Origin of the sequence: Streptomyces sp. 7-21 (genome assembly GCF_016741785.1) — a bacterium.
Classification (GTDB): Bacteria; Actinomycetota; Actinomycetes; order Streptomycetales; family Streptomycetaceae; genus Streptomyces.
Window position 1 is genome coordinate 114,296 of the sequence record NZ_JAERRL010000001.1, and the last position, 55,217, is coordinate 169,512.

Genomic DNA, 55,217 nt, shown 5'->3' on the forward strand with positions numbered 1-55,217 from the left:
GTCCCGCCACGGCGGCCGGGCCGCCGGCGCCCGCAGCCCCCGGCTGGAGGAGGACATCGAGGCCGCCCGCGCCGCGCACGCGCGGCGGAAGGCCGACGAGGCGCTCGACCGGTTCCTCGCCGCCCGTGTGCCCGACAGCGCCGAGGGGCTGACCGAGGCCGCCGAGGGCGTGCCGGCGCTGGTGGACGCGGCCCGCGAGCACCGCATCGCCGCGCTGCTGGTGCGGCCCGGCGGCGGCGACCTGCGGCACGACGTGTGGGTGGGGCCTGAGCCCGACCAGCTCGCGGTGCGCCGCAGCGAGTCGCAGTACCTGGGCGAGCCGCGGCCCGCGCGGGCCCGCGCCGATGATGCGCTGATCCGTTCCGCCGCCGCGACCGGCGCCGAGGTCATCCCGCTGCCGCCGGCCGGCGGCAGCCACGCCGGCGCGCCGGCCGGCGGGCTGGGCGCGCTGCTGCGCTGGCCGCAGGTCAGCGGCGGGTACCGGGCGGCCGGCTGACGGGGGCTTGGCATCCCCCGTGGCCGCGCCGGCCGCGCCAGCGCCGCCCGGTGCGGCGGCGGTGACGCGGCCAGGCGAGGGATGTTCCCCTGCGGCGGGCCCGCCCGGGGGCCGCGGCCGGCGGCCGCCTCAGCTGCCGGACTGCAACGCGCCCCAGGTCTCCGGGCCGACGGCGCCGTCAACGTCCAGGCCCCGGCTGTCCTGGTACGCGCGCACCGCCGCGTCGGTCTCCGGCCCGAAGATGCCGTCAACGGACACCGGTTCGCCGAGCGCCGCGGTCAGCGCCCGCTGGAGCCGGGAGACGGCCTCGCCGGTGCTGCCCTCGCTCAGCAGCGGCGTGGCGCCGGCCGCGAGCAGCGCCGTCCACGTCCGCTGGTCCACCTGGCCGCTGGGGCTCAGCCCGACGACGGCCTGGAAGGCGCGGACGGCCTCCTCGGTGCGGGGGCCGAAGTCGCCGTCGACCTCGCCCGCGCCGTACCCGTGCTGGTTGAGGAGGTACTGGAGCGCCTCCACCTCGGGCCCGGTCGCGCCGGAGGCGAGGTCCGGGTAGGCGTCGAAGTCCAGCGGCGGGGCGGGATCGCCCGCGTCACCGCCCACCAGCTGCATGTAGTAGTCCCAGTCCCAGTTCGGGCCCGGGTCGGTGTGGTCGTTGCCCGGCACCTCGACGTGGCCCAGGATGTGCTCCCGGTCCCGGGGGATGCCGTACCGCTCGGTCAGGTGCCGCGTCAGCGCGGCGGAGGAGCGGTACAGGGAGTCGGTGAACCACGCCGGGTCGTCGACCCAGCCCTCGTGCTCGATGCCGATGCTGTAGGCGTTGCCGGAGCGGGCGTGCCAGGCGGTGTCCTGGTCGCGGACCATCTGCGTGACCTCGCCGTCGGAGGAGCGGATCACGTAGTGGGCGCTGACCTGTGACTCCGGGTTCTGGAACCAGCTGATGGTGCCGGCGTACGAGCCCTGGGTGACGTGGATGACGACCGCGCTGATCTCCTGGGAGCGGCCCGTCTGGTAGTTCGCGGAACTCGCCGGGACCCAGCGGGCGGCGGGGTAGTCCTCGCTGAACACGCCCAGGTCCACCGAGGCGTACCGGCCCCGGTCGGGGTCGACCGGGCGCGGCGCGACGGTGACCGTGCCGCCGCCGTCGGCGGACGCGTGGATGCCGCGCTCCAGCAGGTCGTACACGGCGTCGGCGTACAGCCGTGCGGCGGCGTCGTCGCGGGCGCCGCTGTAGCGGGCGACGGCCTCGTACCAGGCGCCCAGGTCGTCGCGCTCGGCGGCGGACAGGCCCAGCTCGTCGGCGTACGCGCGGAGCACGGCCGCGCCGCCGCGGATATTGGCGGCGGTGTCCTGGCGCAGCTCGGCGGCGGGCAGCCCGGTCTCTTCGGCGGCCAGCGCCAGGGTCTGGTGGGTGGGGTTGCTGACGAGGTGCATCACGCCGTAGCCCCGGGCCTGGCTCGGCAGGCCGTCGTGGTCGTCGAGGCGGGTCTCGCCGTAGCCGACCGCGACCAGCAGGTCCCGGGGCACGTCGTACTCGCGGGCCGCGTCGCCGAAGGCGTCAGACAGCGGCGCGGCGGGGGTGTCGGCGGCGGCGACGGGCTGCGCCGTGGCCAGCAGCGCGGCGACGGCCGCGACGGCCGCGGCGGCCGTGCCCCGCCGCCCGGGAGGGACGAATCGCTTGAACAAGACTTCTCCGTTCGCAGCGGCGATGCGCGGCGCCCGCTGGCGGGGCGCCGCACGCGACGCGCCCTACCCTTCGGTAACGACATGCCCCTGTCAATAACAACACTCGGTCTCCCGCAAAGGCCCCCGTCCGGCAGCACACCGGGCTGCACTATGTCGTCGTTCTCCAGCACGGCAGTCGCCTGACGGTCCGCAGCATTCCAGGATCGGCAGACTCGCAGCTCGGCATGGATCTGACCGTGGCGGGGAACGTCATCACGGGTACCTGGGCAGAGCAGACCGCTGAGGACGGCTACTACCGAGGGGCCCGGTACCACGGGGCCGTACACATGCTCATCGAGCCGACCGGGCGGCGCAGGGCAGGAAAGCGGGTCGGTTCCGGAAAGGAAATGGACGTCAACACGGGCCCCTGGGAGGCCATCTGCCAGGACGCGTCAACGAACAAGGCCACGCTGGCCGCCTACCAGCGAGTCCCGGAATAGCCCCACGGGCTCGCCATTCCCTCGTGATCCACGCGGCGGCGGATGGCGGGGGACCTGCCCCGTTCGTTGCCCTTCAGCGGCAGGGCGAATCGGTGGGGTTCGGGTCCGGCATGGGGTCCGGGGCCGGGGGCGGCTTGGGGACGTCGGGGCCGGGTCCGGGCCCCGGCGGATGGCCGGGCTTCGGGCCGTCCGGCTGGGGCGGCGGCGTCGGCTTCGGGGGGATCGGCTCCGGCTGGGGCCGAGGCGTCGTCATCGCGCTCGCTCCTTTCCGCTGGAGGTCCGCTGGGAGGTCCACTGGGAGGTCCGCGCGCTCGCCTGGTGGTTCGCCCCGTACCGCGCCATGGGGCCGTCTGCGCCGTGCCACCGCGCCTCGTTCTCGAGGGTGCGGGCGCGCTGCCCGCCGTAGGCGGCGCGTGCCGTCAGGAGAGTGACGGCCACGTAGCCGAGCACGCCGGCCAGCAGGCCCCAGGCGGACATGACAGCGGGTCCTTTCCGGTGATGCGCCCTGCGGTGTCTCTTGCGTTCCTCCGGAGACCTGACGGGTTACCCGTTCCGGCCGGGGAATGCCTGGCACCCTCCGGCTCAGCCGCCCATGCCGGTGGTGTCGTGCGGCGCGCCCACCGGCTTGGACTCCGGCGAGCCGCGCTGCCGCAGGTACACGGAAAACACCACCATCGAGACCATCGCCAGCATCTCCGACTGCCAGTTCTGGAGGGTCCGGCCCCAGAACTCGGCCGACAGCACGTAGTCGCCCCAGGACTGCGGCGCCTGGAACCGCCGCAGCCGCTCCTCGTTGGACGCCGCCAGGCCGCTGACCGACTGGGCCAGCCAGCTCAAGACGAACAGCGCGCCCATCACCAGGCCCAGCGAGTTGGCGTACAGCACCTGCCGCCACCGGCCGGCGCGGGCCCAGCGCGGGGAGTCCGGCCGGGCGTGCGGCCCGAGCAGCTGCTCGCGCCCGGTCTCCCGGCCCGCCCGGTCCAGCGCCTTGGACTCCGGGGAGCCGCGCTGCACCAGCCAGACCGTCGCGTAGACGTACAGGAAGAACTGGAGGTACTCGGACTGCCAGTTCTCGGTGACGTCCACGGCGAAGTCGGACGTCGTCAGGTAGGCGCCCAGCGTCACCTGGTCCAGGCCGCCGGCCGCCCGGGTGTGGTTGTACTCGGCGTGCCCCGCCAGCGCCTGGGCCGCCAGGACCAGCAGGAACGCCGCCGCAAACGCCAGGCTGAGGCCGTTGTCGCGGAGCACCCCGGTCAGCCGCCGCACCCGCCTCACCTCACCGGTGCAGCAGGCCGAGCGCGGTGCAGTACGCCAGGCCGGCCACGACCAGCACCAGGCAGAGCGTGAACAGCGCGCGCACCGTGGCCATCGCCTGCTCAGCTCCCCTGGATCCCGCAGTCGTAGCCGGGCGCGGACGGCCGGGCCCGGCAGCCGGCGGCGGTCACCCGCCAGCCGTCGTCAAAGCGCGAGAGGAACAGCGTGTCCCCCCGCACCGTCACCCGGGCCTCCCGGCCCCACACGTCCACCTCCCGCACGGCCGCCTGCCGCACGGCCGAGGCGGGCAGCGCGCTGCGGGCCGCCTCCGCCAGGGCCTGCGGGCAGGGCGCCTTCGCGGCGCTCACCAGCGCCTGCCGGGCCCGCGGCGCCAGGGCGCGGCAGGCGGCGTCCTCATCGCCGTCGCGCAGCGCCCGCAGGAACGCCGCCGCGGCCAGGCCGGCCGCGTCCTCCTGGCCGCCGGGCGCGCATCCCGCCAGCCCCGCGAGTCCCGCCAGCACCGGCAGGGCCGCCAGCGCACCGGCGGCGAGCGGGCGCCGCCGGTCAGGCCGGCTTGAGCGGATCATGGCCCACGGCCATCAGCCGGTGGCGCCAGTGCGCCTCCCCGGCCTTGGGGGCCAGGTCCTCGCGCCGCTCGTCGTGCACCATCCGCACCACCTGCCGCATGGTGCGGATGTCCTCGCCGGTCAGGTCCCGGCGGCGCTTGCCGAGGATCTCCAGCACCTGGCGCCCCTTGCCGGTGAAGGCGTCCTCGGGCAGCTCCTCGCTGTCCTCGCCCGCCGGCCTCGTCCGCAGCCACTCGCTCAGCTCGCGGGACGTCATGTTCACCACACGGTGGAACTCGTTCCACAGTTCATCCGAGACCTCGTGCACTTCGCACCCGCCTCCCTTCAGCGGCTCACAGGGCGATCACCACGGCGTAGGCGAAGAAGAACGCCGCGACGAGGACGACCATCACCCCGATCACGGCCAGCGGCGCCGCCGCCCAGCCACGCTCCGGGTTATGGGTCTCCTCCGGACCCGCTCCCGAGGTGCTCGATTCGCTCGGCGGCGTCTCGCCCGGCGGCACCGAGCCGCCCCGCTCAAGGCCCGCCGTGGTGCCCGGGTCCGGGTCGGGCACCCCCGTCCTGTGGTGCCCACTGGCATGTCTCATGCCCGCCGAGTACACGCGCCCCGCCGTTTTACACCTGCCGCGCGGCGGTTTCCCGCCGGCCAGCGGGGGAAACCTGGGCAGCCGCGACCGGAGGATGCCGCTTGTCAGACCACGCAGACCACGCAGACCGCGCCGACCGCGACCCCGATTCCGGCCCCGGCCCCGCCGCGCCGGGCACCGGTCACCTCAGCGGCGGAAGCCTGAATCTGCCGGCCGACTCGCGGCGCCTCCGCGTGGCGCCGGCCAGCCTCCCGTCCGGCTGGGAGATGCTGGCCCCGGCCGGGCAGGCCCGCCGCGACGGCGGCCCGCTCGCGCTCGCCCGCCAGCGCCGCCGCCGCCCGCGGCGCCAGACGAGGCGGGCCGGGACCGATCCCGAGGAGACCGCCCCACAGACCCTGGTGACCTGACGCGATGCACACTCCACTTCCAGGCCGGAACGGCGCGTGGGCATGCTGACGCTGGTCGCCGCCCACCTCGCCGTCGCCGCCGCCCTGCCGCCGCTCTCCCGTCACGCCTGGTTCCGCGGGCCCGCCCTGTGGGCCGTGGCCGCGCTGCCGCCGCTGGCCGCCCTCGGCTACGCCCTGGCGCACGCCGGGCCCGTGCTGGACGGGCGGCCGGTCACCTCGCAGCTGTCCTGGGCCCCCGCGCTGGGCCTGCGCTTCGGGCTGCGCCTGGACGCGCTGGCGCTGCTGATGGTCTGCGTCGTCAGCGGCGTCGGCGCCCTCGTGCTGGCCTACGCCGCCGCCTACTACCGCGAGCAGCGCGGCCGGGAGGCGGGGCTGCTGCTGGCGTTCTCCGGCGCCATGCTCGGCCTCGTCCTCGCCGACAACGTCTTCGTGCTGTACGTCTTCTGGGAGCTGACGACCGTCGCCTCGTTCGCCCTCATCGCCGGACGCGACAGCGGGGAGGAACGCCACCGCGCCGCCGGGCAGGCGCTGCTGGTCACCACGGGCGGCGGGCTGGCGATGCTGCTGGGCCTGGTGCTGCTGGCGGAACGGGCCGGCAGCTACTCGCTCGCCGCCATCGTCGCCGACCCGCCCAGCGGCGGCGCGGTCACGGCGGCGCTGGCGCTCATCCTCACCGGGGCGCTGGCGAAGTCCGCGCAGTTCCCGCTGCACGGCTGGCTGCCCGCCGCCATGGTCGCGCCCACGCCCGTCAGCGCCTACCTGCACGCCGCCGCCATGGTGAAGGCGGGCGTGTACCTGGTGGCCCGGCTGTCGCCCGGCTTCGCCGACGCCGCGCCATGGCGGCCGGTGCTGCTGGCCGTCGGCACCGCCGGGCTGGTGATCGGCGCGTGGCGCGCGCTGCGGGAGACCGACCTGAAGCGGCTGCTGGCCTACAGCACCATCAGCGAGCTGGGCCTGCTGCTGGTGCTGTTCGGCGCGGGCACCCGCACCGGCGCGCTCGCTGGGGCCGCCATGCTGCTGGCGCACGCGCTGTTCAAGGCCGCGCTGTTCATGATCACCGGGCTGATCGACCACGCCACCGGCACACGCGACCTGCGGCTCCTGTCCGGCCTGGCCGGGCGGCTGCCCGGGGCGCTGGCGGCCGGGGCGCTGGCCGCCGCCTCGATGGCCGGGGTGCCGCCGCTGCTGGGCTTCCTCGCCGAGGACGCCGGGTTCGACGCGTTCCTGCACGGCGAGGTGCCGGGCGAGGCGTGGGTGCTGGCCGGCCTGGTGGCCGGGTCCGCGCTGAAGGCCGCGAACGCCGCCCGGTTCCTGTGGGGTGCCTTCGCCCGCAAGCCGGAGCGAGCACGGACCCCGGAGCCGGCGGCACCCGCCGGGCCGGGCCACGCCGGCGCCGGGCTGCTGCTCCCGGCGGCGGTGCTGGCCGCGCTGAGCGCGGCCGCCGGGCTGTGGACCGCGCCCGTGGCGGACCTCGTCGTGCCCTACGCCGACGCGCTGCCGCACGGCGCGGGCGCCGGATACGAGCTGAAGCCGTGGCACGGCCTGACGGTGCCGCTGGCGCTGACCGCCGTGGCGCTGGCCGGCGGCGCCGCGCTCCACCTGGGCCGCGGGCCGCTGGGCCGGCTGGCCGCGCGGCTGCCGCGCCTGCCGGACGCGCAGCGCGGCTACTCCCGGACCCTCAAGGGCGTCCGGATCACGGCGATCCGGGTGACGCGGGCGACGCAGGTCGGCTCGCTGCCGGTGTACCTGACGGCGATCCTGCTGACCGTCGTGCTGCTGCCCGGGGTGCCGCTGCTGGGGGCGCTCGCGCCGGTGGACGACCTGACGCTGTGGTGGTCAGTGGCCGAGCTGCCGCTGGCGGCCGTCGTGCTGGGGGCCGCCGCGGCGGCGGCGCTGACGCGGCAGCGGATGGCCGCCGTGCTGCTGACCGGCGCGGCCGGCTACGGGGTCGGGGCGTTCTTCTTCGTGGAGGGCGCGGTGGATCTGGCGCTGACGCAGTTCCTCGTGGAGTCGCTGACGCTCGTCGTGATGGTGCTCGTGCTGCGGCGCCTGCCGCCCCTGTTCACGCCCGTGCGCCGCGACCCGGCCTCGACCCGCTGGGTGCGGCCCGCGGTGGCCGCGGCGGTCGGGGTCTTCGCCACGCTCTTCGCGCTCACCGCCACCCACGCCCGGCAGGAGCCCGCGCTGTCGGAGGACCAGGTCGCTGAGACGGCGAAGAAGGGCGGCGGGAACGTCGTCGACTCGGTGATCAGCGACTACCGCGCGCTCGACACCCTGGGCGAGATCTCCGTGGTGTTCGTGACGGGCGTCGGCGTGATCAGCCTGGTGCGGGTGTGGCGCGGGCGGGGCGCCGGCCCGGCGCCCGCCCGCCCCGCCCTGGGGCCGGCGCGCCCGCCGCGGCGCGCCGCGGTCGGCCTGCCCGGCTTCCAGCGCTCCCCGGCCGCGCACTGGGACGAGCCGCGCGCCCAGTGGCTGCCCGGGGCGGCGGAGCGGCCGGCGGCGGAACGGTCGGTGCTGCTGGAGGTCGCCGCCCGGCCGCTGTTCTTCTCCATCCTGGTGCTGGCGGTGTACCTGCTGGTCGCCGGGCACGACCGGTTCGGCGGCGGCTTCGCGGCCGGCCTGGTCGCCGGGCAGGCGTTCGTGCTGCGGTTCCTCGTCGGCGGCCGGGCCGACCTGGGCCTGGCCGTGCCCATCGACCCCGGCGTGCTGGCCGGGGGCGGCCTCGCCGCCGCCGCGCTGGTCGAGACCGTGCCGCTGGCGCTGGGGAAGGAGCCGCTGACCAGCGCCACCTGGACGGCCGAGGTGCCGGTCATCGGCACCGTCGAGGCCAGCAGCGGCCTGCTGTTCGAAACCGGCGTGTTCGTGCTGGTCACCGGCGTGATCCTCAAGCTGCTCGCCGCCTCCGGCGTGGCCGCGGCCCACGACCAGCGCCTGGCGGACGAGGCGGCGGCCAGCCCCGGGGTACGGCACGGGGACCGCGGGGGCAACGGGGAGGGGCAGCGCGGATGACGACCCTGAACCTCGTGATGGCGCTGGCGATCGGCGGCCTGTTCGCCGCCGGCACCCACCTGCTGCTCCAGCGCTCGCTGACCCGGGCACTGCTCGGCGTCATCCTGCTCGGCCACGCCACCAACCTGCTGCTGCTCGCCGGCGCCGGCCCGCCCGGCCGCGCCCCGGTGCTCGGCGGCTACGCCGGCGGCCGCGGCGAGCCGCTCGCCGACCCGCTGCCGCAGGCCATGGCGCTGACCGCCATCGTCATCACCTTCGGCCTCACCGCCTTCCTCCTCTCCCTCGCCTACCGCTCCTGGCGGCTGACCGGCCACGACGAGGTGCGGGACGACCTGGAGGACCGCCTCATCGGCAGCGTCGCCGAGCGCGAGGAGGAGCACATCGAATGACCCCCGGCGCCACCCCCCTGGTCTCGCTGCCGGTGCTGCTGCCGCTTCTCGCCGCCGGCGTCTCGCCGGTGCTCTCCCGCCGCCCGGCCGCGCAGCGGCTGCTGACGGTGCTGGTGCTGCTGGCCGCGCTGGGCTGCGCGGTCGGGCTGCTGGCCGTCGTCGCCGCGGGCGACACGGTCGTGGTCGCGGCCGGCGGCTGGGGGGCCCGGATCGGCATCGCGCTCGTCGCCGACCTGCTCGCCGCGCTGCTGCTGACGGTGTCGGTGCTCGTCGCCCTCGCCGTGCTGCTGTTCGCGCTCGGGCAGGGCACGGGCGAGGACGCGGACACCGCGCCCGGCCCGTTCCACCCCGCCTACCTGCTGCTGATCGCCGGGATCGACCTGGCGTTCCTCTCCGGCGACCTGTTCAACCTCTTCGTCGCCTTCGAGGTGATGCTCGCCGCCTCCTACGTGCTGATCACGCTCAACTCCGGGCAGGCGCGGGCCCGCGCGGGCATGACGTACACGCTCACCAGCCTGACCTCCTCGCTGCTGTTCCTCACGGCGCTGGGCCTGCTCTACGCGGCCACCGGCACCGTGGGCCTGTCCGAGCTGGCCGCCCGCACCGGCGCCCTGGACCCCGGGGTGCGGACCGCGCTGAGCCTGCTGCTGCTGACCGTCTTCGGCATCAAGGCCGCCGTGGTGCCGCTGCACTTCTGGCTGCCCGACAGCTATCCCATCGCGCCCGCGCCGATCACCGCCGTGTTCGCGGCGCTGCTGACCAAGGTCGGCATCTACGCCATGGTCCGCACCCAGACGCTGCTGTTCCCGCGCGAGGACACCTGGACGGTGGTGGCGGTGGCGGCCGTGGTCACGATGCTGCTGGGCATCCTCGGCGCGCTCGCGCAGGACGACGTCAACCGGCTGCTGTCGTTCACGCTGGTCAGCCATGTCGGCTTCATGCTCTTCGGGCTCTCGCTGTTCGACGCGGCGGGGCTGGCCGGCAGCATCCTCTACGTCGTCCACCACATCATCGTGCAGGCGTCGCTGTTCCTGGTGGCCGGGCTCGTCATCGCCGTGACGGGCACGTCCGCGCTGCACCGCATGGCCGAGGGCGGGGCGCGCGGCCTGGCGCCGCGCGCCCTGGCCGCGCTGTTCCTGCTGCCGGCGCTGAGCCTGGCGGGCGTGCCGCCGTTCTCCGGCTTCGTGGCCAAGCTGGCGCTGCTGCGTGCGGCGGCCGCGGACGGCGGCGCCGCCGGGTACGTCCTGGCCGGGGCGGCGCTGCTGACGAGCCTGCTGACCCTGTACGCGATGCTCCGGCTGTGGCGGGCGGTGTTCTGGTCGGACGAGTCCGTGCCGCGGGCGTCGGGGCGGGCCCGCCGCCCGCCCCCGCTGACGGTGGCGGCCAGCGCCGTGATGGTGCTGTCGGGCGTCACGGTCGCCGTCTGCGCCGGGCCGCTGGCGGACGCGGCCGACCGCGCCGCCGGAGAGCTGCTGCGGCCGGAGCAGTACCGCGCCGCCGTCGAGGGAGAGGAAACCGGATGACCTCCTGGCACCGGCTGCCGCTGGTGGCCTGGCTGCTGCTGCTGTGGCTGCTGCTGTGGGGAACGCTGAGCGCCGCGGTGCTGCTCAGCGGCCTGGCGGTGGCCGTCGGGGTGGTGGCGGCGTTCCCGATGCCGCGCGTGGTGCCCCTGGTCGTGCCGCGCCCGCTGCCGCTGGCCCAGCTGGCGCTGCGGCTGCTCGCGGACGCCGCCGGCTCGGCGGTCGCCCTGGCGTGGGCGGTGGTGCGCCACGGCGACCGGGTGCGCTCCGCCGTCGTCGAGGTGCCGCTGCGCGCCGACAGCGACCTGGTGGTGACGATGACGTCGCTGCTCACGTCCCTCACGCCCGGGTCGATGGTGCTGGAGATCGACCGCGCCCGGCTGCTGCTGTACGTGCACGAGCTGCCCGCCAGCGGCGGGCGGGTCGCCGCGCGGCGGGAGAAGGTCCGCCGGGCGGAGCGGGAGGTGGTGCGGGCGCTCGGGTACCGCCCGCGGGATGCCGGGGCCGCCGGGGCTGCCGGGGCTGCCGGAGCTGCCGGAGCTGCCGGAGAAGGGAGCGGCGCGTGACCGCCGTGTACGTCACTGTGCTGGCACTGCTGTCGGCGGCGGGCGCGCTGACGCTGGTCCGCGCAGTGCGCGGTCCGGCGCTGCTGGACCGGATCATCGCCATGGACGTGGTGATCACGCTCATCGTGGGCGCCATCTCGGTGGGGCTGCTGGTGCTGGACGAGCCGCGGGCCGCCGTGCTGCTCGTCGTCGTCGCGCTGCTGGCGTTCGTCGGCACGGTCGCCGCCGCGCACCTGGTGGAGGAGCGGGAGGACCTGCGGTGAGCGGGGTGCTGGACGCGGTGCGTGACGTGGTCTGCGCCGTGCTGCTGCTGACCGGCGCGGTGCTGTGCCTGCTGGCGGCGGTGGGGCTGCTGCGGTTCCCCGACACCCTCGGGCGGCTGCACGCGGCGGCCAAGGGGCAGAACCTCGGGCTGCTGCTGATCCTGTTCGGCACGGCGGTGCGGCTGCCGCCCCGGTACGCCACGGTGCTCGTGCTGGTGGTGGTCTTCCAGATGGTGACGGCCCCCATCGCCGGACAGGTCGTCGGCCGCACCGCCTACCGGACGGGCGCCGTCCACCGCGCGGGCCTGGTCCGCGACGACCTCGCCCAGCGCCTCGCCGGGGAACGGGACCGCGGCGCGCGGTAACGGCGGGCGCCGGAGCCCCGCCACGCCGGGGGTTCTGTGCTGTTTTGTCCGTCAGGGGGCGGTTACCCGCCCTGCGTCGCCCCGCGCCGGGGCACCCGACAAGGTCACACGGAGAGACCCATGACGCAGAGCCCCAACACCCCCAGAAGCACAGAACCACCGCAGCCCCAGCAGTCCGGGCAGCCGCGGCCGGCCGGCGGTGAGACCGGGTCCGGCGGGCAGGAGCACTCCCCGCCCGGGGAGGCGCAGGCCCAGCAGGCCGCGGCGACCGTGCGGAAGTGGGCCGACGACCTGGCCGGGATGGCGGAGCGCGCGCCCGGCGACTCGCCCGCACGGGGCCTCGTCTCCCGTGCCGCCGACGGCGGCCACCGCGCCGCCGACTACCTCGAACAGCGCGGCACCGGCGGGGTCGCCGAAGACCTGCGCGGATTCGCCCGCGAGCGTCCGGCGGCGTTCCTCGGCAGCGCGGCCCTGGCGGGCTTCGCGCTCGGCCGCGTGGCCAAGGCCGGCCTGGCGCAGACCGCGCACCGGAAGGAGGAAGGCTGATGGCGACCACCGAGCAGCACACCCGCGAGGAGCGCCCGCACGACGGCTCGATCGGCTCATTGGTCTCGGCCGTCACCTCCGACGTCCAGGCGCTGTTCCGCCAGGAGATCGAGCTGGCCAAGGCCGAGATGCGGCAGGAAGCCGCGTCGGCGGGCAAGGCCGCCGGGATGTTCGGCGGCGCCGGGTTCGCCGGGTACATGGTCGCCGTCTTCCTGTCGCTGACGGCGTGGGCGGCGCTGGACAACGTCATGGACGCGGCCTGGGCCGCGCTGATCGTCACCCTCGTCTGGGCCGTGATCGGCGCCGCCCTGTACCTGATGGCGCGCTCGCGCATGCGGCGGGTGTCGCCCAAACCCGACCAGACCCTGGCATCCATGAAGGAGAACGCGCGATGGGCACGTCACCGCAGCAGCTGAGAGACGAGATCACCCGCACCCGCGAGCAGCTGACCGCCGACCTCGACCGGCTGGCCGACCGCGTCAGCCCGGGCAAGGCCGCGAGCCGCCAGGCGGACCGTTTCCGCGGCAAGGCCAGCCACCAGGCGGACCGTTTCCGCGGCGGCACGCACGGCCTGCGCGAGCGGATGTCCGGCTCCGCCTCGCAGGGCGGCGAGCAGGCCCGGCAGACCGGCCAGCACATCCGCGAGACCGCGCGCGGCGCACCGGGCCAGGCGGCGCGGCAGACCGAGGGCAACCCGGTGACCGCCGGGCTCATCGCCTTCGGTGCCGGAGTGCTGGCCGGCGCGGCGCTGCCCGAGACCTCCGCGGAGGAACGGGCCGCGGCCAAGGCCGCCGACCGCGCCCAGCCCTACGTGGGGCCCGCCAAGGACTCGGCGCGCCAGTCCATGCAGCACCTGCGCGAGCACACCCAGGAGAACGCCCGGGAGGCCGCGCGCGAGGCGGCGCGGGGCGTGCGCGAGCGCACCGGCGGCGCCCATGGGGACTGACGCCGCGGGCGCCCGCCCCGGCGGCGGGGCGGGCGCCCCGGGGCCGGCCTTTCCGGGCCGCCGCTCGTGGGGGCAGGCGCTGAAGCGGACGGGCAAGCGGTTCCGGGCCGACAACGTAACGGACTGGGCCGCCACCCTTACCTACTACGGTGTGCTGGCCGTCTTCCCCGGGCTGCTGGCGCTGGTGTCGGTGCTGGGCGTCATCGGCAGCTCGGCCATCGACCCGATGATCGACAACGTGGGCACGCTGGCCCCCGGGCCCGCCCGCGACACCCTCACCTCGATGCTGGAGCACATGAAGGGCCGGCAGGGCGCGGCCGGGGTGGCGCTCGCCTTCGGCGTGCTGCTCGCCCTGTGGTCGGCCTCCGGTTTCGTCGGCGCGTTCATGCGGGCCGCGAACGCCCTGTACGGGGTGGGGGAGGGGCGGCCGCCGTGGCAGACGCTGCCGGCGCGGCTCGCGCTGACGCTGACCGTCGTCCTGCTGTCCGGGGCCATCGCCGTCGGCGTCGTCTTCACGGGGACGCTGGCGCGCCGGGCCGGGCAGATCCTGGGGGTGGGCGACACCGCGGTGACGGTGTGGCAGACCGCCAAATGGCCGGTGCTGCTGCTGCTCGTCGCGCTCGTCATCGCCGTGCTCTACTGGGCGGCCCCGAACGTCCGGCACGGCTTCCGGTGGGTCACGCCCGGCAGCCTGCTGGCCGTGCTGCTGTGGCTGGCGGCCTCCGCCGCCTTCGGCCTGTACGTCGCCTCGTTCGGCAGCTACGACAAGACCTACGGCAGCTTCGCCGCCATCATCGTCTTCCTGGTCTGGCTGTGGATCTCCAACATCGCGATCCTGCTGGGCCTGGAGTTCGACGCGGAGCTGGAACGCGAGGCGGGCGGGGCCGAGGAGCGGCAGCCCGCCGGCTGACCCACGACGCACGCAGCGGCGTGCGGACCGCCCGGCAAACCGGCCGGACGGCCCGCACGCCGCTTGCGCCGCTTGCGCGGCCTGCGTCAGCGGCGGCGGGCGGAGCGGGTACGGGAGCGGTTCTCCTTCCTGATGGCCGCCAGCAGCCCGGCCTTGTCCATCCGCGAACGGCCCTGGATACCCAGCTCCTTCGCCACCCCGTACAGGTGCTGCCGGGACGCCTGCTCGTCGACGCCCTGGCCGCTGCGGCCGCCGCGCTGACGCGGCCGGGCCGACTGCGGATCCGACGGCCCCTTGCGGCCGCCCTCCTTGCGCTCCCAGTGGTCGCCGACCTTCTCGTAGCTGTGCTTCAGCGCCCCGTAGGCGACGCGGTGGGCGCGCTGGCCCTCCCCGTACTGCCGCACGGCGGAGTCGTGCGCCTTGATCCACGTGCGCTGCGCCCCCGCCGGGGAGCGCTCCAGGGTGGACGGCAGTTCCTCGCGACCGGGCACCCTCCTCACCTCCTGCACCGTTCAGCACGGCACGTCGACGGCAGATCCGGCACCCCGGGTGCCCCGCCCCGCCGCCCGCGTAACCCCGCGCTCAGGCCGCGGGGAGCCCGTCGGCGGCATCGGGGGCGGCGGTGAGGGCGGACAGGCGGCCGGCGGCGGTGGCGGCGGCCTCCGGCGTCAGGCACCACCCCAGCCAGTCCGCCAGCAGCCGCTCGCCCGCCGCCGGGTCATCGGCCAGCGTCTCCCCCGGCACCACGGCGGGCCAGCCGCAGGCGCGGGCCTGCGCCGTGACCTTGGCGCCGCCGCGCACCGGATCGACGGCCAGCGGCGGCACCCCGGCGCGCAGCGCCAGGACCAGGCCGTGCAGGCGGCTGGTGACCACGGCGTCGAGCCGGCCCAGCGCGGACAGCAGCTGCCCGGGCGAGGCGCACAGCCGCCCGTCCCGGCTGTCCAGGCGCGTCTCCAGCACCACCGGGGCGCAGTCGGTGCGCGCCAGCCACGACGTCACGCGCCGCGCGACCGGCTCGTGCAGCCGCCGCCCGCCGTACTCGTGCTGCCCCTCGGTCAGCACCACGCCGACCACCGGCGTGCGCGCGGGCGCGGGGGCGCGCAGCGCGAGGTCCGGTCCCGGCTCGCGCGCCAGCACCTCGTGGAAGCCGGTCACCGCCGGGTCGGCGGGGTCGATCACCGAGGTGCCCACGGCGATCCGCCGGCAGTGCGCGAACCGCCGGTGCAGCGCGGCGATGCCCGGCCCGTGCAGCGGCCCGCACACGAACAGCAGGCGCCGGTAGGCGGCCGGGTCGGCGTCGTCCAGCGACATCCGCTCCGGCGCGAAGCCAGGGCTCCACGCCACGTCGTACGGCTCGCCCCGCGCGTCGAGCACGGCGCACACGCGCGCGAGCGCCATCACGTCCCCGGCCGTGGCCTCGCCGTGCAGGAGGCTGAACCAGCCGGTCACCAGGGTCCGGCCACCGGGGCGGTCAGCCGGGCGGTCACCTGGGCGTGTCACCGGCACCGGGTCCCCGCGCCCCGGCGCGGCCAAACGTTTCGCGCGCCGGGCCCGGGGCACCCGCAGCCGCGTGCCGCCTGTGCCCGCGCCCGTCGACGCGCCCGCCGGGGTGCCCGTCGACGTGGTCATCGCGACCCGCAACCGCGCCGCCGGACTGGCCCGCACGCTGGACCGGCTCGCCGGGCTGCCGGAACGCCCCGCGGTCACCGTCGTCGACAACGCCTCGGCCGACGGCACCGCCGCACTCGTGACCGCCCGCCACCCCGCCGCGCGGCTGCTGCGCCTGCCCGCCAACCGGGGCGCGCTGGCCCGCAACGACGGCGTGCGCGCCTCCCCGTACCCGTACGTGGCGTTCAGCGACGACGACTCCTGGTGGGAGCCCGGCGCCCTGGCCCGCGCCGTCGCGCTGCTGGAGGCCGACCCCCGCATCGGGCTGCTGGCCGCCCGCGTCACCGTCGCGCCCGGCGGCGCCCCCGACCCGCTCAACGACGCCCTGGCCGCCTCCCCGCTGCCCGCCCCCGGCCAGCCGCCCGCGCTGCCGGGCCCCCGCGTCCTCGGCTTCCTCGGCTGCGCCGCCGTGGCGCGGCGCGCGGCGTTCCTCGGCGTCGGCGGCTACCACCCGCTGCTGTTCTTCGGCGCCGAGGAGACGCTCCTCGCCTACGACCTCGCCGCCGCCGGCTGGCTGGTCTGCTACGCCCCCGAGGTGGTGGCCGTGCACGCGCCCGCCGGCGGCGAACGCCCCGGCCGCCGCGCCCTGGTACGCCGCAACGAGACGCTCACCGCCTGGCTGCGCCGCCCGCTGCCCGTCGCCGCGCGGCACACCGCCCGCCTGGCCCGGGACGCGGCCGGCGACGCGGCCGCCCGCCGCGCCCTGCGGCAGACCGCCGCCCGGCTCCCCGCCGCGCTGCGGGCCCGGCGGCCGCTGCCCGGCCCGGTGGAACGCGACGTCCAGCTCCTCGAACACCTGGAGGCAGCCCATGCGCACACCCGCGCCGATGCCCACGCCCGGCGATGACCGCGTCGCCGTCGTCCTCATCACCCACCGCCGGCGCGCCGAACTGCTGCACACGCTCGACCGGCTGACCGCCCTCCCCGAGCGCCCCCCGCTGGTGGTGACCGACAACGGCGCCGATCCCGGGCTGCCCGCCGCCGTCGCGCGCCGCCACCCCGGCGTCCGCGTGCTCACGCCGGGCAGCAACCTCGGCGCGGTCGGCCGCAACCTGGCGGTCCGTTACGTCACCACGCCCTACACGGCGTTCTGCGACGACGACACCTGGTGGGCGCCCGGCTCGCTGGCGCGCGCCGCCGACCTGCTCGACGCCCACCCGGAGGTGGCCGCCGTGACCGCGCGCATCGTCGTCGAGCCCTCCGGGGAAGAGGACCCCATCGTCGCCGAGCTGCGCGACTCGCCGCTGCCGCGCCCCGATGGCCTGCCCGGGCCGGCGCTGGGCTCGTTCCTGGCCGCCGCCACCGTCCTGCGCACCGGCGCGTTCCGCGAGGCGGGCGGCTTCTCGCACCGGCTGTGGCTGGGCGGCGAGGAGGAGCTGCTGGCCGCCGACCTCCAGGCGCGCGGCTGGTGGCTGGTGTTCGACGAGTCGCTGACGGTCCACCACGCGCCGTCCGCGCTGCGCGACCCCACCCGCCGCCGCGCCGACGGCATCCGCAACACGCTGTGGACCACCTGGCTGCGCCGCCCGCCCGCCGCCGCGCTGCGCCGCACCGCCGGGCTGCTGCGTGAGGTGCCGCGTGACGCCGCCACCGGCGCGGCGCTGCTGCGCGCGCTGGGCGGCCTGCCGTGGCTGCTGCGCGAGCGCCGCGTGGTGCCGCCGGAGGTGGAGGCGCGGCTGCGCCTGCTCGACGGGCCGCAGCGGGCCTCCCGCGCCCGCCGCTACGTCGGCTAGCCCCGCCGTCCCCCGGCGGTTACGCCGCGGCGGCGGGGCCGGGCGCGGGCGCGCCGAGCACGGCGCCGAGCGCCGCGAGCACCTCCGCCGGGGTGATGCGCAGCAGCCGGGGGTCGGGGCGGGTGCCGTGGGGGTCGCCGGGACGCGGTGCGCGGCCGGCCGGGCCGGGATGCCACAGCACGCGGTGGCGCGCAGCGGCGGGCGGCCCCCACAGCCGCGGCGACACCGGGCCGAACAGCACCACCGACGGCGTGCCCAGGGCCGTGGCCAGATGCGCGATCCCGGTGTCGCCGACGACCACGGCGCGCGCCGCCGCCACCAGGGCCGCCAGGCGCGGGAACGGCAGGCCGACGGCGGTGGTGACCTCCGGCCCCCGGCCGGCCAGGGCCGCGACCCGCCGCACCAGGTCCTCCTCGCCCGGCCCCCCGGTGACGGCCACGGGCAGCCCCGCCTGGCGCAGCGCGCCCCCGACCGCGCCGAAGCGCTCCGCCGGCCAGCGCCGCGCCCCCGCGTCCGCGCCCGGGTGGAGCACCACCGCGCCGGGCGCGGGGGAGCGGACGCCGGGCGGGGGCGCCAGCCGCAGGTCGCCCGGGTCGGCCGGGATGCCGTGCCAGGCCAGCAGGCGGCACCAGCGGTCCCGCTCGTGCTCGTCGGCCCGCCAGCGCGGCCCCGCCGGTGCCGCGTACGCCAGCAGGCGGCCGGGCCGCAGCGCCCGCAGCGGCGCGACGCTCGCGGGGCCGCTGCCGTGCAGGTCCACGGCCACCTCGGGCGGCCGGCCGTGCGGCCAGGGGAGCACCCCGGGCACGCCCCGGCCGGGTGCGGCGGCGGGCAGCAGCTCGTCCACGGCGCCGGTCGCCGCCGCGGCCTGGGCCAGCGCGGCGGGCGCCGCCAGCGCCAGCGTGTGCCCGGGGAACGCCCGCCGCAGCCCGCGCAGCGCGGGCACCGCCGTCAGCAGGTCGCCCAGGCCGAGCGCCCGCAGCACCAGGAGGCGGGGCCGGGCCGTCACTGGTGGGCGCCGGCGGCGCGGCGGGCCAGCTCGGTGGTGGAGCGGCCGTCCAGGTAGGGCAGCACCAGGGTCTGCCCGCCCCACTCCCGCAGCGCGGCGGCCTCCGGCAGGTCCCGCACGCTGTAGTCGCCGCCCTTGACCCATACGTCCGGCCGCAGCCGCCGCAGCAGCCGCTCCGGGGTGTCCTCGTCGAAGACCGCCACGGCGTCCACGCAGCCCAGCCCGGCCAGCACCCGGATCCGGTCGGCGGCCGGGTTCAGCGGCCGGCCGCGCCCCTTCAGCCGCCGCACCGAGGCGTCGGAGTTGAGGCACACGATCAGGCAGTCGCCGGTGCGCCGGGCGTTCTCCAGGAACTGCACGTGCCCGGCGTGCAGCAGGTCGAAGCAGCCGCCGGCCGCGACGACCGTGCCGCCGCGCGCCCGCACCGCGTCCACCAGCGCCCGCGCGTCGCCGCCGTGGTGGCGCGGCGCGGCCGGCCCGCCGCCGTCGCGGCCGGCGGGCCCCTGCTGCCAGGCGGCGGCCGCACCGCCGCCCGCGACGAACGCGGAGGCCGCCTCGGTGGCCCGCCCCACTGCCTCCGGCGGCAGCCCGCCGTCGGCGAGCACCCCGGCGGCCGTGGCGGCGAAGCAGTCGCCCGCGCCGCACGGGTCGCCGTCGCTGGCCGCCGTCACCGGCACGTACAGCGGGTCGTCGCAGCGGGCGCGCGTCAGCACCGCGCCCCGCTCGCCCAGCGTCACCGCGACCGAGGCCGCCCGCCAGCTCTCGGCCAGCAGCGCGCCGCGCAGGCTGTGGGCGCGCAGCGTGGTGTCGTCGTCGGCGACCGGCAGGCGGGTGCCGGGGCGGCGCTCCGCCAGCTGGCGCAGGAACGCCGTGGTCTCCCGCTCGTTCGGGGTCACCAGCCGCGCCCCCGGCACCGGCCGCCCGCCGCGCGGGTGCGGGTCCCACACCACCGGCACCCTGCGGGCCGCCTCCGCCAGCAGCGCCCGCACCGCCGCGACCGTGCCCTGCCCGTAGTCGGCGACCAGCACGGCGCGGGCGCCGAGCAGCGCCTCGCGCGCGGCGGCGCCGGGCGGGCCGGGGGTGCCGCCGCCGCTGTCCATCCGCACCACCGGCCGGCCGCCGGCCAGCACGCGCGACTTCACCGGCAGCGTGCCGTCCAGCGGCAGCGCCGCCAGCCGCACGCCCGGCGGCAGCAGGGCGCGGGCGGTCTCGCTCGCGCGGTCGGTGCCGAGCGCGGTGACGAGCACGACCTCGCGGCCGCCGCGCGCGGCGAGCGCGGCGGCGAGCCCGGCCCCGCCGGGGCGGGACCGCTCGCCCGAGACCGCGACGACGGGCACGGGCGCGTCGGGCGCGAGCCGGGTGGCGCCGCCCTCGACGTCCTGGTCGAGCAGCAGGTCGCCGACGACGGCGATGGGCTGCGGGGCGGACCCGCGGTCGGTGAGGGTCATGGCGCCTCCGTTCGGGACACGGCGGGGCGGGCGGGCCGGGCGGTGGGGCGCGCCGCCGCGGGCGTGCGCTCCGGCGCGCGGGTGGCGGCGAGCGCCTCGTCGAACGCCTCACACACCACGTGCACGGCCACCAGGTGCGTCTCCTGCACGGCCGCGGTGCTGGCCGCCTCGACGCTGAGCACGGCGTCCGCCTGCGCCGCCAGCGGGTTGGGCGCGGGTCCCGTGAGCGCCCACACCCGCACCCCGGCGGCGCGGGCGGCGGTCGCCGCGCCCAGCAGGTTGTCGCTGCGGCCGGACGTCGACAGCAGCATCAGCACGTCGCCGGGGCGGCCGTGCGCGGCGACCTGCCGGGCGAACACCTCGTCGAAGCCGTAGTCGTTGCCGATCGCGGTGACGCTGGAGGTCTCGGCGTGCAGCGCGAGGGCCGAGTACGGGCGCCGGTCGGCGGCGTAGCGGCCCACCAGCTCGGCCGTCAGGTGCTGCGCCTGCGCGGCGCTGCCCCCGTTGCCCGCCGCCAGCAGGCGGCCGCCCGCGGGCAGCACGCGGGCCAGCTCCCGCCCCCAGGCGGCGGCGTCCGCCAGGCCGTGCTGCTGGAAGCGCCGCAGCGCCTCCAGCAGCACGCGGCAGTGCTCCTCGGCGGCGGGCGTCGCGGCTGGGCGTCGCATGGCAGCTCCTCTCACGGGTCTCAGCGGGTTTCTCGCGGGTCTCGCCGGTCTCCGCCGGCCGGCGGCTCAGGCGGTGCCGCTGACGGGCGCGGGCCGCCGCGCGGCCAGGGCGCGGTAGACGTCCTCGGTGGCGGCCGCGACGTTCGCCCAGCGGTAGCGGGCCAGCACCCGCCGCCGCCCCGCCTCGCCGCGCGCGGCGCGCCCGGCCGGGTCGGCGAGCAGCGCGGCCGCGGCGCGCGCCAGCGCCTCCGGGTCGCGCGGCGGCACCAGGCGCCCGGTGACCGGGTCGGCGACGGTGTCGCGCTGCCCGCCCACGGCGCTGGCGACCACCGGCACGCCGCAGGCCATGGCCTCCAGCGGCACGATGCCGAACGGCTCGTAGTCCGCCGGGCACAGCACCAGGTCGGCCGAGCGCAGCAGCGGCGGCACCTCCACCCGCGGCACGCCGCCCCGGAAGGTGACCCGGTCGGCCACGCCGTGGCGCCGCGCCGCCTCCCGCAGCCGCCGGATCTCCGGGTCGGCGGCCGGCGGCCCGGAGCGCGGCCCGCCCGCGATGACCAGTTCGGCGCCCGGCAGCCGGGCCAGCGCGGCGATGGACACCTCGGCGCCCTTGCGCGGCACCAGCCGGCCCAGCTGCACCAGCCGGTGCGGGTGCGGCCCGCGCGGCTCGGCCGGGCCGACGGGCGTGAAGCGGCCGGTGTCGACGCCGCACGGCACGACGCTGACGCGGTGGACCGGCAGCCCCATGGCCGCCAGCTCGGCGACCTCGTCGCGGCAGGTGGCCACGATCCGGTCGCACGACAGCGCCACCCGCCGCTCGCAGGCGATGCGTTCGGGCGGGCTGGTGTCCGCCGCGCCCTGGTGGCGGCGCTTGACGGTGCCCAGGGCGTGGAAGGTGTGCGCGACCGGAATGCCCAGCGGCGCCGCCGCCTGGAGCGTGGCCAGGCCCGACATCCAGAAGTGGGAGTGCGCCACATCCGGCGGGTCGGCGGCCCACTCGCGGGCCAGCCAGGCGCCGAACCGCGGCATGTACGGCAGCAGCCGGTCCTTGGGCACGGGCGCGGGCGGCCCGGCGGGCACGTGCCGCACGGCGACGCCGTCGCGCAGCCGCACCGTGTCGGGCGGCTCGGGGGAGTCGCGCCGGGTGTAGACGGTCACGGCGTGGCCGCGGTCGGCCAGCGCCCCGGCGAGCTGCGCCACGTGCACGTTCTGCCCGCCGGCGTCCTCGCCGCCGAGCGCGGCCAGCGGGCTGGCGTGCTCGGACACCAGCGCGATGGCGAGCCCGTGCCGCGGCCGGTGGGCGGTCCTGCTCATCGGCGTCATCGGCGGATTACCTCCTCCAGCAGCAGGTCCCAGTCGGCGAGGAAGCGCTTGAGGCCGTAGCGTTCGAGCGCGGCCTGCCGCGCCGCCAGGCCCGCCTCGAACGCCGCGTCGGGGTCCCGCAGGAACGCGGCGGCGGCGCGGGCGAGCCGCTCCGGCCGCGTGGACAGCGTCCCGGCCTCGCGGGGCACGGCCTCGACGGCCTCGGTGGTGGCCAGGGCGACGACGGGCATGCCCAGGTGCATGGCCTCGATCAGGGACAGGCCCAGCGAGGTCCAGCGCACCGGGTGCAGGTACAGGCGGCGCCGGGCCATGGCCTGGTGCAGCTCGTGCTGCGGCAGGTCCACGGCGCGGCAGCGGTCCGGGGGCAGCCCGAGGTGCGCGGCCAGGCCGCCGGTGCCCATGCCGAAGACGTCCAGCGGGGCGGCCAGCGCCAGGCCGGGCAGCAGGTCGGTGCCGGTGGTGCGGCCGCGCCGCAGCGGCTCGTTGACGACGACGGCGGCGCGTTCCAGCTCCCCGGTGTAGCGGTGGCCGGGGTCCACGACGCCGTGCTCGACGACGGCGGTGGGGGTGGTGCCGCTGTCCCAGAACAGCCGGTTGAAGTGCGTGACGTGCACCAGCAGCAGGTCGTCGCGGTCGGCGGCCGGGTGCCGGGCGTGCGGCACCGGCCCGTCCGGCGCGTTGTGCTCGAGGTACACGGCGGGCACGTCCCGCCCGGGGCGGCGCCCGCCGAGCCAGCGCTCGGCCAGCCGGGCCTCGTGCGGGCGCTGGAGCACCACGACGTCCACGTGCTCCTCCCGCAGCTGCGCGGGCGTCACCTCGCGGGCGCTGGCGGGCCAGTCCCAGGTGCGGGCCCGGCCCAGGCCGTCGGGGCCGCGGCCGGGCAGCACCGGGATCAGGTAGGTGTGGGGCCCCTGGACGAACGCGGTGGTCCACGAGCCGTGCACGTGCCAGATCAGGATGTTCATGCGGGCGCCTTCCGGCTGGCGGTGCCGCGCAGCCGCCCCGGCGCGGTGAGCGCGGCGACGGCCGACAGCACCTCCTCGTCGGTGATGGAGTCCAGGCAGGGATGGCCCGCCACCGGGCACATCCGGGCGCGCGTCCCGGCGCACGGCGTGTCCTGGCGGCCGAGCCGCAGGTGCGGCACGCGGTACGGCAGCCAGCGGTCGGCGCTGACCACGGGCGCGAACAGGCTGATGACGGGCGTGCGCACGGCCGCCGCCAGGTGGGCGGGGCCGGTGTTGCCCGCGATCACGACGCGGGCGCCGGCCAGCACCCCGGCCAGCTCGGCCATGCCGGTCCGGCCGCCGAGGTCCAGCGCGTGCTCCCCGGCGACCCGGGCGGTGAGGGCCTCCTCGCCGGGTCCGCCGGTCACCACCACGCGGTGCCCGGCCCGGGCCAGGGCCGCCACCGCGGCCGCCGCCCGCGCGGGCGTCCAGGTGCGGGCGGGCACGGCCGCGCCCGGGTGCACCACCAGGTACGGCTCCGGGCCGGTGAGCGCGGTGGCGTCCGGGCAGGACCGCACGCGCAGCGCGCCGCCGTCGCCGGGCGGCAGCGTGTACCCGGCCGCCTCGGCCAGCTCCAGCGCGGCGGCGGCCTCGTGCCGGTAGGGCGCGCGGCGGTGGCGCAGCTGGAGCAGCGAGCCGGGGTAGTGCTCGCTGTCGGCCGCCACCCACGGCACGCCCGCCATCTTCAGCAGCAGCGCGGCGGGCAGCGGGCTCTGGTGGTGCGAGGCGAAGATCAGGGCCCGGTCGTACCGCCCGGCGGCCAGGCGGTCGACCAGCTCGTTGACGGACTCGCGCCGCAGCGCCGGCGGCGACAGGCTCACCCACGGCGCGTCGTAGACGGCGATGTCGTCGACGCCGGGCAGCAGCCGGGCCGCGGCCTCGCCGCGCGGGCCGCACAGCAGCGTGACGTGCGAGGACCCGGCGGCGACCGCCCGGATCGCGGGCCCGGCCAGCAGCACGTCACCGGCGCTGTCCAGCCGGACGACGAGGGTGCGCGGGGAACGGGTCATGCCGGGTCACCTCCGCCGGAGCCGCCCAGCGTGCCGTCGAGCACGCCGCGCACCGCCGCCAGCAGGTCGGGGGCCCACCGGCCGGCGGTGCGGGCGGCGCGTATCTCGCCGGCGCGGGTGGCGGGCGCGGGCACCAGCACCCCGCGCGCCCCGGCGGCGCGGGCGGCGGCCTGGTCGGCGGCGATGTCGCCGATCACGACGGTGCGGTGCGGCGGCACGCCCAGCCGCGCGCAGGCCGCCAGCACCAGCCCGGGGGCGGGCTTGCGGCAGGCGCAGCCGTCGTCCTCGGCGTGCGGGCAGACCGCCCACACGCCGAAGCCGCCGAGGAGCTCCTCGGCGCGCCGCCGCACCGCGTCGACGTCCGCGCGGGTCAGCAGGCCGCGCGCCACGCCCGACTGGTTGCTGACGACGCCGGTGGCCACGCCGCGGGCCCGCAGCAGCCGCAGCGCGGCGGCGGCGCGGGGGACGGGCCGCACCCGGGCCGGGTCGCCGTTGTACGGCACGTCGTGCACGAGCGTCCCGTCGCGGTCGAAGAGCACGGCCGCGGGCGCCGGAGCCGGCGGCGGCGGGCCCGCCCGGCGGACGGACGGGCCGGTGGCGGGGAAGATCCACGGCCCGTCCGCCCGGCGGGCGCCCCGCCGCGGACCAGTCAATGACATAGTGCGATAAGTCATATACGAGTTAGTTGCCCGATATGGCCGGATCAAACGGATCCGGAGGGGACAGTTCCGCACCGGCCGGGTCCGCATCGCAGCCCGTCCCGACCCGCTCCACCCCCCGGTGCACGACCTGCCCGGCCAGCCAGTACGCCGTCGCCACCGGCGGGATCGCCACGCTGCTGAGCACCATCCGGCGCACCTCATCCGCCGTGCGCGGGCCCGGCCAGATCCGCGCCAGCGCGAACTCCGCCGTCCCCGCCGCCCACGCCGCCGCGCACCCCGCCGCCAGCCGCGGCCGGTGCGCCGCCGCCGCGCCCAGCGCCGCCACGGCCGCCGCCGTCACCGCCAGGTGGCCGGGCAGCCGCCCCCGCGGCGCCTGCGCCCGCCGCCACCAGCGGCGGCCGTGCAGCCGCGCCATCAGCACGTCGTCGGCGTTCCCCGCCTGGCCGCGCACCGACACCCAGTCATCCGCCGGGCGCACCGGATGCGTCGTGCGCCGCTCACCCATCGCGAGCGTCCACCCGGCCGCGCTCACCCGCAGCGCCAGGTCGGCGTCCTCCCGGAATGCCCGCGGGAACCGCTCGTCGAAGCCGCCGACCGCCTCCAGTGCCGCGCGCCGGTACGCCATGTCGGCCGTAATCCACCGGGCCGTCGCCAGCCCCGCCGTGGTCCGCTCCCAGTCCGTCGGCCGCCGGTCCTCCGGCAACGGCACCATGATCCGGCCCTGGATGCCGCCCGTGCCGTCGTCCGCCAGCGCCAGGTCCGCCGACAGCGCCGCCGCCCACGCCGGGCCCGGCACCACGTCGTCGTCGAGGAACGCGATCCACGGCTCCGGCGCCCGCCGCCACCCCGTGTTCCGGGCGGCGGCCGGGCCCGCGCCCCGCCCCGGCACCACCTCCACCAGGTCCGCCAGCTCGTCGGGCACCCACACCACCAGCGGCGAGGGGTCACGCGGCGGCCGGTCGTCCACGATCACAATCCGCCGGGGCCGCGGCCCCGACCCCGCCGCCAGCGCCTCCAGCAGCCGCGACAGGCTCGGCCGCCCCAGCGTCGGGATCACCACGGCGTAGGGCACCGGCGCGCTCATCGGCCCGCCTCCCGTCCCCCGCCGCCGCCCGGCAGGAACTCCTGCCGCCGCACCAGGAACGGGCCCATCGCCAGCACGTCCACGGGCGCCGAGCCGAAGCACTCCAGCGCGTCCCGGGGATCGTCCACCATCGGCCGGCCCGCCGTGTTCAGGCTGGTGTTGACCACCACCGGCAGGCCCGTCAGCTGCTCGAACCGCGCCAGCATCCGCGCCACCAGCGGCTCCGCCGCCGCGTCGACCGTCTGGATCCGCGCCGTGCCGTCCACGTGCACCACGGCCGGTATCCGCTCCCGCCACTGCGGCCGCACGTCGTGCACGAACAGCATGTACGGGCTCGGCAGCGGCCCGTCGAAGATCTCCGCCGCCCGCTCCGCCAGCACCATCGGCGCCACCGGGCGGAACTGCTCGCGCCCCTTGATGTCGTTCAGCCGCTCCAGGTTCCCCGACCGGCCCGGGTGCGCCAGCAGCGACCGGTGCCCCAGCGCGCGCGGCCCGTACTCGGCGCGGCCCTGGAACCACGCGACCACCGCGTTGCCCGCCAGCGCCTCCGCCACCGCCTCCGCCACGTCGGGCGGCCGCTCGAACGGCACCGCCGCCGTCTTCAGCCACGCCTCCAGCTCCGCGTCCGACCAGCCGCGCCCCAGGTCCGTGCCGGGCGGCGGCAGCGCGGGCGCCGGATCCTGCTCGGCCGCGTGCAGCATCGCCCCGCCCAGCGCCGTGCCCGCGTCGCCCGAGGCGGGCTGCACCCACACCCGGTCGAACGGGCCCTCGCGCGCGATCCGGGAGTTGGCCACGCAGTTGAGCGCCACGCCGCCCGCCATCGTCAGCACCCGGTCGTGCGTGCGGCCGTGCAGCCACCGCACCAGGTCCAGCAGCACCTCCTCCAGCACCGCCTGCGCGCTCGCCGCCAGGTCCGCGTGGCGCTGCCCCCACGCCTGGCCGGGGCGGCGCGGCTCGCACAGCTGCGCCCACGGCACCCCGGAGGCGTGGAAGCCGCCGTCACCGGTCGGGTAGACGTAGCGCCGCAGCTCCGGCAGGAACCGCGGCGTGCCGTACGACGCCAGCGCCATCACCTTGTACTCGTCGCTGGAGCGCAGGAACCCCAGGTGCTCGGTCAGCTCCTCGTACACCAGGCCCAGCGACTGCGGCAGCTCCTGCCCGGCCAGCGGCTCGAGCTCCTGCCCGCCGCGCCGCGCCGCCAGGTGCGACGTCGCCTCGCCCCGGCCGTCCAGCACCAGCACCGAGGCGCGCTCGGCGTCCGGCGCGGCGAAGGCGGCGGACGCGGCGTGCGCCATGTGGTGCGGCACGAACCGGACGATGCCGGGGTCGAGCCCGGGCAGCGCGCTCGCCAGGAACCGCGGCGCCTCCCAGGCGTAGGTCTGCCGCAGGTGGTCCCACGGGTCGTGCAGCCCCATCTCCCGGGCCTGCCGGGCCAGCGACGGGTCGTAGGAGTAGGTGACAGCGTCCAGGTCCTCCGGCCGCAGCCCCGCCTGGCCCAGGCACCAGGCCGCCGCCCGCTCCGGCAGCTCCCAGGCGGCGAACGGCACCGGCCGCTTGCCGTGCTTGCGGCGGCTGAACCGTTCCTCCTCGGCGGCGGCGACGGTGCGGCCGTCGATGACGAGCGCCGCCGCCGGATCGTGGAACAGGGCGTTGATACCAAGGACACGCATGGGGCCTCCAGCGGGCAGACCGGGATTCGGGATCGGAGAACGGAAGGTCACTGAGCGGGGAGCGGAAAGAGGAGAGATAAGGAGAGATAAGGAGAGAGAGGAAGGACAGAGGAAGGGAGACACCCGGGGCGGATCAGCCCCCGGTCTCGCGGAACCAGGCCACCGTCGCGGCGAGCCCCTCCTCGGCCGGGACCCGCGGCTCCCACTGGAGCTTGCCGCGCGCCAGCGTGATGTCCGGGCAGCGCACGTGCGGATCGTCCGTGGGCCGCTCCACCATCCGCACCGGCGAGCGCGAGCCCGTCAGCCGCAGCACGGTGTGCGCCAGGTCGAGCATCGTGATCTCCACCGGGTTCCCGAGGTTCACCGGCCCGCGCAGCTCCGAGCCCGCCATCGCGAGGATCCCGCGCACCGTGTCCTCGACGTACGTCAGCGACCGGGTCTGCCGCCCGTCGCCCGTCACCGTCAGCGGCTCGCCCGCCAGCGCCTGGCGGATGAACGTCGGCACCGCCCGGCCGTCGTAGCCGCGCATCCGCGGGCCGTAGGTGTTGAACAGCCGCACGATGCCGGTGTCGGTGCCGTGGACGGCCGCCTCCGCCGTGGTCAGCGCCTCGGCGAAGCGTTTCGCCTCGTCGTACACGCTGCGCGGGCCGACCGGGTTCACGTTCCCCCAGTACGTCTCCGGCTGCGGATGCTGGAGCGGGTCACCGTAGACCTCCGAGGTGGACGCCAGCAGGAACCGCGCGCCGTCGCGCCGCGCCAGCGCCAGCGCGTTCCGCGTGCCGAGGCTGCCGGTGTCCAGCGTGTGCAGCGGCATCCGCAGGTAGTCGGCGGGGGAGGCGGGCGAGGCCAGGTGCAGCACCAGATCCGCGGGCCGCCCCGGCTCGAACGGCTCGCTCACATCCGCCCGCAGCATCGTGAAGCCCGGCCGGTCCCGCAGGTGGGCCACGTTCCCGCTCCGCCCCGTGCTCAGGTCGTCCACGCAGGTCACGGCCGTGCCCTCATCGAGCAGGGCCGCGCACACATGCGAGCCGAGAAACCCGGCTCCCCCCGTCACGACGGCGTGCCGGAAACGCATCGGGGTCTCCCTTCGTCGGTCGGCTCACGCACAACGGCACCCAAGTACCCCGGCCAAACGGCACAAAACGCATAAACGAAGCAATTGCCTACGGTCCGTGGCGCCGTTTCGGCCCCGGCCGCCCGGGTACCTGGCAAGCCCAGCCGCCGCCGACCGGGAGGGTGCCGATGCCCACGCCGAACTCCCCCGAGCCCGACCCGCCCACCGGACCCGGCGCGACCGCCAGCGGCAAACGCGTCGTCATCACCGGCGCCACCGGCAACGTCGGCAGCGCCCTGGTACGCGCGCTGGCCCTCGACCCCGAGGTCGCCTCCGTGCTCGGCCTGGCACGCCGCGTCCCCCACTGGACCATCGCCAAGACCACATGGGCCCCCGTCGACCTGCGTGACGGCGACGCCACCGCCACCCTCACCCGGTACTTCCGCGACGCCGACGCCGTCGTCCACCTCGCCTGGATGATCCAGCCCGCCCGCGACCCGGTCATGACCTGGCGCACCAACGTCCTCGGCACCACCCGCGTGCTGCGCGCCGTCGCCGAGGCCCAGGTGCCCGCCCTGCTGTACGCCTCGTCCGTCGGCGCCTACTCCCCGGGCCCGCAGGACCGCGCCGTCACCGAGAACTGGCCCACCCACGGCTGGCCCGAAGCGTCCTACACCCGCGAAAAGGCGTACGTCGAACGCCTGCTGGACGCCTTCGAGCCGCGCCACCCCGGCACGCGCGTGGTGCGGCTGCGGCCCGGCTTCATCTTCTCCCGCGAGGCCGCCTCCGCCCAGCGCCGCCTCTTCCTCGGCCCGCTCGTCTTCGGCCCCCTGGTGCGGCCTGAGCGCAGCCCCGTCGTGCCCGACGTGCCCGGCCTGCGCGTCCAGGTGATCCGCGCCTCCGACGCCGCCGAGGCGTACCGCCGCGCCCTGCACGCCCCGGTCACCGGCGCGTTCAACATCGCGGCCGACCCCGTCGTCGACGCCGCGCTCCTGGGGCGCCTGTTCGACGCCCGGCCCGTCCGCGTGCCGCGCCCGCTGCTGCGCACCGCCCTAGCCGCCGCCTACGGCGCCCACCTCGCCCCGGCGCAGCCCGAGCTGTTCGACGCCCTGATGCGGCTGCCCGTCATGGACTGCTCCCGCGCCGCCGCCGAACTCGGCTGGCGGCCCGCGTTCAGCGCCGAACGCGCCCTGCGCGACCTGGTGCACGGGCTGCGCGAGGGCACCGGCATGGACACCCCGCCGCTGGCCGCCCGGCTGCGGCACGGCCGCCTCAGCGAGTTCGCCACCGGCATCGGGCAACGGCCGTAACCCGCACGCCTTGTGACGCACCGCCGCACCGCGCACGGAGGGACACCCCGGCATGACCCGATACGGCTACTTCCTCGCCAGCGAGGACCACGGCCCGCGCGCCCTCGCCGAACAGGCCCGCATGGCTGAACAGGCCGGCTTCGAGGCGCTGTGGATCTCCGACCACTACCACCCGTGGCTCGACACCCAGGGCCACAGCCCGTTCGTGTGGACCACCATCGGCGCGCTGGCCCAGGCCAGTTCACTGCCGGTGCAGACCGCCGTGACCTGCCCCACGGTGCGGATCCACCCCGCCGTGCTGGCCCAGGCCGCGGCGACCAGCGGCGTGCTGCACGAGGGCCGCTTCCGGCTCGGCGTCGGCTCCGGCGAGGCGCTCAACGAGCACATCCTCGGCACCGCCTGGCCGCGCGCCGCCGTGCGGCTGGAGATGCTGGAAGAAGCCGTCGGCATCATCCGCCGCCTGCTGACCGGCGAACGCGTCAGCCACCGCGGCCGCTACTACACCGTCGAGAACGCCCGCCTGTACACCGTCCCCGACGAGCCCGTGCCCATCGACGTCTCCGCCTACGGGCCCGCCTCAGCGGACGTCGCCGCCCGCATCGGCGACGGCTTCGTCACCATGGGCCCCGAAGGCGGCCTGCTGCGCCGCTACCGCGACCACGGCGGCGGCGCACGGCGCACCTCCTGCGGCACCAAGGTCTGCTACGACACCGACCGCGACCGCGCGGTGCGCACCGTCCACCACCGCTGGCCCACCATGCTGCTCCCCGGCGAGCTCGCCGCCCAGCTCCCGGAACCGGCGCACTTCGCCCAGGCCACCCAGCTCATCACCGAAGACCACGTCCGCAGCGGCCCGTTCGCCCTCGGCGCCGACCCCGACGAACACGTCCGGGCCCTGACGGCGTGCGCCGAGGCGGGCTTCGACTACGTCTACGTCAACCAGATCGGCGAGGACATGCGCGGCTTTTTCGACCTGTACCGCACCAAGGTCCTCCCGCAACTGCCCCGCTGAGAGGAAGCCCTCATGTCCGACCGCCCCCAGCAGCCGCACCCGCGACCGGAGTTCCCCTCCCAGTCGCAGCCCACCCCCGGCGGCACCGGGGAGATGTCGCCGCGCCCCGACCACGGCGAGGACTCCTACACCGGCTGCGGCAGGCTCCGCGACCGGCGGACCGTCATCACCGGCGGCGACTCCGGCATCGGCCGCGCCGTCGCCCTCGCTTTCGCCCGCGAAGGCGCCGACGTGCTGTTCACGTACCTGCCGGAGGAGGAGTCCGACGCCGAGGAGACCGCCCGCCTGGTGCGCGACGCGGGCCGCCGTGCCGTCGCCGTGGCCTGCGACGTGCGCGAGGAGACGGAGTGCCAGCGGCTGACGGACCACGCCATCGCCGAGTTCGGGCGGGTCGACGTGCTGGTGAACAACGCCGCCTTCCAGATGTCCCAGCCCCAGGGCATCGAGGCGATCACCACCGAGCAGCTGGACCGGGTCATCCGCACCAACCTGTACGGCATGTTCTGGCTGTGCCGCATGACGCTGCCCCATATCCCCGAAGGCGGCAGCATCATCAACACCACGTCCGTGCAAGGCTTCCAGCCCCGCCCGCATCTGCTGGACTACGCCATGACCAAGGGCGCCATCGCCACCTTCACCCAGGGCCTGGCCGCCCAGGTCGCCGAGCGCGGCATCCGCGTCAACGCCGTCGCGCCCGGCCCGGTGTGGACGCCGCTGATCCCGGCCACGATGCCGGACACCTCGAAGTTCGGCGCCAACACGGCCTTCGGCCGCCCGGCCCAGCCCGCCGAGATGGCCCCCGCCTACGTTTTCCTCGCTTCGCCCGGGGCGTCCTTCATCACCGCCGAGATCGTCAACGCCACGGGCGGCGCGCCGCTGTGACCGTGCCCGACGCCTTTGCGCCCGCCGCAAAACCCGGGTGACGGCACGGAAGAACGCGGGCATGCTCTGCGGTCAGGTGCCCGCGGACAACGGGGGGACGGGCACCACCCCCTTGTGCCGTCCGTGCGGGCATCCGTCCGCAGCAGCACACGACCCAAGGGGGTTCGCTCATGACCGCACGCACGAGCACGGGCAGGAAAACGCGCAAGGGCCTCGCCGTGGCGGCGGCCGCGCTCGCCATCTCTGGCACGCTTCCCGGCCTCGGCCGCCACCGCGCCCGGCGACGTCAGCGCCTCCTCCTACCGGTGCAGCGGCGAGTTCACCAACGGGCGCTGGTACTACGGGTACTACGACGGCATGACGGTCATCCCCTCCACCTCCGGGGTGTCGGCAGCGGGCATCGAGGCCCAGTGCTCCCTCGTCCGCGCCAGCCGCGACCTCGGGCACGCGGGGATGAATCCGGGCACCGTCGACGGCATCTTCGGCCGCAACTCCCAGAACGCGATGCGCGAGTTCCAGCGGTGGGTCAACCGGACCTTCGGCGCGGGCAGCGTTGCCGAGGACGGCCTTCCCGGCCCCGAGTCCTGGCCCTATCTGCGCAGGTTCTTCTGACAGCCCACAGCCGTCCCGCCGCCCGGCCGGGTGGCCAGCGCCCGCCACGGCCGCGGTCACCCGGTCCCTGGCATGGCCCTCCGGCCATGCGCTTGTTGTGGCGCTGGCGCACAGCAGTTGCAGTGTCGAGAGGTGATTACCACAGGCGCTCTCGTCTAGTGGGCCTGCGGCGGCCAAGAGGGAAAGGTACTTCCTGCACTGGGTCGGCGGCGCCGTGAGGCGCGTCTGCTCACAGTTTATGAATCTCTGTATGGATGTGCTGCACGAATTCCTTTAGTTCTTCTTCGGTCATGTCGCCCTCTTCTCGGGTGGAGGGGTCGATGGCATACCGGTCGTCGAGCTCGTAGAAGACCTGGTTCAGCAGGTGCTCAAAGGCAATTCTTAACATTTCCCCTTCTTTGAGCCCTTGGCTTCGCACCCGGAACCACTGGCGAGCGAAGTGCGACCCATCGATACGCCCGCGCAGCAGATCCTCCATGAGTTGTAGCTGTTCGCTGGCGGCGCTGCCTGGAGCGACTTCGCTGACTGTTCGCCAGGACCTCTTGCGGGGAGCGTACTGCCGCGACAGCGCCAGTAGTTCAACGGGATGCTCCCGGTGGTAGCTAGCGTAGTATTCGAACCTTTCACGAGCCCAGTCCACTCCTATGACGGTGGCCCGCATGAAATCTTTGGATCCGGCCGCCAGCATGTACCCCAGGGAGCTGATGACCACGGCCGCGCTCAGGTCTGGAGCGGTGATGAGAGCGTCACCGCCGAGTGTTTCGAGCCGTTCGGGTAGTCGTGCCAGCTCCATGGGCGGCGACATGTCCACACGGACCCCCTCCGGGCCGGACGTGCCCACCTTTCCCGTCACGACGTGTGAGCAATCAATGCTTTCAAATCCGCTCCGGATGCGCCGCTGGATATATGAGTCCACCCCGTTGGGCGCAGGGAGCGGCGCGCCTTCTTTCCCGTCAATGCACAGCCAGGCGGGGTTGAAGATTCCGCGGTCATCTAAGATCTGCCGGTACCGATCATCCGGTGCTGCTTTGCTCACTTACTTCCTCCAGAGCTTGTGTAATATCGACTGGCAGAGATCCAGGATGCGTCTACTGCGATATCAGATCTCTTTCAATAAGGAAGTGCGCCGAATCGTCTCTTCGTTCCAGCGCCAGCCAGGGCTGCGGGAGAACATACTTATAGCTTATGAAGTTCGGTCAGGATATATCGAGCGAAGTTCTTCAGTTCTTCTCCAGGCATCCCTGCCTCCTCCTGCAAAGTGGACTCGATGGGATATCGGTTTTCGAGCTCCTGGGATACCAGATCCAGCAGGTGTTGCATAGCTCGGCTTGGGCTGTCTTTCTCTCTCAGTGCTCGCCTGCTTGTCTCGAACCACTGGCGAGCGAAGTACTCTCTTTCGATATCCCCCTGAGAGACGATCTCCAGCAGTCTGATATTTTCACTGGTGGCGCTACCTGCCGGAATCTCGCTGAGTGTTCTCCAGGACCTCCTGCGGGGGGCGTACCGAAGTGCTACTTCGAGTAGTTTACGGGGTGATTTTTTGAGGCTGTGGCCAGCATAGTGTTCGAAGTCTTCTCTGGCCCATTCCACATTCGGCACAACACTGGCCATGAACTGCTCCGTTCCGGCTACCAGAACGTAGCCCAAGGAATCGGTAACCACAGCCGCGCTGAGATCCGGAGCAGCAATCAGTGCGTCATCGCCGAGCTCCGCGATCCGTTGCGGAAGGCGTTCGATGGCCGTGGGCGGCGACACTTCAACTCGGATGTCGTCCGGGTCAACCTTCCGCACTGACCCTGTCAGGACGCTGAAGCAACGAATCGCTGCAAAACCGCGTGCAAGGCATGCCAGGGTAGACGAGTCAACCCCCTCAGGTGCAGGAAGTGGGGCGCAATCTTTTTGATCGATGCGCAGCCAGGACGGATTGAAGAGCCCGGAGCTATCTAGTATCTCCTGATAGCGCCTATCTGAGCCCATATTCATTCGTCACTCCGTACTTGTTTCACTTGGGAGTCAAGCAAGTGTGCGCGTGCACCGCTCCTCGACAGCTTCCTCATTCATAGCTTGCGAATCTTTGTCAGGCAGGCCCGAACTACATCTCTGAGCTGTTCATCTGTCATATCGTCCTCGTCTCGCAAAGATGGATCGATGGTGTAGCTGTCGTCTATTGCATAAAATAGCTCATCCAGGAAATGCAGGATCGCAAACGTCAGCATCTCCCTTTGATCAATCGCCTGACTGCGGTTGTTCAACCATTGCCGAGCAAAGGCTGCTCCCTCGATGCGACCGTGTATGAAATCTTCCATCAGTTGGAGCTGTTTTCCGGTGGAGCTATCCGGTGGGACTTCGCTTGCTGTTCTCCAGGACCGCTTACGCGGAGCATATTCCCGCGCAACTTCAAATAGTTTTGCAGAGTTTGTAGGATGCGTTCCGGCATAGTGCTCGAAGTCTTCTCGAGGGTAATCGACTCCAAATGAATCTACGCCCTTCATGAATTCCTCTACTCCAGCAATGAGCGCATAATCCATTCCGCTGATAAACATGCCCGCACTGAGGTCTGCGGTGGCAATCAGCACGTCTTTTTTGAGACTTTCGGTGTGCCGAAAGAGCTCTTCTATTGTCGCGTAAATCACGACGTCTGTGGAAATCCGTTCCGAACTTGACAATCGTACTTTCCCGACCAAGAGATCTTCGCATCCAATGCTTCGGCATCCATATTCGAGGTATCTCATAAGTTTTGCATTAATCCCGCCCGGAGCTGGATATGGCGCGCATGCTTTTGCATCCATAGCAAGCCAGGACGAATTGAAGAGTCCACTCTGATTTAGGATTTTTTTGTACTGTTCGATGATTACCTTTTGTGCCATTTCGTTCACCAATCCATTTCGCCGCCTGTCATGGCCTGACTTTGCTTTTTTCCAGGTTTCCAGCATGCCCGCGTGCAAGGCATGCCAGGGTAGACGAGTCAACACCCTCAGGTGCAGGAAGTGGGGTGCAGTCTCTGTCATTGATGCGCAACCAGGATGGATTGAAGAGCCCGAAACTATCTACTATCTCCCGATAGCGTCTATCTGATTCCATGTAATTCTTCACTCCGAATTTGTTCCATTTGGGAACCAAACAGTGTGCCTGTGAAGCTTTCTTGCAGCTTCCGTATCTATAGCCTGAAAATCTTTGTCAGGCTTGTCCGAACTACCTCCCTGAGCTGTTCATCTGTCATATCATCCTCGTCTCGCAAAGATGGATCGATGGTGTAGCTGTCATCTATTGCATAGAATACCTCACTCAAGAAATATAGGATCGCAAATGACAGCATTTCTTTTTCATCGATCGCCTGACTGCGGTTGTCCAACCATTGTCGAGCGAAGGCTGCTCCCTCGATGCGACCGTGGATAAAATCCTCCATCAGCTGAAGCTGTTTTCCAGTGCAACTATCCGACGGGACTTCGCTTGCCGTTCTCCAGGACCGCTTACGCGGAGCATACTCCCGCGCAACTTCAAATAGTTTTGCAGAGTTTGCAGGATGCGTTCCGGCATAGTGCTCGAAGTCTTCTCGAGGGTAATCGACTCCAAATGGATCTACGCCCTTCATGAATTCCTCTACTCCAGCAATGAGCGCATAATCCATTCCGCTGATAAACATGCCCGCACTGAGGTCTGCGGTGGCAATCAGCACGTCTTTTTTGAGACTTTCGACGTACCGAGGTAGTTCTTCTATTGTTGCGTAAGTTACGAGGTCTATGGCAGGCCGTTCTGAACCTGGCAATCGCACTTTTCCAACCAGGGTATGTGCGCACTCAATGCTTCGACATCCGCGTTTAAAGAATTTGATGAGTTCTGCATTAATTCCACTCGGGGCTGGATATGGCGCGCATGCTTTTACATTGATAGCAAGCCAGGACGGATTAAAGACTCCACTCTGATTTAGGATTTGTTGTTGATACTGATTGATGATCGCTTTTTGTGTCATTTTGTTCACCAAGCCATTTCGCCGTCTGCCATGGCCTGCCTTTGCTTTTTTCCAGGTTTCCAGCATGACCAAAATCTGCCGTCGTCGTGAAGCATAACCATGAGCCCTGTCTTCTTGTTGAAGAAAGCAAGCGCTTCGCCTTGGTTGCGCCAATTGAACCTGTGCATTGTTGTATCTGGGCTAGCGATGTGCTCGCGCATGGCTTGTTCAAATTCGCGCAACCTCTGATTGTTTCTGTTGCCCGTGATGCCGAAATCTTCAGCATGTCGGTCATACTTCTTGTTCATGGTGCGTCTGTCGCTGAAATCTGCCCGTTCGGCCCACTCCTGATTGGAGCATGGCGTCAGCCCGAGGGGGTCGGTCCAGGTGTGGGGGTTGTGGACGTAGGTCTGCGGGTTGGGGGCAGGGGCGAGGCCGAGGGGGTCGGGGGTGAGGTAGCGGGCGGTGGTGGGGTCGTAGTGGCGGTAGAGGTTGTAGTGGAGCCCGGTTTCTGGGTCGTAGTACTGCCCCGGGAAGCGCAGCGGGGTGTAGGCGGTGGCGTCGGCGGACCAGGCGGTGGTGCCCCAGAGGGTAGAGCGGGTACGCCATGCCGTGGTGCCGGACTCGTCGACGAGGTCGGTCGGGGTTCCGGTCAGGTCGGTGACGATGGCGAAGAACCGCCGGTCGATTTCGTGCTGGGGGTCGTCGGCGGCCGTGCGCCGTTCAGTCTGGGCCAGCGGGCGGAAGCCGTCGTGGTCCCAGGTGAGGGTGACCGGGAGGGGTAACTCCGGGGCTTCGGTGATCTGTTCTGCGAGTGTGACGTTGTCCCAGCTGAAGCGGGTGCGCTCGACGACGGTGGCGTCGTCGGCCGCGAGGCGTTCCTTGGCGATGCGGCGGCCGAGCGGGTCGTACCGGTACCGCCAGCGGGTCCCGTCCGGGGTAATGACGGCGGTGAGGCGGTCCTCGGCGTCCCATTCGTAGCGCCAGATGTCCGGCTTCTTCGACAGGCGGCTCTTCCGCCGCACCACGACACGCCCCGCCGCGTCGTACTCGTAGCGCAGCCGCCCGGCCCGGGTGAGGCGGTTGCCGGTGTATGCCCGCGGGCCCACGGCGTCCGGCGCGGCATGGTGGGAGGGCCAGACGGCGTGGGTCTGGTTGCCCGCCGCGTCGTAGGCGTAGGTCTCCCGCCAGCCCTCGGCCCGCACACCGGTGACGCGCCCGGCCGGGTCGAGGGTGAACGCCCAGTCACCGCTGGCGTCGTCGTGGAGCCAGGTGAGGTAGCCGTCCGGGCGGTAGGTGTACGTGCGGTGCCGCAGCCGCCGTGAGGACGGGCCGGTGAGTGTCTGGGCGGTGAGGCGGCCGGCCGCGTCCCAGTCCTGGGAGAGGGTGAGCACGTCCCCGATGCGGCGGACCGTCTCCCGCCCGCTCGCGTCGTGCGAGAAGGACAGCGCGTGGCCGGAGGCGACCAGCTGGGTGCGGCGGCCCGCCGCGTCGTACGACGAACGCGAGACGGCGCCGGACGGCGTGGTGCGGGTGACGATGCGGCCCAGCGCGTCGTACGCGTAGGTGAGCGTGCGCCCGGCCGTGGTCTCTTCCGTGACGCGTCCGGCCTCATCGCGGCGCAGCGTGAGCGTGGCGTCCGGGCCCTCGGCGGCGGCCAGGCGCCCGGCCGCGTCATAGGAGTAGGTCGTCACCTGCCCGTCGGCGTCCTTGCGGACGACGCGGCCCAGCGCGTCCCGGCCCAGCGTCACGGTCTGGCCCAGCGGGTTGGTGCGCGAGACCAGCGCGCCGGTGGCGTCGTAGGCGTAGCGCAGGGTGCGGCCGTCGAAGTCGGTCTCGGCGGCCAGCTGGCCCGCGGCGTCGTACTCGTACGTCCACGTCAGCCCGGCCGGGTTGGTGACCTGGCGCAGCCGCAGCTGGCTGTCGTGGGTGAACTCGTAGCGCGTGCCGTCCGGTTCGGTGCGGGCGGCGAGCAGGTCGAAGTGCGTGTACGCGAAGGTCGTCACGCCGCCCGCCGCGTTGACGTGGCGCACGCAGTTGCCCTCGCCGTCGTACTCCCAGGTCTGCTCCGCCCCGGTGCCGTCCACGTGCCGGGCGAGCCTGCCCTCCGGCGTCCACGCCATCCGCTCAGTCGCGCCCGCCGGATCGGTGACGGCGACGGGCCGGCCGAACGCGTCGCGGCGGCACACCGTCGTGCCGCCCAGCGGGTCGGTGATCTCCACCGGCAGCCCGGCGGCGTCGCACCGCACCCGCGTGGTGTGGCCGAGGGCGTCGGTGACGGCGGCCAGGTGCCCGCGCGCGTCGTAGGCGTAGCGCGTCGTCTGCCCGTCCGGGCCGGTGACGGCGGTCCGGTTGCCGCGCTCGTCATACTCCTGCCGCCAGGTGGCGCGCCCGCCCGGTTCGGTGATCTCCACCGGCAGGTTGAGGGAGTTGTAGGAGGCGGTGGCCTGGCGGCCGTCCGGGAGTGTGATGGCCGTGAGGTTGCCGCGCTCGTCGTACTCGTAGGCAGTGGTGTGGCCGAGGGCGTCGGTGCGTGAGGTGACGCGGCCGCGCGCGTCGTAGCTGGTGCGGGTGGTGCGGCCCAGCGGGTCGGTGGCGGCGATGACGCGGCAGTCGCGGTCGACGGTGTAGCGCGTGGTGTGGCCGTCGGCGGTGGTGAGGGTGGTGTGCCGCAGGCCGGTCAGCGGGTCGGGCTCGCCGTAGGCGATCCGCACCGCCAGGTGCCCCTCGGTACCGCCTTCCGCCACGCAGCGGTGCGACGCGTCGTAGACGTAGTCGTAGCGGCAGCCGTTGGTGTCGGTCCACGCCACCACGCGGTGCTGGTCGTCGTAGTCGAAACGCAGCGGCAGGCCGGAGGAGTTGATGACCTCGGTGAGGTCGCCGCCGGTGTAGCCGTAGCGGACGAGCACGAGGTCCCCGCCGCCGTCGGCCGCGCCCGCCAGTGACAGGGCCGTGACGCGGCCGTCCCGCACGGTCAGCTTCAGGTGGTAGCCGCCGGAGTGGACCAGGCCCAGGGGAGTGCCGTCCTCGTCGTACTCAAGGGTGACGCGGTCGCCGTTGCGGTCGCTGATCTCCGCCAGCGGCGCCTCGCCGTCCGCGCCGGTCTCGCCGCCGGGGCCCAGCGGCCCGGCGAAGCGGCGGGTGACGCCCGTGTCGGGGTGGGTGAGCATGTAGTCGCCGCCGGGCGTGCGCTCCAGCGGCCAGCCGGGGCCGCTCTGCGGCAGCGTCGGCACGCCGGGCGCCGGGTGCGGGTAGGTGAGGACCAGCCCGTCCTCGGAGAGGTAGACCACGCCCTCGGCGTCGATCTCCAGGCGCTCGTCCACCGTGCTGGACCAGGACGGGCCGAACCACCGCCCGGCCCGGTAGCCGGATTCCACGCGGCGGCGGAATGCCAGCGGCAGCGCGCCCGGCAGCTCGACGTCGGTCTGCGGCAGGAACATGCGGCCGGTGGCGAGGTCGACCGGGTCCGTGCCCTCGGCCACCCGGTCGCGGTCCGGGGTGGAGTGCGTCCCGGGCCCGTCCTCGCGTGCCTGCGCGCGGCCCCGCGACGGCGAGCTGCCCGCACGCCCGGCCGTGCCCGCGCCGCGCCCGGCCGTGCCCGCGCCGCGCCCGGCGGTGCCCGCGCCCCGCCCGGCGCCCCGCAGGCCGATGAGCTCAGGCACCAGGCGGCCCGCGCCCTCGGCCGGGTCGCCCTGGAACGACTCGGCCATCGCCGAGGCCGTGCCCACCGGGTTCTGCTGGGCCTCCATCAGCCCCAGCGCCGTGCTGTTCAGGTGGGTGAGGTACTCCGCCGGGTGCGTCAGGTTGTAGGGGTCCAGCGGGTTCACCCCGCGCACGGTGTTCACCAGACCCGACGCTCCCCGCAGCATGCCGCCCGCGAAGTGCGAGGAGGCCAGTTCCACGCGCGTGAAGGCGTCGCCGGCCTGCTCGCCGTAGGAGGGCTTCGGCGGCGCCATCTCCCGTGCGTCGTCGATCTCGCGCACCGCCCGCGTACGGGCCTCGTCCCGCTGCGCGCGTGCCTCGGTGAGGATCTCCTCCGCCTCCTGGCGCAGGCCCGGGCCCGGGTCCTCGAACTCGGTCGGGCAGGGCGGCAGCATGATCCCGGCACGCTCGTCCTCGGGCGTGTCGTAGTACTCCTCCACCGCCTGGTTGTAGGCCTCGACCCGCGCGTCGTGCTCGGCGCGCGCCTCGTCCGACACCCGCTGCGCCTCGTCGTAGAGGTCGATCGCCTCCTGGGCCCGCCCCTGCGCCCACTCCACGGTGTCGGCGAAGCCGGACAGCGCCTCCGCGGCCTTCCGGCAGGCTTCCTCGGCCGTGAACCACTTCTGCGGCTCGATGGAGATGGTCTCCTGGAACGCATCCGCCGTCAGGCCGCGTAACTCCCCGGTGTTCAGGCCGCGCAGCCCGGCGCCGACGTCCGCGAAGGCGTCCGCGAAGACGCGCAGATGGGCGGCGGTGGAGCGCAGCTTGCCGGGGCTGCCGTAGATCAGCTTCTTCGGGTCGTCCGTCTGGCCCAGGGACAGCTCGCTGACGTCCGCGCCGAGCCGGTTGGCCGCCGAGGTGCCGGTCTCGCGCAGCCAGTTGGCGGCGCCGTCCGCGCCGAAGTCCTCAAGGCGGTCCGCGCCCCAGTTCGTGAGCTCCTCGACGCCCTCGCCGATCAGCTCGGTGCCGAACTCGGCGGCCTCCTCGATGAAGTCGGGCGTGAGGTCGTCCAGCCACCCCACGGTGGTCTATCCCCCTCCGCGTCGCGCGCCTACTGCTGGCTGTCGCCGTTCAGATACGGGTCCAGGGCGAGGTCACCCGGGCCGCGGTTGTACTCGTCCCAGGTCTGGCGGATGTCCTGCCAGGCCTGCTGGAAGGACTCGGCGCTGTAGTCAGGGGCGTCCAGCGACAGGATGTCGCCGAAGCTCTGCCCGGACAGCTCCTCCTCGGTGGCGTGCGGATTGCCGGTGGGCAGCAGGGCGTTGGCCGCGATGCGGAGGTTGTCGGACCAGTACCTGTCTTCCTCGTACGTCATCCCGGCGGCCAGGCCCAGGGCCCTGGCGATCTCGTCGGCGTGCTGGATCAGCCCGCGCACGCCCCACTCCCACTGCTCGCAGAAGTCCTCGAACGACTCGGTCAGCGAGCCGCCGCCGGACTCCATCTCGGTGAGCGACATGTTCTCGAAGCCGCTGCCCATCAGCTTCTCCGTGTCGCTGGCGCCCACGTTGCCCAGCTCGTCGATGGCGCTGTTGATCCCGCGCGTGATCAGTTCGACCGTCTCCTGGCTCATTGCCAGGTCAGGCTGTTCCCCGGACACGTGCCCCCCTCGCTCGCTCCATGCGTCACCGCTCCTCACCGCCGCGGCGCGTCCACCGCCACCGCGTCCGGCACGATGCCCCGCACGGGCGGGAACAGCATGGCGCCGTCCTCGTCCGCCACGTTCAGGGCCACTCCCGTCGGCGGGCCGCCCAGCGACGGCACCACCACGTCCAGCAGCCGGGCGCCCAGCACCGCCGCGTACTCCCACTCCTCGCCGGGCGGGACGCCGCGTGCCGCCGCGAAGCGCGCCATCGCGGCCTCGTCGGTGAACGCGTAGATCCAGCGGATGCCGTCGCGTTCCGCCGACATCAGCCCGCCGCCGAGCAGCGGCACGAGTACGGCGGTGCGCCGGAGTTCACCGACCATCGCCGCCGGATTCCCCGATCCGGCACGTACTGCCGCGAGTTCTCCCCCCAACGTCACGCACCGTATCGTTCACCGAGCGGAGGGTTGGCGCAACTCATTTCGCGGAGCGAGCGTGACGATCTGGCCACCCGCCCGCGGCTACCGTGGACACCGCCCGCCGGCACCCGGCGCGGCGGGAAAGAGAGGAGACCGCCACCGTGCACGCCCTGGTCCTCGACCGCCCCGGCCCGCCCGAGAGCCTGCGCCGCGCCGAGCTGCCGCTGCCCGAGCCCGGCCCCGGCCAGGTGCGGATCCGGGTCGAGGCGTGCGGGCTGAACCCCGTGGACTACCAGCTCGCCGCCGCCGGCCACCCCGACTGGACCTGGCCGCACGTGCTTGGCCTGGACGTGGCGGGCACCGTGGACGCCGTCGGCGAGGGCGTGACCCGCGTCCGCCCCGGCCAGCGCGTCGCCTGCCACGGCGACCTGCGCCGCCACGGCGGCCTCGCCGCGTACACGCTGGCCGACGCGGCCGCGGTGGCCGGGCTGCCCGACGGGCTCGACGCGGCGTCGGCCGCCGCGCTGCCGTGCGCCGGGATGACGGCCTACCAGGCGGTGGTGCGGCGGCTGCGCGTCGCCGAGGGCGACACGGTCCTGGTCACAGGCGGCGCGGGCGGCGTCGGCGGCTTCGCCGTGCAGCTCGCCGCGCTGGCCGGGGCGCGCGTGCTGGCGACGGCCTCCGCGCCCAACGCCGCGCACGTGCGGGCGCTGGGCGCGCAGGAGGTCATCGACTACCGCACCGAGGACGTCCCGGCGCGGGTGCGGGAGCTCACCGGCGGCCGCGGCGTGGACGCGGTCGTGGACACCGTGGGCCCGGACTCGGCCACGGCGCTGCTGGCGTCGCTGTCCTTCGGCGGCGGGCTGGCCGCCGTCGCCGGGCGGCCGGACCTGGCGGCGCTGCCGCCGTTCACCACCGCCCCGTCCGTGCACGAGATCGCGCTGGGCGCGGCGTACGCGCACGGCGGCGAGCGCGACATCGCGGACCTCTCCGAGATGCTGTCCGCGCTGGCCGCCCTCGCCGCCGACGGCAGGCTCGCGCCGATGCTCGCCCGCACGCTGCCGCTGTCCGACGCCCCGGCGGCCCTGGCGGAACTCGCCGGGCGGCACGTGCGCGGCAAGCTGGTGGTGCGGCCGGACTAGCCGCCGGACTAGCCGGTCAGGCCCCAGGCGTGCTGCAGCCGGTCGGCCATGCTCTGGCTGCGCAGCCGCAGCGTCAGGTCGGTGCCGCTGCCCTCCAGGGCGTACAGCGAGTACCAGTCGTAGTCGGGCCGCTCGGTGTGCTTGCCGCCGAGCGCGGGCCAGTACACGGCGCCCATGCCCTCCTCGCGGACCGTGTCGGTGACGGCGCGGATGTACCGCACGAAGTTGTCGGCGCTGTCCGGGTCGTTGTAGTCGCGGCCGTCGTCCGTCGGCGCCCCGAACTCGTCAACGACCGTGCGGGAGCCGCAGCCGCCGACGCGGGAGCGGACGGTCTCGCGCCAGGCGCCGTAGTCCATCTCGCCGAAGAAGAACGTGTACACGTGCAGCGAGAGGTACGTGCCGTCCAGGCGGCTGTCCCCGCACACGGCCGTGACGTCCCCGTTGTAGCCGTGGCCGCTGACGAAGACCCGCTCGCGCGGCACCTCGGGCCGGTCGGCGAGCCAGGCGGCGGCGATATCGGCCCACTCCTGCGCGCTGTAGCCGTGCGGCTCGTTCATCGGCTCGAAGTAGACCCGGTCATCGGGCAGCCACCGGTCGACGACGGCGTCCCACATCGCGTTGAAGGCGGCCATGTCGTCGATGCGGCCGTTGGCGGTGGAGGAGCCCTCCCAGACGGAGAGGACCACGTTGAACCCGGCGTCCGTGGCGGCATCGACGGCCCCGGCGTAGGCGTCGCCCCAGGCCGTGCCGGGCACGGAGTCGGCGTTGATGGGCAGCCGGACGGTGTTGGCGCCGATGGTGGACTCGAACTCCCCGATGATGGCGGCCGCTTTGGCGTAGACCGTGTCGTAGTCGTCCGACCGGCTCAGCCCTTCGGGGACGACCGGGTCGTCGGTGAAGTTGTCGCCGGGCATCGCCCAGTTGACGCCGCGGAAGCCGGAAGCGTCCAGCTGCGCGGCGGCCGGTGGGGCGCCGGCAGCGGTGGCGGGCGGGGCCGCCGCGAGCGGAACGGCGGCGAACGCGGCCAGCCCGGCGAGGGACGCGGTCACCGCCGTCACGGGGCGGCTGCGGGGCTGGCGGGTGCTGCGGAAGGGGAACATGACCGTCCTTTCCGTGCGGTGCCGCGCCATGACGGGGGAGCGGCGCGGCGGTTCCGGTGGGGAGGGGAAGGAGCGGCGGGCCGTGCGCGGAACGGAAGCCGCGAGCCGAGACTGCGGCCTGGCGGCCCAACGGTCAACGACAGCCGCACCGTTCGATCACAGTCGATCGGGAACGATCGCCGCGCCCAGGGGGAGCGCCTGCTGGGCGCCAAAACCCGTGGTAACGCGGGGGCCGTCTCCCTACACTCGCCGGGCATGGCATGCCGCATCAGTGAGCTGGTCATCGAAGCCGCCGACCCTGAGCGGCTTGCCGCGTTCTGGAGCGAGGTCCTGGGCTACACCGAGATCGAGCGAAAACCCGGCGGCAGCATCGTCATCGGCCCGCCCGGCGCCGGCTCCGGCGGCCCCCAGCCGGTGCTGATCCTCAGCCCCAACCCCGAACCGAAGCCGCGCAAGCACCGGCTGCACTTCGACGTCAACGCCACCGACCGCGACCAGGACGCCGAACTGGAACGGCTCCTCGCCCTGGGTGCGCGGCCCGCCGACGTCGGCCAGACCGGCGAGGAGAGCTGGCACGTCCTGGCCGACCCGGAGGGCAACGTCTTCTGCCTGCTGCGCCGCCGCCTGGACCCGCTGCCGGGCGCACCAAGCTAGCCGCGCCGCGCCCGCTGCGCGCCGGTGACTGACGGAAAAAGTTCCGACGCCCCTGTAAGAACCGGGCTCTTGCGCACACAGACAGGGTGTGAGGCCACGCGGAGGGGCGTTGATGGGACAGCAGCGGTTTCGGGCGATGTACGCACAGCACTACGAGGCAGTGCTGCGGTATGCCCGGCGCCGGGTAGGGGCGGACGCGGCGCCGGACGTGGCGGCGGAGGTGTTCGCCACTGCCTGGCGCCGGATTGACGCCGTCCCACGGGACGCCCTGCCGTGGCTGTACGGCGTCGCGCGGAACACCGTGGCCAGTCACGTGCGGGCCGAGCGGCACGCCGTGCACCTGGCTGAGCGAGTGGCGCACACCCACCCGCCCGGGACCGGGCGTGACGCCGGTGACCAGGTGGCCGCGCGGCATCTGGTGCTCGCCGCGTGGTCGTCGCTGGCCGAGCCGGACCGCGAACTGCTCGCCCTGATCGGCTGGGAAGGGCTCACGGTCCGGCAGGCGGCGCGGGCGCTGGGGTGTTCCGCCGCGACGTGTTCGGTACGGCTGCACCGCGCCCGCGCGCGGCTGCGGAGCGCCCTGGCCCAGCAGGAACGGGGCGGAGCCGGCGAATTGCAGGGTGAGCAGGATGAGAAGGGGCAGGCATGGGTGTGACCAGGGACGTCAGGAAGCTGATGGCGGCGGCGGATCCCGCCGCTGACCTGCGGGTGGACGAGGAGCGGGCACGGGCCGACCTGGAGGCCATCCTGGCGCGGGCACCTCAGCCCGGGCCCGCCCGGCAGCCGTGGCGGCCGCCGCGGTGGCTGACGGTCGCGGCGGGCGCCACGGCTGTGGCCGCCCTCGCCGCCGTGCTGACGGTGCTGCCTGGAGACAGCGGCGGCACCGGCGACGGAGGGACCGGCTACACGACCGCGTCGCCGCTGCCGTACGAGGCCGCCACGGCGGAGCGGCCGGCGGACGAGCTGCTGGCGGAGATCGCGGACCGTGCCGCCGCGCAGCCGGAGCCGGACGGCCGTGCCGTGGAGATCCGCTACCTCGAATGGACGCTGGCGCAGACCTCCGACGAGCCGCTGCTGGGCATGGAAGCGGACGTCCGTAACCGGCTGAGCCCGGACGGGACGGTCACGCAGACGCGGAAGGTGCTGGGCGCCACGACGACGTCCGAGTACGGGCCGACGCCCTACATGCAGCCCGCACCGGCGGATCCGGAGGAGTTCCGGGCCTGGCTGGAGTCGGCGCACGGTGCGCCGGTCGCGGCACCCATCGACCTGACGGCGGCGATGCACGACCTGCTCACCGTGCAGGACCTCGGTCCGCAGCAGCGGGCGGCCTTCCTGCGCATGCTGGCCGACATGCCGGGACTGACGTACGACGGCGAGGCGACCGACCGGGCCGGACGGCACGTGCAGGCGTTCTCCCTCACCTCGTCGAAGAGCGGGGAGCCGACGCGCTACACCTTCCTCATCGACCCCGCCACGGGCCGCGTGCTCGGCCAGGAGGCCACCCTCACCGAGGCCGCGGACGAGCCGGACCTCCCGCTGCCGTTCGTCATCTCCTACCAGGTCTACTTCCCGGCCCTCCGGGACGGCTGACCCGGCGCGCGAGGGGCCAGGAAGCCGGTCTGCCACCCCAGCACGGGGCAACGCTGACCAACGCCGCCGCCACGACGCACTGCCGCGCCAGGGCAGCCGCTTCGCCCGGCTGTGGCCACTGGCCATCAAGTACGCCTGTCCGCCGTGGTTCCGGCATGACGTCGAGCTGGTGTGGATGGCGACGTCGATCCGCATGGTCAACCCCCGACTGGTTCCCGGACTCGTTCAGACGGAGGACTATGCCCGCACTGTCCTCGCGGCTGGTCGCCCGGAAAACCTGGAGGACCTGGTCACGGCGCGCCTACAGCGTCAGCATGTCCTGTCGAGGGACGAGAACCCCGCCGCGTTGTGGCTTGTCCTCGAGGAGTCAGTTCTGCGTCGGCGGGTGGGCAGTGAGGAAGTTATGCGCGCACAGCTGAAAAAGCTGTGTGCCATCGCTGAAACGCCTCGCCACGTCGTGCAGATTATCCCGAGCGGCACTCAGGTGGTTCACGATTCGGGTTGTCCGTATGGTGTGCTGTCCTTCGATGAGAAAGCCGAGGTGGTGCACGTGGACGGCTTCCCAAGAGGCTACGTGCTGGCTGAACCTTGCGATGTCAGGGAGGCGAGCCGCGCGTACATCTCCTCAAGGCCGCCGCACACGGCCCCGAGGAGTCCGCTCTTCTGATCGAGTCGGTCATCAAGGGACTGTCATCATGACCTGTCCGCGCATCCCTGAGACGGCTTGGCACCGCAGCAGCTATAGCTCCTCAAACGGCGGCGAGTGCGTTGAAGTGGCCTTCGGCCGCGCCGGGCTGGTGCCGGTGCGGGACAGCAAGAGCCCGGATCAGGTGGTGGCGGTGTCGGTACCGGCCTGGTCGGCGTTCGTGGCGGCGCTGCGGAGCGGCGGTTCCTGAGGCAGGTGGCGTTCCAGCCGCAGCATGAGGAGGGCGCCCAGGACGGCCAGGAGGCCCACGGCGAGCCAGGGGAGCAGCCGGTTCTGGCTGAAGAGCAGGCCGAACAGGCTGGGCGCGACGATGTTGGCGACGGCGAAGCTGTACTGGTAGGCGGCCAGGTACGTGCCGCGTGACCCGGGCGGCGCCGCGTCGGCGGCCAGCGCGTTCGTCGCGGGCCCGGAGATCATCTCGGCGGCGGTGTAGCACACCACCGTCGCCGCCAGGAACGGCACCAGCACCGCCGTGCGGGCCGGGAGCAGCACGGCCGACGCCGTGGCGGCGCACCACAGGGCCCACAGCCCGCCGGCGCAGGCCAGGGCGCGGGGCCGGGTCAGGCGGCGGCGGACGAAGCGGGTGAGAGCCGCCGTGCAGGTGGCCAGCAGCAGCGTGTTCAGCGCCAGCAGCGGCCCGGGCAGCCAGGCCGGCCCGTCGAGGCCCTGGACGACGTAGACCGGCAGCGACAGCACGAGAAACGTGCTGCACAGCGCGAAGATCGTGCACGTCCCGATCAGCCCGAGGTAGGGCCGGTCGCGCAGCAGGGCGCGGATGCCGGTCCGGCCCTCGGGCGGCGGCGGGGCCTGCGGGACGGACGGGACGGCGAGGACGACGACGAGCGCGGCGGCCAGGTACGCCACCGCGCTGCCGAGGATCAGCCAGTCGTAGACGCGGGCCGAGTCGAGGGCGAGCAGGCCGCCGGTGAGCAGCGCCCCGCCTCCGCCGCCCGCCTCGCGGATCATGCCGGTCCGGGCGAACCACTGGTCCTTGGCCTCGGCTTCCCCTTCGGCGTCGGCCTGGTCGGCGATCAGGGTGAAGATGGACGACCAGTAGACCCGCAGGCCCACCGACGTCACCAGCACGGCCCCCACCAGGGACGCCGCCCCGGACACTGTCAGGTAGCACAGGAAGCCGGCGCCTTGCAGTGCCTGGCCGGCCGCGACCACGAGCCGGGGCCCGAGCCGGTCGACCAGCCGCCCGGTGAGGAGCGGGAACGGCAGGGCCAGGGCGGTCGTCACGCTGACGAGCACGCCGATCGCCGCCACGTCCAGGTCGGTGGCGTGGAGGAAGTACAGCAGCGACAGCGGCAGGTACAGGCCCATGCCGAGGGCGTCGACCGCGACGGCCAGCAGCAGCGCACAGTGCCGTCGGCGGGCCGTCCGCTTGCTGTCCGCCGCTGTGCTTCCCGGCACCTTGTACACCGCCTTGTTCCGTCCGGCCGCCGATTCTCACAGCGCAGGCGGCGGCGCTCAAGCGCGTTTCGGTGCGCGGCGGCCGGGCGGAACCGCTGCTCAGCGGGTCGCGGCGGGCAGCGCCGACGGCGTGGGCAGCACCGGCGGGGCGGTGGCGGCGCGGGCCGGGGACAGCGCGTCCTCGCCGCACAGCGCCACGACGAGGTGGATGGAGGCGGCCTGGTCGGCCGGGTGCGGCACCAGCTCGCCGTCCTCGGTGACCTCCTGGTACTTCATGCGCGTGAGGCCCAGCGACGCCTGCCGCTCGCCGTCGGGCGAGGAGAAGGCGTAGGTGCCCGCGCCCCAGACGGCGCCGTCGTGGCCCCAGAACGTGCCGCAGGGCAGCTGGAGCGGGTAGAGGCCCAGACCGTAGGCGCCGACGATCTGGCCGGTGGCGTCCTCGACGGGCACGGTGGTCATCATCTCGGCCAGGGACGCGTCGCTGATCAGCTCGCCGCTGAACAGCGCGGCGTAGAAGGTGTTGAGGTCGTCCATGGTGGAGACCAGCGCCCCGGCCTCGGCGGCCCAGGACATGTGGTAGACGCTGAAGTCCCGTGGCGGGTCGAGGAGTCCGTGCAGGCCCTCGTACATCTTCGCGTGCGGGCCGCGCAGGCGGGGCCCGTCGGGGAAGTAGGTGTGCCGCAGCCCGGCGGGGCGGATGACGTGCTCGGTGAGGTAGTCCTGGGCGTCGGTGCCGGTGACCTCTTCCAGCAGCAGGCCCGCGATGACGTAGTTGGTGTTGGAGTAGGAGTGGCGCTCGCCCGGCTCGCCGGTGCGGGGAGCCTGGAGGCCCAGGGCCACGAGCTCCTCGCGCGTGATCTCGCGGAAGCGGTGCTCCTCCAGGCTGTCCCCGGTGCCTTCGAGGAGGGAGGGGAAGGCGAGGAGGACGTAGTCGCCGATGCCGCTGGTGTGGTTGAGCAGCATCCGGACCGTGACGGCCTGCCCGAGGTCGTCGGGGAGCAGGCCGGGCAGGTAGTCGGCGACGGGGGCGTCGAGGTCGACAGTGCCGCGTTCGGCCTGCTGGAGGAGGCCGACGGCGGTGAACGTCTTGGTGACGCTGCCGATGCGGTGCCGCATCTGCGGCTGGGTGGGGCGGCCGGTGCTGGTGTCGGCGACGCCGGAGGCGCCGTGCCACCGCTGGCCGCCGTCGCGGGTGGCGCCGTAGACGCCGGGTATGCCCGCTTCGTGTATCCGGGCGAGGGTCTCGTCGAGCGGTTCACCGGTGCCGGCGGGCCCGGCCGACGCCGGGGCGGGGGCGAGCGCGGCCCCGGCGAGGGCCAGGCCGGCGGCGCCGAGGGCGAGTGAACGGCGCCGGTTACGTGGGGGGTTGGGGGATGACACGTAATCGTCCTTGTGGGTCGGTGCTGGCGCCGCTGGTCGCGGCGCGGCTCCGTCCCATGGTGCGTGACGGTCACGCGGCGGGTGCCGGGCGGGGGTGCTGGACGCGGCGCGTCAGGAGACGTGCACCGTCACGCGGTGGTGGCCGGTGGCCCCGTCGGGCACGGCGCCGGACTCCTCGGCGGTCTGTGTCTCGCCGGTGCGGTCCGTGGCGCGGACCTCCAGCACGTGCGTGCCCGCCGTGGCCTCCCACTGCCAGACCCACTGCCGCCAGGTGTCGACGCTGGCCTCCTCGGCCAGCTCCGCCTCGTGCCACGGGCCGTCGTCGACCCGCACCTCGACCCGGTCGATGCCGGTGTGCTGCGCCCACGCCACCCCGGCGACCGGCACCGTGCCGGGCTGGACCGTGGCGGAGTGGCCGGGGGTGTCGATGCGGGACTGCGTCTTGATGGGGCCGTCCGGCGACCAGCCGCCGCGGATCCAGTAGGCGTCGAAGTCGGAGAACCGGGTCAGTTCGAGGTCCTGCAGCCACTTGCACGCCGAGACGTAGCCGTACAGGCCGGGCACGACCATGCGGACGGGGAAGCCGTGCTCGAACGGCAGGGGTTCGCCGTTCATGCCGATGGCGAGCAGGGCGTCGCGGCCGTCCATCACCGTCTCTACCGGGCTGCCGAGCGTCATGCCGTCCACCGAGCGCGCCACCAGCTGGTCCGCCGGGCCGCCCTCAGACGGCGGGCGGACGCCCGCCTCGCGCAGCAGGTCGGCCAGGCGGACGCCGAGCCAGCGGGCGTTGCCGACCAGGTTGCCGCCGACCGTGTTGGACACGCAGGTCAGGGTGATGTCGCGTTCCACGATCTCGCGGCGCAGCAGGTCGCGGTAGCTGAGGGTCAGCGGCTGCGGCACGCCCCGGCCGTGGATCGTCAGTTGCCACGCCTCGGCGTCCACGTGGGGCACCGACAGCGCGGTGTCGATGCGGTAGAAGCGGTCGTTGGGGGTGAAGTACGGGTCGAGGCCGCGCACGCTGAGCTGGGCGCCGCGGGACACGGGCGGCGCGGGGGAGTCGGGGGCGGGGAGCCGCACGGCGGTCCGCGCGGCCTCCGCCTGGGCGGTCTCGGCGCCGCGCAGGGTGCGGGCGAGGGCGCCGCCGCCCGCCGAGGCGGCGGTGGCGGTGGCGGCGGCGACAAGGAACGCGCGCCTGCCCGTCGCCGGTGCGTCGTCCGCGTCGCCGGGGGGTGTGGTGCCCGGGATCCGGCGGGCCAGCACCAGCAGCACCACGGCGGCGATGACCGAGCCGAGCAGGGACGGCCCGGCGTCGGAGGGCTGGGCGTCCGGACGGCTCCAGGCCGCCGCCGCGCCGACGGCGCCGAAGGCGAGTGCCCCGGCCGCCGCCAGCGGGCGGCCGGGGACGCGGCGCGCCAGCGTGAGCAGGCCGAGCCCGGCGGCGTACAGGGCGAGCAGGAGGACGATGCCGCACTGGAGGGCCAGCTTGTCGGCGGTGCCGAACGTCGCGATCGCCCATTCCTTCACCGCCGGCGGGGTGCGGTCGATGACGGCCTCGCCGACGGCGGTGACGGGGCTGGACTCGGGCCGCACGGCCACCGCCGCCAGCTCCGCCGAGGCCAGCCCGGCCGCCGCCGCGAGCAGCCCGGCGAGGGCGGCGAACGCCGGGCGGCGCGATGGGGGAGAGGGTCGGGCGTCGTCCACCCCGCCATTCGACTCCACCGGGCCCGCCCGCCGGTAGGGAAAAAGAAGAACGAAACGCTGACGGATCGCGGGCGGGCCGCTGGCGGCGGCGCGGACGGCCGGCGCCCTCGATCAGCGCGAGCGGCTCGGCGGTCAGGACCGGGTCGTGGCAGCCGTCGTAATCCCAGCGCCGGTTCCGCCGGGCGCGGCACCGCCGCCGTTCGTACACTTGTGCCGATGCTGCTGCCCGCCGACCTGCCCACGCCGCTGACACCCGTGGCGGACCCGGTGCTGGCGCGGGCCGGGGTGGAGGTGCGGCTGAAGCGGGACGACCTGCTCGGCCCGGACGTTCCCGGCAACAAGTGGCGCAAGCTCACGCCGAACCTGCGCGCCGCCCTCGATCAGGGCCACACCCGTCTGCTCACCTTCGGCGGCGCCTACTCCCACCACGTCCACGCGGTCGCTGCCGCGGCGGCGGCGCTGGGGCTGGAGAGCACCGGCGTCATCCGCGGTGACGAACTGGCCGGTGCGCCCCGCAACTGGCTGCTGGCGGCGGCCGAACGCAACGGCATGCGGCTGGAGTTCGTCGACCGGCGCACCTACCGGGCGCTGCGGGACGGGCTGGGCACGGCCGCCGTGCGGCGGGACATCGAACGCCGCTGGGGCCGCGCGTACGTGCTGCCCGAGGGCGGCAGCAACGCGCTGGCCGCGCGCGGCACCGCCGGGATCGCCGCCGAACTGCCCGGCCTGGGGCCGCGCGATCTCGTCTGCTGCCCCGTCGGCACCGGCGGCACGCTGGCGGGCATCGCCGCCGCCCTGCCGCCCGGCGCGCGAGCCTGGGGTGTCGCCGTCCTCAAGGGCGCCGAGGGCTACCTGGAGCGCGAGGTGGAGCGGCTGCACCGCGAGGGCTGGGGGCGGACGTTCGCCAACTGGCACATCAGCCACACCCACCACGGCGGCGGCTACGGCAGACTGCCCGCCGCGCTCACCGAGTTCGCCGACGCCTTCGAGGCGCGCCACGGCGTGCCGCTGGAGCGCCGCTACGTCGCCAAGGCCCTCAAGTGCGTGTACGACACGGCCCCTTCGCTGCCGCCCGGCACCCGCGTCACCGTCGTCGTCACCGGTCCGCCCACCACCGCGCTGCGCGCCGGGACCGTGCCCGTACCCTCCCGGTGAGCCCGCCGCCCCGCACCGGCGTAGCGTCGGGGCGAGGGGCGGAACCGGCACCCGGCCGCCCGAGGCGCGGCGAAGGGGGCGAAGGAGCCGACATGGAGACGGGCAGCACAGCGCCGAACGCGTGGGACGCGCGGGAGACCGCCGCGAGGCTGCGGGCGGTCTGCGCGGAGCTGTCGGACCGGTTCTACGAACGGGACGACGTGGTGCGGACGCTGGTGACCACGCTGCTGGCCGGGCAGCACTCGCTGCTGCTCGGGCCGCCGGGCACGGCCAAGTCCGAGCTGGCCCGGGAGCTGACCGGCCGGATCGACGGGGCCTCGTACTGGGAGATCCTGCTGTCGAAGTTCACCGCGCCGACCCGGATGTTCGGGCCCATCGACGTCGCCGCCCTCGCCCGCGGCGAGTACCGGCAGGTGTACGACGGCCGCGCCACGACCGCGCACGTCGCGTTCATCGACGAGATCTTCAAGTGCTCCACGGCCGCGCTCAACGAGACGCTGGGCTTCCTCAACGAGCGGATCTACCACCCCGAGAACGGCGGCGAGCCGATCCGCTGCCCCCTGATCAGCGCCATCACCGCCAGCAACGAGCTGCCCGGCGACGACGACGCGGCCGCCATCTACGACCGGCTGCTGGTACGGGTCGAGGTCGGCTACCTGGCCGACCCCGCCAACTTCGCCGCACTGCTGCGCTCCGCCGTCCGGCGCCCCGCCGAGCCCGCCGCCCGCACCACCGTCGAACTCGCCGCGCTGCGCTGGGCGGTGACCGAGGCGGTGCCTGCCGTGGCGGTTCCCGACCCGGTCGTCGACGCGCTGTGCACGCTGCGCGCCGCGCTGCGCCGCAGGGAACTCGTCGCCTCCGACCGCCGCTGGCGGCAGGCGGTCGGGCTGCTCCAGGCGTCCGCCTTCCTCGGCGGCCGCGCCCACGTCGCCGAGCAGGACCTGCCGGTGCTCACCCACGTGCTGTGGCACTCGCCCGCCGAACGCCCCGCCGTCGAACGCGAGGTGCTGCACCTGGTCAACCCCAGCGCCCGGGAGGCGCTGGAGGTGTCCGACGAACTCGACGAGCTGGAGGCGCAGCTCGACGCCATGGCCGGGCAGTCCCGCGAGGCGCTGAGCGAGTGGGTCATCAAGGTCGCCCACAGCCGGCTGGCCCGGGCGGGCACCCGGCTGGAGCGGCTGCGCGAGACGGCGGCGCGCGCCGGCCGCTCCACCACCGCCATCGACCGCGTCGCCGGCCGTCAGCGCGCCGTCCGCGCCCGCGTCCTCACCGAGGCGCTCGGCGTGGACGCCAGCGCGGTGCGGGCCCAGCCGTGACGGGCGGCCAGCCCGGCACCGGCCCCGGGCGCCACACCCGGGCCGTGCCCGCCGACCCGGCCGACCGCATGGCCTGGCGCGACACCCTCGGCCAGTCCGCCGGACTGCGGGAGCTGGCCGCGGAGCTGACGGCGCGTCACCCGCACGCCGCGGACCTGCTCGCCGATGTCTTCCTGGCGGCGTACCAGGTGCGGCCCCGGCTGCGCGACCGCGCCGGGATGGACGCCTCCCGGCTGGCCAACCACCGCGTCGTCACCGCGCTGGTGGCGTCCCGGGAGTTCGCGGACCTGCGCCGCGAGACCGCCGGTGACCCGTACGCCGCCGCCATGGCCGTGCTGGCCCAGGCCAGTGCGCTGCGCCGGATGCTGGAGCACGCCCGCGACGCCGCCGACCCGGCCGGGCGGGCGGCCCGGGCCCGGCGGCCGGACGGGGCGGCGGCGGGGCACGCGGCCGCGGCAGCCGCCGGGGCCGCTGCGCGCCAGGCGGCGTCCGCCCTGCGCGCCGCCGCCCGGACCGGAGCGGCGGCCGCCGCCGAGGCGCTGCGGCAGGAAGCCGCGCTGACCCGGGCGTGGGGCGTTGGCCCCGGCGAGCTGGCGCGGCTGCCGTTCGCCGAACGCGCCCGGCTGGCCGAGCGGCTGCGCACCTCCCGGCTGGCGGCCTGGGCCGATCTCATCGGCCGCTTCCGGCAGATGGCCAGCGGCGAGCGCGCCCGCCGGACCGAGCACGCCACCGGCGAACTCGTCGGCGTCACCCTGGGCGACGACCTGACCCGCCTCGTCCCCTCCGAACTGGTCCACCTTGGCCTGCCGCAGCTGCGCGCGGTGTTCGCCGCCCGCTACGCCGCCGGGGAGCTGATGCGCTACGACAGCCAGGGCGAGCAGGCCACCGGCCGCGGCGCCGTCATCGCGTGCGTGGACACCTCGCACTCCATGCTCGTCTCCGGGCCCGGCGGCGTCACCCGGGAGGCGTGGGCCAAGGCGTGCGCGCTGGCGCTGCTCGACCAGGCCCGGCGCGCCGGGCGGGACTTCGTCGGAATCCTGTTCTCCTCCGCTGACCGGCTCCGCGTCTGCCGCTTCCCGGCCGGGCAGCCCGCCGCCACCGCCGACGTGCTCGCCTTCGCCGAGACGTTCCTCGGCGGCGGCACCAGCTACCAGGCGCCGCTGACGGCCGCGAGCCGGCTGCTGGCCGAGGAGTTCGACGGCGCCGCCCGCGCCCGCGGCGACATCGTGCTGCTCACCGACGACGAGTGCGACGT

Annotated in this window: 56 protein-coding genes and 1 pseudogene (2 of these 57 running past the window's edge); 28 read left to right on the forward strand and 29 right to left on the reverse strand. The window is 74.4% G+C overall.

The window, feature by feature from the left end; translation table 11 throughout:
* Positions 1-496, forward strand: partial view of a Vms1/Ankzf1 family peptidyl-tRNA hydrolase gene (locus tag JK356_RS00485; protein WP_201865427.1) — the 3' end only. It extends 665 nt beyond the left edge of the window; the window shows 496 of its 1,161 coding nt (coding positions 666-1,161); the start codon falls outside the window, past its left edge; the stop codon is at positions 494-496.
* Between the two features lie 129 nt (positions 497-625).
* On the opposite strand, the gene JK356_RS00490 is transcribed toward JK356_RS00485, so the two are convergent.
* Positions 626-2,176, reverse strand: a complete 1,551-nt coding sequence (locus JK356_RS00490) for a peptidoglycan-binding protein (protein WP_201865428.1) — start codon at positions 2,174-2,176, stop codon at positions 626-628.
* Between the two features lie 134 nt (positions 2,177-2,310).
* Here JK356_RS00490 and JK356_RS00495 point away from each other — a divergent pair.
* Positions 2,311-2,655: pseudogene (locus JK356_RS00495) on the forward strand (XRE family transcriptional regulator); the annotation flags it as partial.
* A gap of 249 nt (positions 2,656-2,904) precedes the next feature.
* Here the strand turns inward: JK356_RS00495 and JK356_RS00500 are convergent.
* From JK356_RS00500 to JK356_RS00520, 5 genes are all read right to left on the reverse strand, one after another.
* A complete protein-coding gene (locus JK356_RS00500) occupies positions 2,905-3,132 on the reverse strand; it encodes a hypothetical protein (protein ID WP_201865429.1) in 228 nt (75 codons plus the stop codon).
* A gap of 105 nt (positions 3,133-3,237) precedes the next feature.
* A complete protein-coding gene (locus tag JK356_RS00505) occupies positions 3,238-3,921 on the reverse strand; it encodes a DUF6766 family protein (RefSeq protein WP_307815335.1) in 684 nt (227 codons plus the stop codon).
* Positions 3,922-4,031: 110 nt separating this feature from the next.
* Positions 4,032-4,496: a hypothetical protein gene (locus tag JK356_RS00510; protein WP_201865430.1), complete on the reverse strand. Its 465-nt coding sequence runs from the start codon at positions 4,494-4,496 to the stop codon at positions 4,032-4,034.
* The gene (locus JK356_RS00515) at positions 4,474-4,803 is read right to left on the reverse strand and encodes a DUF3140 domain-containing protein (RefSeq protein ID WP_307815336.1); all 330 of its coding nucleotides are present in this window, start codon (positions 4,801-4,803) and stop codon (positions 4,474-4,476) included. Before JK356_RS00515 ends, JK356_RS00510 begins: the two co-directional genes overlap by 23 nt.
* Before the next feature lie 25 nt (positions 4,804-4,828).
* Entirely contained in the window at positions 4,829-5,083 is a 255-nt protein-coding gene (locus JK356_RS00520) for a DUF6480 family protein (protein WP_201865431.1), read from the reverse strand.
* Between the two features lie 101 nt (positions 5,084-5,184).
* Between JK356_RS00520 and JK356_RS00525 the strand changes: the two genes are divergently transcribed.
* From JK356_RS00525 to JK356_RS00575, 11 genes are all read left to right on the forward strand, one after another.
* Positions 5,185-5,490, forward strand: coding sequence for a hypothetical protein (locus JK356_RS00525; RefSeq protein WP_201865432.1), 306 nt, complete (start codon positions 5,185-5,187; stop codon positions 5,488-5,490).
* 42 nt (positions 5,491-5,532) lie between these two features.
* The gene (locus tag JK356_RS00530; RefSeq protein WP_236670564.1) at positions 5,533-8,499 is read left to right on the forward strand and encodes a Na+/H+ antiporter subunit A; all 2,967 of its coding nucleotides are present in this window, start codon (positions 5,533-5,535) and stop codon (positions 8,497-8,499) included.
* Positions 8,496-8,888 carry a Na(+)/H(+) antiporter subunit C gene (locus JK356_RS00535; RefSeq protein ID WP_201865434.1) on the forward strand — a complete coding sequence of 131 codons (393 nt, stop codon included), beginning with the start codon at positions 8,496-8,498 and terminating at the stop codon, positions 8,886-8,888. The genes JK356_RS00530 and JK356_RS00535 overlap by 4 nt, the downstream gene beginning before the upstream one ends.
* Positions 8,885-10,411: a proton-conducting transporter membrane subunit gene (locus JK356_RS00540; RefSeq protein ID WP_201865435.1), complete on the forward strand. Its 1,527-nt coding sequence runs from the start codon at positions 8,885-8,887 to the stop codon at positions 10,409-10,411. Before JK356_RS00535 ends, JK356_RS00540 begins: the two co-directional genes overlap by 4 nt.
* A complete protein-coding gene (locus JK356_RS00545; protein WP_201865436.1) occupies positions 10,408-10,974 on the forward strand; it encodes a Na+/H+ antiporter subunit E in 567 nt (188 codons plus the stop codon). The genes JK356_RS00540 and JK356_RS00545 overlap by 4 nt, the downstream gene beginning before the upstream one ends.
* A complete protein-coding gene (locus JK356_RS00550; RefSeq protein WP_201865437.1) occupies positions 10,971-11,237 on the forward strand; it encodes a monovalent cation/H+ antiporter complex subunit F in 267 nt (88 codons plus the stop codon). The genes JK356_RS00545 and JK356_RS00550 overlap by 4 nt, the downstream gene beginning before the upstream one ends.
* A complete protein-coding gene (gene mnhG, locus JK356_RS00555) occupies positions 11,234-11,602 on the forward strand; it encodes a monovalent cation/H(+) antiporter subunit G (protein WP_307815338.1) in 369 nt (122 codons plus the stop codon). The genes JK356_RS00550 and mnhG overlap by 4 nt, the downstream gene beginning before the upstream one ends.
* A 120-nt stretch (positions 11,603-11,722) precedes the next feature.
* Complete coding sequence (locus tag JK356_RS00560) at positions 11,723-12,148, forward strand: hypothetical protein (RefSeq protein ID WP_201865438.1); 426 nt, start codon at positions 11,723-11,725, stop codon at positions 12,146-12,148.
* On the forward strand, positions 12,148-12,564 hold the full coding sequence (locus JK356_RS00565) for a phage holin family protein (protein WP_201865439.1): 417 nt from the start codon (positions 12,148-12,150) through the stop codon (positions 12,562-12,564). The genes JK356_RS00560 and JK356_RS00565 overlap by 1 nt, the downstream gene beginning before the upstream one ends.
* Positions 12,540-13,094 (forward strand): DUF3618 domain-containing protein, encoded by a 555-nt coding sequence (locus tag JK356_RS00570; RefSeq protein WP_201865440.1) that lies wholly within the window; start codon positions 12,540-12,542, stop codon positions 13,092-13,094. Before JK356_RS00565 ends, JK356_RS00570 begins: the two co-directional genes overlap by 25 nt.
* A complete protein-coding gene (locus JK356_RS00575) occupies positions 13,084-14,004 on the forward strand; it encodes a YihY/virulence factor BrkB family protein (RefSeq protein WP_201865441.1) in 921 nt (306 codons plus the stop codon). Before JK356_RS00570 ends, JK356_RS00575 begins: the two co-directional genes overlap by 11 nt.
* 86 nt (positions 14,005-14,090) lie before the next feature.
* Here the strand turns inward: JK356_RS00575 and JK356_RS00580 are convergent, their stop codons facing one another.
* On the reverse strand, positions 14,091-14,495 hold the full coding sequence (locus JK356_RS00580; RefSeq protein ID WP_201865442.1) for a ChaB family protein: 405 nt from the start codon (positions 14,493-14,495) through the stop codon (positions 14,091-14,093).
* Positions 14,496-14,586: 91 nt separating this feature from the next.
* Positions 14,587-15,402, reverse strand: coding sequence for a polysaccharide pyruvyl transferase family protein (locus JK356_RS00585; RefSeq protein ID WP_236670567.1), 816 nt, complete (start codon positions 15,400-15,402; stop codon positions 14,587-14,589).
* Between the two features lie 172 nt (positions 15,403-15,574).
* Between JK356_RS00585 and JK356_RS00590 the strand changes: the two genes are divergently transcribed.
* Positions 15,575-16,519 carry a glycosyltransferase gene (locus JK356_RS00590; RefSeq protein WP_307815339.1) on the forward strand — a complete coding sequence of 315 codons (945 nt, stop codon included), beginning with the start codon at positions 15,575-15,577 and terminating at the stop codon, positions 16,517-16,519.
* A complete protein-coding gene (locus JK356_RS00595; RefSeq protein WP_236670532.1) occupies positions 16,482-17,405 on the forward strand; it encodes a glycosyltransferase family 2 protein in 924 nt (307 codons plus the stop codon). Before JK356_RS00590 ends, JK356_RS00595 begins: the two co-directional genes overlap by 38 nt.
* Positions 17,406-17,424: 19 nt before the next feature.
* Here JK356_RS00595 and JK356_RS00600 read toward each other — a convergent pair whose 3' ends face one another.
* The 10 genes from JK356_RS00600 to JK356_RS00645 form a co-directional block, all read right to left on the reverse strand.
* Positions 17,425-18,411 carry a glycosyltransferase family 9 protein gene (locus tag JK356_RS00600; protein ID WP_201865445.1) on the reverse strand — a complete coding sequence of 329 codons (987 nt, stop codon included), beginning with the start codon at positions 18,409-18,411 and terminating at the stop codon, positions 17,425-17,427.
* Complete coding sequence (rfaE2, locus tag JK356_RS00605) at positions 18,408-19,859, reverse strand: D-glycero-beta-D-manno-heptose 1-phosphate adenylyltransferase (RefSeq protein WP_201865446.1); 1,452 nt, start codon at positions 19,857-19,859, stop codon at positions 18,408-18,410. Before rfaE2 ends, JK356_RS00600 begins: the two co-directional genes overlap by 4 nt.
* Entirely contained in the window at positions 19,856-20,524 is a 669-nt protein-coding gene (locus JK356_RS00610; protein ID WP_201865447.1) for an SIS domain-containing protein, read from the reverse strand. Before JK356_RS00610 ends, rfaE2 begins: the two co-directional genes overlap by 4 nt.
* A 66-nt stretch (positions 20,525-20,590) precedes the next feature.
* Positions 20,591-21,847 (reverse strand): glycosyltransferase, encoded by a 1,257-nt coding sequence (locus JK356_RS00615; RefSeq protein WP_374100576.1) that lies wholly within the window; start codon positions 21,845-21,847, stop codon positions 20,591-20,593.
* Positions 21,844-22,812, reverse strand: coding sequence for a glycosyltransferase (locus JK356_RS00620; protein ID WP_201865448.1), 969 nt, complete (start codon positions 22,810-22,812; stop codon positions 21,844-21,846). The genes JK356_RS00615 and JK356_RS00620 overlap by 4 nt, the downstream gene beginning before the upstream one ends.
* Complete coding sequence (locus tag JK356_RS00625) at positions 22,809-23,861, reverse strand: glycosyltransferase family 9 protein (RefSeq protein WP_201865449.1); 1,053 nt, start codon at positions 23,859-23,861, stop codon at positions 22,809-22,811. The genes JK356_RS00620 and JK356_RS00625 overlap by 4 nt, the downstream gene beginning before the upstream one ends.
* Positions 23,858-24,520 carry an HAD-IIIA family hydrolase gene (locus JK356_RS00630; protein ID WP_236670533.1) on the reverse strand — a complete coding sequence of 221 codons (663 nt, stop codon included), beginning with the start codon at positions 24,518-24,520 and terminating at the stop codon, positions 23,858-23,860. Before JK356_RS00630 ends, JK356_RS00625 begins: the two co-directional genes overlap by 4 nt.
* Positions 24,521-24,542: 22 nt before the next feature.
* Positions 24,543-25,607: a glycosyltransferase family 2 protein gene (locus tag JK356_RS00635; protein ID WP_201865451.1), complete on the reverse strand. Its 1,065-nt coding sequence runs from the start codon at positions 25,605-25,607 to the stop codon at positions 24,543-24,545.
* Positions 25,604-27,277 carry a carbamoyltransferase C-terminal domain-containing protein gene (locus JK356_RS00640; protein ID WP_201865452.1) on the reverse strand — a complete coding sequence of 558 codons (1,674 nt, stop codon included), beginning with the start codon at positions 27,275-27,277 and terminating at the stop codon, positions 25,604-25,606. The genes JK356_RS00635 and JK356_RS00640 overlap by 4 nt, the downstream gene beginning before the upstream one ends.
* A gap of 133 nt (positions 27,278-27,410) precedes the next feature.
* Positions 27,411-28,352 carry an NAD-dependent epimerase/dehydratase family protein gene (locus JK356_RS00645; RefSeq protein WP_201865453.1) on the reverse strand — a complete coding sequence of 314 codons (942 nt, stop codon included), beginning with the start codon at positions 28,350-28,352 and terminating at the stop codon, positions 27,411-27,413.
* A 167-nt stretch (positions 28,353-28,519) separates the two neighbouring features.
* Here JK356_RS00645 and JK356_RS00650 point away from each other — a divergent pair, with 167 nt between their 5' ends.
* The 4 genes from JK356_RS00650 (at position 28,520) to JK356_RS00665 (ending at position 32,147) form a co-directional block, all read left to right on the forward strand.
* Positions 28,520-29,641, forward strand: coding sequence for an NAD-dependent epimerase/dehydratase family protein (locus JK356_RS00650; RefSeq protein ID WP_201865454.1), 1,122 nt, complete (start codon positions 28,520-28,522; stop codon positions 29,639-29,641).
* 52 nt (positions 29,642-29,693) lie between these two features.
* Positions 29,694-30,653 carry a TIGR03557 family F420-dependent LLM class oxidoreductase gene (locus tag JK356_RS00655; RefSeq protein ID WP_201865455.1) on the forward strand — a complete coding sequence of 320 codons (960 nt, stop codon included), beginning with the start codon at positions 29,694-29,696 and terminating at the stop codon, positions 30,651-30,653.
* Positions 30,654-30,665: 12 nt separating this feature from the next.
* Positions 30,666-31,535: an SDR family oxidoreductase gene (locus JK356_RS00660; protein ID WP_201865456.1), complete on the forward strand. Its 870-nt coding sequence runs from the start codon at positions 30,666-30,668 to the stop codon at positions 31,533-31,535.
* Positions 31,536-31,892: 357 nt separating this feature from the next.
* Positions 31,893-32,147, forward strand: coding sequence for a peptidoglycan-binding protein (locus JK356_RS00665; protein WP_201865457.1), 255 nt, complete (start codon positions 31,893-31,895; stop codon positions 32,145-32,147).
* 229 nt (positions 32,148-32,376) lie between these two features.
* Here JK356_RS00665 and JK356_RS00670 read toward each other — a convergent pair whose 3' ends face one another.
* The 7 genes from JK356_RS00670 to JK356_RS00700 form a co-directional block, all read right to left on the reverse strand.
* Positions 32,377-33,183 carry a hypothetical protein gene (locus tag JK356_RS00670; RefSeq protein ID WP_201865458.1) on the reverse strand — a complete coding sequence of 269 codons (807 nt, stop codon included), beginning with the start codon at positions 33,181-33,183 and terminating at the stop codon, positions 32,377-32,379.
* A 140-nt stretch (positions 33,184-33,323) separates the two neighbouring features.
* On the reverse strand, positions 33,324-33,938 hold the full coding sequence (locus tag JK356_RS00675; protein WP_201865459.1) for a hypothetical protein: 615 nt from the start codon (positions 33,936-33,938) through the stop codon (positions 33,324-33,326).
* A gap of 266 nt (positions 33,939-34,204) precedes the next feature.
* Positions 34,205-35,155, reverse strand: a complete 951-nt coding sequence (locus JK356_RS00680; protein ID WP_201865460.1) for a colicin immunity domain-containing protein — start codon at positions 35,153-35,155, stop codon at positions 34,205-34,207.
* A gap of 149 nt (positions 35,156-35,304) precedes the next feature.
* Positions 35,305-36,183, reverse strand: coding sequence for a colicin immunity domain-containing protein (locus JK356_RS00685; protein WP_201865461.1), 879 nt, complete (start codon positions 36,181-36,183; stop codon positions 35,305-35,307).
* The gene (locus JK356_RS00690; protein WP_201865462.1) at positions 36,123-40,820 is read right to left on the reverse strand and encodes a putative T7SS-secreted protein; all 4,698 of its coding nucleotides are present in this window, start codon (positions 40,818-40,820) and stop codon (positions 36,123-36,125) included. Before JK356_RS00690 ends, JK356_RS00685 begins: the two co-directional genes overlap by 61 nt.
* A 29-nt stretch (positions 40,821-40,849) precedes the next feature.
* Complete coding sequence (locus JK356_RS00695) at positions 40,850-41,368, reverse strand: hypothetical protein (RefSeq protein ID WP_201865463.1); 519 nt, start codon at positions 41,366-41,368, stop codon at positions 40,850-40,852.
* A gap of 62 nt (positions 41,369-41,430) precedes the next feature.
* Positions 41,431-41,820, reverse strand: coding sequence for an SseB family protein (locus JK356_RS00700; protein WP_201865464.1), 390 nt, complete (start codon positions 41,818-41,820; stop codon positions 41,431-41,433).
* Between the two features lie 140 nt (positions 41,821-41,960).
* Here JK356_RS00700 and JK356_RS00705 point away from each other — a divergent pair, with 140 nt between their 5' ends.
* Positions 41,961-42,941 carry a zinc-binding dehydrogenase gene (locus tag JK356_RS00705; protein WP_201865465.1) on the forward strand — a complete coding sequence of 327 codons (981 nt, stop codon included), beginning with the start codon at positions 41,961-41,963 and terminating at the stop codon, positions 42,939-42,941.
* Between the two features lie 8 nt (positions 42,942-42,949).
* Here JK356_RS00705 and JK356_RS00710 read toward each other — a convergent pair whose 3' ends face one another.
* Positions 42,950-44,041, reverse strand: a complete 1,092-nt coding sequence (locus JK356_RS00710) for a cellulase family glycosylhydrolase (RefSeq protein ID WP_201865466.1) — start codon at positions 44,039-44,041, stop codon at positions 42,950-42,952.
* A 255-nt stretch (positions 44,042-44,296) separates the two neighbouring features.
* Between JK356_RS00710 and JK356_RS00715 the strand changes: the two genes are divergently transcribed.
* From JK356_RS00715 to JK356_RS00735, 5 genes are all read left to right on the forward strand, one after another.
* Positions 44,297-44,695 (forward strand): VOC family protein, encoded by a 399-nt coding sequence (locus tag JK356_RS00715; RefSeq protein ID WP_201865467.1) that lies wholly within the window; start codon positions 44,297-44,299, stop codon positions 44,693-44,695.
* 136 nt (positions 44,696-44,831) lie between these two features.
* Positions 44,832-45,350: an RNA polymerase sigma factor gene (locus tag JK356_RS00720; protein WP_201865468.1), complete on the forward strand. Its 519-nt coding sequence runs from the start codon at positions 44,832-44,834 to the stop codon at positions 45,348-45,350.
* Positions 45,341-46,288, forward strand: coding sequence for a CU044_5270 family protein (locus JK356_RS00725; RefSeq protein ID WP_201865469.1), 948 nt, complete (start codon positions 45,341-45,343; stop codon positions 46,286-46,288). Before JK356_RS00720 ends, JK356_RS00725 begins: the two co-directional genes overlap by 10 nt.
* Before the next feature lie 175 nt (positions 46,289-46,463).
* Positions 46,464-46,955 carry a DUF5753 domain-containing protein gene (locus JK356_RS00730; RefSeq protein ID WP_201865470.1) on the forward strand — a complete coding sequence of 164 codons (492 nt, stop codon included), beginning with the start codon at positions 46,464-46,466 and terminating at the stop codon, positions 46,953-46,955.
* A 28-nt stretch (positions 46,956-46,983) separates the two neighbouring features.
* Positions 46,984-47,184, forward strand: a complete 201-nt coding sequence (locus JK356_RS00735; protein ID WP_201865471.1) for a DUF397 domain-containing protein — start codon at positions 46,984-46,986, stop codon at positions 47,182-47,184.
* On the opposite strand, the gene JK356_RS00740 is transcribed toward JK356_RS00735, so the two are convergent.
* From JK356_RS00740 to JK356_RS00750, 3 genes are all read right to left on the reverse strand, one after another.
* Positions 47,115-48,410, reverse strand: coding sequence for an MFS transporter (locus JK356_RS00740; protein ID WP_201865472.1), 1,296 nt, complete (start codon positions 48,408-48,410; stop codon positions 47,115-47,117). The genes JK356_RS00735 and JK356_RS00740 overlap by 70 nt on opposite strands.
* Before the next feature lie 99 nt (positions 48,411-48,509).
* Positions 48,510-49,790: a serine hydrolase gene (locus JK356_RS00745; RefSeq protein ID WP_201865473.1), complete on the reverse strand. Its 1,281-nt coding sequence runs from the start codon at positions 49,788-49,790 to the stop codon at positions 48,510-48,512.
* Positions 49,791-49,901: 111 nt separating this feature from the next.
* Positions 49,902-51,491: a molybdopterin-dependent oxidoreductase gene (locus JK356_RS00750; protein ID WP_307815342.1), complete on the reverse strand. Its 1,590-nt coding sequence runs from the start codon at positions 51,489-51,491 to the stop codon at positions 49,902-49,904.
* Between the two features lie 216 nt (positions 51,492-51,707).
* Between JK356_RS00750 and JK356_RS00755 the strand changes: the two genes are divergently transcribed.
* The 3 genes from JK356_RS00755 to JK356_RS00765 form a co-directional block, all read left to right on the forward strand.
* Positions 51,708-52,646, forward strand: coding sequence for a 1-aminocyclopropane-1-carboxylate deaminase/D-cysteine desulfhydrase (locus JK356_RS00755; RefSeq protein ID WP_201865474.1), 939 nt, complete (start codon positions 51,708-51,710; stop codon positions 52,644-52,646).
* Positions 52,647-52,738: 92 nt separating this feature from the next.
* Positions 52,739-53,962 carry an AAA family ATPase gene (locus JK356_RS00760; RefSeq protein WP_201865475.1) on the forward strand — a complete coding sequence of 408 codons (1,224 nt, stop codon included), beginning with the start codon at positions 52,739-52,741 and terminating at the stop codon, positions 53,960-53,962.
* On the forward strand, positions 53,959-55,217 hold the 5' portion of the coding sequence (locus JK356_RS00765; protein WP_307815343.1) for a VWA domain-containing protein. It continues 190 nt past the right edge of the window; only the first 1,259 of its 1,449 coding nucleotides appear in the window; the start codon lies at positions 53,959-53,961; its stop codon lies beyond the right edge, outside the window. The genes JK356_RS00760 and JK356_RS00765 overlap by 4 nt, the downstream gene beginning before the upstream one ends.

Excerpts from the sequence above, each read along its gene's own strand:
- JK356_RS00500 (WP_201865429.1), bottom strand. The coding sequence starts at position 3,132 with ATGTCCGCCTGGGGCCTGCTGGCCGGCGTGCTCGGCTACGTGGCCGTC.
- JK356_RS00510 (WP_201865430.1), bottom strand. The coding sequence starts at position 4,496 with ATGATCCGCTCAAGCCGGCCTGACCGGCGGCGCCCGCTCGCCGCCGGT.
- JK356_RS00520 (WP_201865431.1), bottom strand. The coding sequence starts at position 5,083 with ATGAGACATGCCAGTGGGCACCACAGGACGGGGGTGCCCGACCCGGAC.
- JK356_RS00530 (WP_236670564.1), top strand. The coding sequence starts at position 5,533 with ATGCTGACGCTGGTCGCCGCCCACCTCGCCGTCGCCGCCGCCCTGCCG.
- JK356_RS00535 (WP_201865434.1), top strand. The coding sequence starts at position 8,496 with ATGACGACCCTGAACCTCGTGATGGCGCTGGCGATCGGCGGCCTGTTC.
- JK356_RS00540 (WP_201865435.1), top strand. The coding sequence starts at position 8,885 with ATGACCCCCGGCGCCACCCCCCTGGTCTCGCTGCCGGTGCTGCTGCCG.
- JK356_RS00545 (WP_201865436.1), top strand. The coding sequence starts at position 10,408 with ATGACCTCCTGGCACCGGCTGCCGCTGGTGGCCTGGCTGCTGCTGCTG.
- JK356_RS00560 (WP_201865438.1), top strand. The coding sequence starts at position 11,723 with ATGACGCAGAGCCCCAACACCCCCAGAAGCACAGAACCACCGCAGCCC.
- JK356_RS00565 (WP_201865439.1), top strand. The coding sequence starts at position 12,148 with ATGGCGACCACCGAGCAGCACACCCGCGAGGAGCGCCCGCACGACGGC.
- JK356_RS00570 (WP_201865440.1), top strand. The coding sequence starts at position 12,540 with ATGGGCACGTCACCGCAGCAGCTGAGAGACGAGATCACCCGCACCCGC.
- JK356_RS00575 (WP_201865441.1), top strand. The coding sequence starts at position 13,084 with ATGGGGACTGACGCCGCGGGCGCCCGCCCCGGCGGCGGGGCGGGCGCC.
- JK356_RS00585 (WP_236670567.1), bottom strand. The coding sequence starts at position 15,402 with ATGGCGCTCGCGCGCGTGTGCGCCGTGCTCGACGCGCGGGGCGAGCCG.
- JK356_RS00595 (WP_236670532.1), top strand. The coding sequence starts at position 16,482 with ATGCGCACACCCGCGCCGATGCCCACGCCCGGCGATGACCGCGTCGCC.
- rfaE2 (WP_201865446.1), bottom strand. The coding sequence starts at position 19,859 with ATGACCCTCACCGACCGCGGGTCCGCCCCGCAGCCCATCGCCGTCGTC.
- JK356_RS00610 (WP_201865447.1), bottom strand. The coding sequence starts at position 20,524 with ATGCGACGCCCAGCCGCGACGCCCGCCGCCGAGGAGCACTGCCGCGTG.
- JK356_RS00615 (WP_374100576.1), bottom strand. The coding sequence starts at position 21,847 with ATGACGCCGATGAGCAGGACCGCCCACCGGCCGCGGCACGGGCTCGCC.
- JK356_RS00620 (WP_201865448.1), bottom strand. The coding sequence starts at position 22,812 with ATGAACATCCTGATCTGGCACGTGCACGGCTCGTGGACCACCGCGTTC.
- JK356_RS00625 (WP_201865449.1), bottom strand. The coding sequence starts at position 23,861 with ATGACCCGTTCCCCGCGCACCCTCGTCGTCCGGCTGGACAGCGCCGGT.
- JK356_RS00630 (WP_236670533.1), bottom strand. The coding sequence starts at position 24,520 with ATGTCATTGACTGGTCCGCGGCGGGGCGCCCGCCGGGCGGACGGGCCG.
- JK356_RS00635 (WP_201865451.1), bottom strand. The coding sequence starts at position 25,607 with ATGAGCGCGCCGGTGCCCTACGCCGTGGTGATCCCGACGCTGGGGCGG.
- JK356_RS00640 (WP_201865452.1), bottom strand. The coding sequence starts at position 27,277 with ATGCGTGTCCTTGGTATCAACGCCCTGTTCCACGATCCGGCGGCGGCG.
- JK356_RS00645 (WP_201865453.1), bottom strand. The coding sequence starts at position 28,352 with ATGCGTTTCCGGCACGCCGTCGTGACGGGGGGAGCCGGGTTTCTCGGC.
- JK356_RS00650 (WP_201865454.1), top strand. The coding sequence starts at position 28,520 with ATGCCCACGCCGAACTCCCCCGAGCCCGACCCGCCCACCGGACCCGGC.
- JK356_RS00655 (WP_201865455.1), top strand. The coding sequence starts at position 29,694 with ATGACCCGATACGGCTACTTCCTCGCCAGCGAGGACCACGGCCCGCGC.
- JK356_RS00660 (WP_201865456.1), top strand. The coding sequence starts at position 30,666 with ATGTCCGACCGCCCCCAGCAGCCGCACCCGCGACCGGAGTTCCCCTCC.
- JK356_RS00665 (WP_201865457.1), top strand. The coding sequence starts at position 31,893 with ATGACGGTCATCCCCTCCACCTCCGGGGTGTCGGCAGCGGGCATCGAG.
- JK356_RS00680 (WP_201865460.1), bottom strand. The coding sequence starts at position 35,155 with ATGACAGAGACTGCACCCCACTTCCTGCACCTGAGGGTGTTGACTCGT.
- JK356_RS00685 (WP_201865461.1), bottom strand. The coding sequence starts at position 36,183 with ATGCTGGAAACCTGGAAAAAAGCAAAGGCAGGCCATGGCAGACGGCGA.
- JK356_RS00695 (WP_201865463.1), bottom strand. The coding sequence starts at position 41,368 with ATGAGCCAGGAGACGGTCGAACTGATCACGCGCGGGATCAACAGCGCC.
- JK356_RS00710 (WP_201865466.1), bottom strand. The coding sequence starts at position 44,041 with ATGTTCCCCTTCCGCAGCACCCGCCAGCCCCGCAGCCGCCCCGTGACG.
- JK356_RS00715 (WP_201865467.1), top strand. The coding sequence starts at position 44,297 with ATGGCATGCCGCATCAGTGAGCTGGTCATCGAAGCCGCCGACCCTGAG.
- JK356_RS00720 (WP_201865468.1), top strand. The coding sequence starts at position 44,832 with ATGTACGCACAGCACTACGAGGCAGTGCTGCGGTATGCCCGGCGCCGG.
- JK356_RS00725 (WP_201865469.1), top strand. The coding sequence starts at position 45,341 with ATGGGTGTGACCAGGGACGTCAGGAAGCTGATGGCGGCGGCGGATCCC.
- JK356_RS00730 (WP_201865470.1), top strand. The coding sequence starts at position 46,464 with ATGGCGACGTCGATCCGCATGGTCAACCCCCGACTGGTTCCCGGACTC.
- JK356_RS00735 (WP_201865471.1), top strand. The coding sequence starts at position 46,984 with ATGACCTGTCCGCGCATCCCTGAGACGGCTTGGCACCGCAGCAGCTAT.
- JK356_RS00755 (WP_201865474.1), top strand. The coding sequence starts at position 51,708 with ATGCTGCTGCCCGCCGACCTGCCCACGCCGCTGACACCCGTGGCGGAC.
- JK356_RS00760 (WP_201865475.1), top strand. The coding sequence starts at position 52,739 with ATGGAGACGGGCAGCACAGCGCCGAACGCGTGGGACGCGCGGGAGACC.